Genomic DNA, 55,521 nt, shown 5'->3' on the forward strand with positions numbered 1-55,521 from the left:
CCTGGCGGGCGTTGTTGCTCTCCAGGGCGAGCCGGATCGCCAGCTCCCGCAGCTCACGGCCGTGGACCGCGGTGGCGGACACCAGCTCCAGCCCGCCCAGCTGGTCACGGACCAGGCCGAGCTCGTCGAGCCCCTTGCGCGCGTGCAGCAACGCGGTCCGGCGGTCGCCCTTGGCCAGCGCCAGTTCGGCGAGCACGAGCCGGCGCTGCATCCGGTGGTCGATCGGTGTGACGGCCCTCGGCCTGGGCAGCTGCCGCAGCAGCACCTCGCCCTCGGCGAGCCTTCCCCTGCGGACCTCCAGCCGCACGGCGAGCACCTTCGCGAGCCACGCCTCGTCGAGCAGGTGGTTGGCCTCCAGCTGCGACGACAGCGACAACGCCTTCTGCACCAACGCGTTCGTCACGCGCTTGACCTGCATGGCGTGCGCCCACAGCTCGATCAGCGCGGCCATCATCGACCAGGTGCTGCCGCGCTTCTCCAGCTTGCGCATGGACGCCTTGGCCATCCGGCGGGCGAGGTCGAACTGGTCGTCCAGCAACGCGGCCGACGCCCGGTACATCTCGACCTCGGCGATGTCCTGGCTGACCTTTCCCTGGCGCAGCACCGGCAACGCCTCGTCGAGCATCCGGCCGACGTCGTCGGACATCCCGACCATCAGCATCGCTTCCGCGTGCAGGAGCTGGACAGCGGCGAGCACCGAGGGCTGTTCGGCCGCGCGGAAGATCCGTTCGGCTTCCTCGTAGCGCCGCAGCGCCTCGATCAGGTCGCCGCTCTGCTTGTAGGTGTTGGCCAGTGCCACCACTGTGTAGGGGTAGATCGTGTCCAGGTTGTGCTCACGGCTGAGGACGGCGACCCGTTCGAGGTCGGCGACGGCGAGCTCGCGCCGGCGGATGGCGGCGTTCGCCAGCGCCCGGCTGGTCAGACTGGTCGCGAGCCAGTGCATCCACTCCGCGGTCATCCGCTCGGGTGAGGTCCGCAGGGCGTTCTCGGCGAAGCCGATGAACGGCTCGTACCACTGGACCGCCTGCTCCGGCTGTCCCAGGCGCATGATCAGGATGCCCTGGTTGTAGTCCGCGTTCCCCTTGAGGAGGGTGCGCAGCCACGGGTCGGCCACCAGTTCGATCTCGCGGCGGGCCTGGTCGAACAGCTCGACGGCGGTGTCGAGGCCGCTCGTCTCGCCGAGGCACCGGCCGAGGTTGTAGAGGATGCGGGCGCGCAGGTCCGTCCGCTCCGGACTGTCCTGGGCGCGATCGGCGTGCGCGAGTGCACGCTTGAGGTGTCGGCTGGCGGGCAGGAACCGGAACTTCGCCTGCTCCGCCCATCCCCGCATGTACAACTCGCGCGCTGTGTCCAAGGCACGAGCGGGCATGTGATCATCACACCACATTCGCCCGAATGGCGCTGTCCTCCAACCAGGCGCAGAGCCCGGTTGAAGGACAGCGCGGAGCGTGACTAGCTCGCCACTTCTTCCTTCGGAGCGTTGTCCGGGTGGTTCGGGCAGTTCGCCTCGTGCTCCACCGGGCCCTCGGTCACCAGCTTGTGGCCACCCATGACGGGCCATCCCGGAGGCGGCGGGCCGCAGCACTGCGGCACCATCGGCGGGTCTTCCACCTTCGTGGGGTTCTTGTGCTCGTCCGAACCGTCGAGCAAGTCCTTGACCTTGTCGACGATGTCGCCCAAGAACCCTTCACGCTGCGTCGTCATGAGGTTTCCCCCCTCGTTTGGACTATTACGCTCCATCCCCCCAGATGGATGCACGGAGAGAGTGGCACACACGGCTACGGGTATACGTCTCATTTAGCTAACAGCCACTCGGACGGCCTAAGATCACAAAGGGTCACCTGCACGAACAGGTGACCCTTTGTGATCTGTCCATCTATTGCGTATCTACCGAGCGCTGCCGCCCTCGTGCCGTTCTGAACGCAGCGTCACAACCTCAGCTGCACCGGGCGATGATGATCTCGCGCACGCGTGCCGCGTCGGCCTGGCCCTTGGTGGCCTTCATGACCGCGCCGACGATCGCACCGGCGGCCTGGACCTTGCCGTCGCGGATCTTCTGCGCCACGTCCGGCTGAGCCGCGAGGGCCTCGTCGACGGCCTTCTCCAGCGCCGAGTCGTCCGAGACGACCTTGAGGCCGCGCTTCTCGACGACCTCGTCCGGGGAGCCTTCGCCCTCCAGCACGCCGTTGACGGCCTCGCGGGCGAGCTTGTTGGTCAGCGCGCCCGTGTTGACCAGCTCGATCACGCGCGCCACGTCGGCGGGCGTGATGGGCAGGCCGGCCAGCTCGACGCCGCGGGTGTTGGCCTGCTGCGCGAGGTAGGACACCCACCAGGAGCGGGCCTCGTCCGGCTTGGCGCCGGCGACGACGGTGGCCTCGATGAGGTCCAGCGCACCGGCGTTGACCAGGTCGCGGAGGACCTCGTCGGTGAGGTTCCAGTCCTTCTGGATGCGCGCGCGGCGCTCCCAGGGCAGCTCCGGCAGGGTGCCGCGAAGCTCCTCGACCCACTCGCGCGACGGCGCGATCGGGACCAGGTCGGGCTCCGGGAAGTAGCGGTAGTCCTCCGCCGTCTCCTTCTTGCGGCCCGGCGAGGTGCTACCGGAGGACTCGTCGAAGTGACGGGTCTCCTGGGTCACCTCACCGCCGGACGCGAGCACCGCGGCCTGGCGCGTCATCTCGAAGCGGACGGCGCGCTCGACGCTGCGCAGCGAGTTGACGTTCTTGGTCTCGGTGCGGGTGCCCAGCGCGCCGGTGGTCTTCGGCGACAGGGACACGTTCGCGTCGCAGCGCAGCGAGCCCTGGTCCATGCGGACGTCGGACACGTCGAGCGCCTTGAGCAGGTCGCGCAGCGCGGTGACGTACGCGCGGGCCACCTCGGGGGCGCGGCGGCCGGTGCCCGGGATCATCTTCGTGACGATCTCGATCAGCGGCACGCCGGCGCGGTTGTAGTCGAGCAGCGAGTGCTCGGCGCCGTGGATGCGACCGGTGGCGCCGCCGACGTGCAGCGACTTGCCGGTGTCCTCCTCCATGTGCGCGCGCTCGATCTCGACGCGGATGACCTCGCCGTCGTCGAGCGTCACGTCGAGCCAGCCGTTGAAGGCGATCGGCTCGTCGTACTGCGACGTCTGGAAGTTCTTCGGCATGTCCGGGTAGAAGTAGTTCTTCCGGGCGAACCGGCACCACTCGGCGATCTCGCAGTTCAGCGCGAGGCCGATGCGCATCGCCGACTCGATCGCCTTGGCGTTCACCACCGGCAGCGCGCCCGGCAGACCGAGGCACGTCGGGCAGGTGTTGGTGTTCGGCTCGCCGCCGAAGACGTTGGCGCAGCCGCAGAACATCTTCGTGTTGGTGTGCAGCTCGACGTGCACTTCCAGGCCCAGGACGGGGTCGTACTTCTCGACGACCTCGTCGTAGTCCATCAGCTCAACGAGAGAGGTCATGCCAGCTCGTCCTTCCGCAGAGCGCGTGCCGCGAGCGCCGCACCGGTGACCGCCACGACGATGCTGGCGACCGCGTTGGCCAGCATCAGCTTGTCGTTCTTCGCGCGGGCGTTGCGGAAGCCGGAGAACGCTCCCACCGCACCCGCGACGGCACCGGCGAGACCCAGCAGGCCCCTTGCCTTCTTGATGTTCACAGCGACGGCCCTCCAAACGCGCCGCGCGCCAGCTCGTACGCGGCGGCCACGCGGTACATGCGGTGGTCCTGCAACGCCGGCGCCATGAGCTGCAGACCGACCGGCAGACCGTCCTCATCGGACAGACCGCTCGGCACGCTCATCGCCGGCGTGCCCGCGAGGTTCGCGGGGATGGTGCAGAGGTCGGCCTTGTACATGGCCATCGGGTCGTCCGCGCGCTCACCGATCTTGAACGCCGTGGTCGGCGTGGTCGGGGAGATCAGGACGTCGAAGTTCTCGAACGCCTTCGCGAAGTCCTGCGTGATCAGCGTGCGGACCTTCTGCGCCGAGCCGTAGTAGGCGTCGTAGTAGCCCGACGACAGCGCGTACGTGCCGATCATGATGCGGCGCTTGACCTCGGGGCCGAAGCCGGCCTCGCGGGTCAGCGACATGACCTCCTCGGTGCTGCGCGTGCCGTCGTCGCCGACGCGCAGGCCGTAGCGCATGGCGTCGAACCGGGCGAGGTTCGACGAGCACTCGCTCGGCGCGATGAGGTAGTAGGCGGGCAGCGCGTAGTCGAAGCTCGGGCACGACACGTCCGAGACCTCCGCGCCGAGCTCCTTGAGCTGCGACACGGCGGCCTCGAAGCTGCGCAGCACGCCCTGCTGGTAGCCCTCGCCGCTGAACTGCGTGACGACGCCGATGCGCAGGCCCGACAGGTCACCGGACAGGCCCTCGCGGGCCGCGGCGACCACCGGCGGCACCGGCGCGTTGATGGACGTGGAGTCCATGTGGTCGTAGCCGGCGATGACCTCGTGCAGCAGCGCGGCGTCGAGCACCGTGCGCGCACACGGACCGGCCTGGTCCAGCGACGACGAGAACGCGACGAGGCCGTAGCGGGACACGCCGCCGTAGGTCGGCTTCACGCCCACGGTGCCGGTGACCGCGCCGGGCTGGCGGATCGAGCCACCGGTGTCGGTGCCGATCGCGAGCGGCGCCTGGAACGCGGCGAGCGACGCCGAGGAGCCACCGCCGGAACCACCGGGGATGCGGTCGAGGTCCCACGGGTTGTGCGTGGGGCCGTACGCCGAGTTCTCGGTCGACGAACCCATGGCGAACTCGTCCATGTTCGTCTTGCCGAGGATGACGACGCCGGCTTCCTTGAGCTTGCGCGTCACCGTCGCGTCGTACGGCGGCAGCCAGCCTTCGAGGATCTTCGAGCCGACCGTGGTCGGAATCCCCTCGGTGGTCATGACGTCCTTGAGCGCGAGCGGCACACCGGCGAGCGGCGAGACGGTCTTGCCCGCCTTGACGTCCTCGTCGACCTTGCGGGCCTGCGCGAGCGCGCCCTCGGTGTCGACGTGCAGGAAGGCGTTGACCTTCCCGTCGGTCTCGGCGATGCGGTCCAGGTGGGCCTGCGTGACCTCGACCGAGGAGACCTCGCCGCTGTGGATCTTCGCGGCGAGCTCGGCCGCGGTGGCGTGGATCAGGTCGTTGGTCATGCTTCCTCACCCAGGATGCGGGGCACGCGGAACCGGCCGTCCTCGGCGTCAGGAGCGCCAGAAAGCGCCTGCTGCTGACCGAGGCTCGGACGGACCACGTCCTCGCGGAAGACGTTGGTCAGCGGAACGGCGTGCGACGTCGGCGGGATGTCGGCCGTGGCGATGTCGCCCACCGTGGCCACCGACTGGAGGATCACGTCGAGCTGGCCTGCGAAGAGGTCGAGCTCTTCGTCGGTGACGGCCAGCCTGGCGAGCTTCGCCAGGTGCGCGACCTCGTCGCGGGAGATGCTGGGCACTCCTGTCAACCCCCGTAGGGTCGGGATTCGAATCGGGAACCCCGTGAGTCTATGGGCTGGTCAGCAGCGTCTTCGAACGGGTTGCCGAGCGACCGCTCAACTTAACCGTTCCGCAACGCGGACAGCAGGTCATGCGTTGAGGATGCGTCTGCGAGAATCACCGACCGGCAACGGCGCGGGACGCGGGGTCCCGCGCACGAGCTATGGAGGCGTTCACCTTGTCGTTCCTGATCCGGGTCCAGCTCCCGGACCGTCCCGGCACCCTCGGCGCGGTCGCAACGGCACTGGGGGAGATCGGGGCGGACATACTCAGCGTGGACGTCGTGGAGCGCGGCTCCGGTCTCGCGATCGACGACCTCGTGGTGGAGCTGCCGTCGGGGCGCCTGCCGGACACGCTGATCACCGCGGCCGAGTCCGTCGAGGGCGTCGAGGTCGACGCCGTGCGGCCGTACGCGGGCATCCTCGACACCCACCGCGAGCTGGAGCTCGTGGAGGAGATCGCCGAGGAGCCGCACAAGGGCCTCGAGGTCTTCACCGAGGGCGTCCCGAAGATCATCCGCGCCGGCTGGGCCGTCGTGGTCGGCCCGGAGGGCACCGGCATCAACCGGCTGACGTCGTCGTCGGCGGCGCCCGAGACCCGGATGGCGAACGTGCCGTGGTTCCCGCTGGAGCGCGCGACCGTGCTCGACGGCGAGGAGGAGTGGGTGCCGGAGACCTGGCGCGAGCTGGGCACGGAGCTGGCCGCCACGCCGCTGGGCAAGCCGGACCGGGTGCTGGTCGTCGGCCGTCCCGGTGGTCCCATGTTCCGCGCGGCCGAGGTGGCGCGCCTCGCGCACCTGGCCGGCATCGTCGCGGTCGTGCTGCCGGACTGAGCCGCTACTGCGGCGCCTTGGTCCGCAGCGTCCTCCTGGCCAGGGCGATCAGCTCGACGTTGTTCCTGGCCGGGCGCCCGTCGGGCAGCGCGAGCGTGTCCGCGAGACCCATGCGGGTGCTGTGCTCCAGCCTGCCCGCGCGGTCGAGCACCGGCCACGCCTCGTCGTCCACGCCGTGCAGCAGGATCGGCCGCTGGAGCGGTTCGAGCAGGGCCAGCAGCTCCCCGGCGTTCGCACGGGTCGCGGTGACGCGCAGCCGGGCGACCCGGTCGACGGTCGTGAGCAGCCGCGCGGCGCCCACGCCGTCGACGACCAGCTCGACGGCGACGTTGACGTTGTGCAACGCCTCCACGACCTCCTGCCAGCCCGGCCGGCCGACCCGCACCGAGGCGATGTCCGGCCGCCCGGTCGCGAGCGGCGCCCAGCTGCCGATCACCGCGGCCCGCGGCCCGTCCACGTCGGTCGACACCCCGATCTCGATGCCGGGCACCGCCGCCCTGACCGTGGCGATGGTGGTGGCCACCTCGGGCCCGACGAGCGTGAGCGCGCCGATGACGTCCCTCGGGTGGATGTGCACGGACGTGACACCGAGCGCGGCGACGTCGGCGGCGTCCTCGGCCAGGCGCTCGGGGGTCAACGGCAGGGCCGGGTGCTCCTGCGCGGTGCGGGAGCCGTTCAGACAGGCTTGCAGCACAGGTCAACGGTCCCACACAACGCCGGTCACCGCGTTGCGCCGATGGGTGCCGTCCCGGGGTGGTGCTCGCCCGGCGGAAACGCCGGAGGCGCCCCAGAATCTGCCGTGGTCGAACCCTTTCCGCAGACGGAGGTGACGGATCATGGCAATCACGGTCGACCTCGACATGCTCCTCGACAAGGCCTGCGAGAACCTGCCGCTGTCCGAGATCCTCGACGCGCCCGTCGACGCGTTGCAGGGCGTGAGCGCGGGGGACGCGGAGAAGCTGAAGGCCGCCTTCAACATCAAGACCGTGCGCGACCTGGGCACGAACAAGTACTTCCGCGCCGCCGTCACGTTGCTCGACCTGGAGACGACGGCCCGGTAGGGCTGCGGGTGGTGGGCGTCCTGGCCGCCTCGGCGAGTGTGCGGGCGGTCGCCTCGGCGGCCGTGCGCTCGCTCACCGGCCGCTCTCGGCGGGGTGGGGTGGACTGATCGCGATCATGTTGATCCTCGCTGCGGTCACCCGGTTGGATGACCCCCGTGTCGACGACCCTCACCACCGAGCTGCTGTTGCACCGCGCGGGCACCAAGTCGTACTGGCGTGGTCTGACCTACCGCGATGCCGTGCGCGCGTTGCGGGTGCACAGCAGGCACGTGACGGCGCTCGTGCGGGGCAGCGAGGACGCGCTGTACTCGGTGGAGCTGTCGTGGGCGCAGACGCACCTGGCGGGCACGTGCACCTGCCCGCACGGGTCCGAGGGGTTCTTCTGCAAGCACTGCGTGGCCGTGGGGCTGGTGTTGCTGGAGCGCGGGGAGACCGTGCCGCCGCCGGACGCGGAGGACGTGGAGCTGCGCGACCGGCTGAGATCGCTGTCGCCGGACGCGTTGCGGGAGCTGTTGTACGAGCAGGCGGCCGCGGACCTGGCGTTGCGGTCGCGGATCATGAAGGCGAAGAAGGACGTGGAGCGGGCGCCGGGTCAGCCGGTGGCGTAGCGCTTGCCGGGCACGTCTACCCCGTGCAGGTCACCGTCTGGGGTTCGGGCAGCAGGCCGCAGGCCTCGGAGTGCTCGACCGCCACGCCGGCGAGCACCCAGTCGCCGTTCTCGCGCCGCACGGTCAGGTGGTGGAGCAGGCCGTAGCCGGTGGCCGGCACGGTGCCAGGGCGGTCGAAGTGCAGCTCGCCGGCCTCCCGCACGTGCGCCACCACCAGGTCGCGGTGCTGCACGTCGAAGCGGGTCACCTCGGTCCGCACCACCGCGGACCGGTAGCGGGTGCGCCGGTGCGACCACGAAGTGCGCGCGGCCGCCAACTCCTCCTCGTGCGTGCGCAGCTCGGCGGCCAGCGCCGGGGTGAGCGGGACGCCGAATCCGGGTGTCTGCGGGCCGGTCGTCACCTTCCGGGCGCGGTTCTCCAGGTAGCGCTGGGCCAGCGCGGCGATCCCGGCCCGGTCGTGGCCGGGCAGCTCCAGCGGAGTGGCCGAGGCCGCGGTGGTCAGGGTCGTCAGCACGGCCAGTGCGAGCAGCGGTGCGGCTCTCATCGTTCGCGAACCCCCATTCGCGGTCGGTCACCGGTGGACGCGTGCGCGGGGCACCGGGTTGTGCTCAGAGCGGCAGGACGTAGGCGAGGAGCTTCAGGCCCGGCAACGGGGACCAGTCGCGGTCCGGCAGCCGGGTGAACCCGAGCCGCTCGTACAGGCGGTGCGCCGCCAGCATCTTCTCCGACGACGACAGCACCACCCGCTCGGCGCCCAGGGTGCGGGCGCGGTCCAGCACCGCCCGCACCAGGGCCTCGCCCACACCGCGGCCGCGCGCCGCGGCGGCCACGGACAGCATGCGGAACTCGGTCTCGCCCGGTTCGGAGATCTCCGCGAACGGGCTGCCGGGCAGCACCACGGTGACCGAGCCCAGCACCTCGCCGCCGGAGGGGTCCACCGCGACCAGCAGCTCGGCGTCGCGGGACCGGGCCGCCGCGTCGGCGAGGTGCGCGACGTAGTCGTCGCCCTCGTCGACGAAGCCGTCGGCCTGGTAGGCCTCGACGGTGAGCGCGCCCACGACGGGCAGGTCGGCCGCGGTGGCCGGGCGGATGAGCAGCTGGGTCATCAAGCCTCCTCTTCGGGGTTGACGGCGACCTCCCGCGCGGCGTCGGGTCCGGAGTCGAGCAGCACCCGGAAACCGGACTCGTCGAGCACCGGCACCTTCAGGGAGACGGCCTTGTCGTACTTCGATCCTGGCGAGTCGCCGACCACGACGAAAGAGGTCTTCTTCGACACCGACCCGGCCGCCTTGCCGCCGCGGGCGAGGATCGCCTCCTTCGCCGAGTCGCGGGAGAACTCCGCCAGCGACCCGGTGACCACGATGGACAGCCCCTCCAGGTTGCGGGCGATGGACTCGTCGCGCTCGTCCTCCATCCGCACGCCCGCGGCCGCCCAGCGGCGCACGACCTCCTGGCGCCACCCGGTCTCCCGCCACTCCACGACGGCGGCGGCGATGGTCGGGCCCACGCCCTCGGCGCCGGCCAGCACCTCCTCGTCCGCGGCGACGATCGCGGCCATCGACCCGAACTCCTGTGCCAGCGCGCGGGCCGCGGTCGGGCCGACGTGGCGGATCGACAGCGCGACCAGCACCCTCCACAGCGGACGCGACTTCGCCGCCTCCAGGTTGTCGAGCAGCTTCACCGCGTTCGCGGACAGCTCGCCCTTGACCGTGACGAACCGCTCGACCTGCCGCAGCGACTCGGCGTCGAGGTCGAACAGGTCGGCCTCGTTGGTGTAGGCGGTCGACTCGGTGATCGCCGCGGCGGCCTCGTACCCGAGCACCTCGACGTCGAGCGCCGCGCGGGAGGCGAGGTGGGCGAGCCGTTCGCGCAGCTGGCCGGGGCACGTCCGGGCGTTGGGACAGCGGATGTCGACGTCGCCCTCCTTCATCGGGCGCAGCTCGGCGTTGCACTCGGGGCAGCGGGCCGGCATCACGAACTCGCGCGCGTCGGCGGGGCGCGCGGCCAGCACCGGGCCGAGCACCTCCGGGATCACGTCGCCGGCCTTGCGGATGACGATCCGGTCGCCGATCAGCACGCCCTTGCGCTTGACCTCCGACGCGTTGTGCAGCGTGGCGCGCGCGACCGTCGAGCCGGCCACCTTCACCGGTTCCATCACCGCGAACGGCGTGACGCGGCCGGTGCGCCCGACCTGGACCTGGATGTCCAGCAGCGTCGTCGTGGCCTCCTCCGGCGGGTACTTGTACGCGATCGCCCACCGCGGGGCCCGTGACGTGGTGCCCAGGCGGCGTTGCAGCGCGACCTCGTCGACCTTCACCACCACGCCGTCGATCTCGTGGACCGCGTCGTGCCGGTGCTCGCCCCAGTGCTCGACGTGCTCGGCCACCTGCGCCGGGTCGGTCAGGACCCTGGTGTGCGGGGAGACCGGCAGGCCCCACGCCCCCAACGCCTCGTAGGCGAGCGACTGCCGGTCGGCCGAGAAGCCCTCGGTCTTGCCGATGCCGTGGCAGATCATCCGCAGCCGGCGCGACGCGGTGACCTTGGGGTCCTTCTGCCGCAACGACCCCGCCGCGGTGTTGCGCGGGTTCGCGAACGGCGGCTTGCCCTGCTCGACCAGCGCGGCGTTGAGCGCCAGGAAGTCCTCGACCGCGAAGAACACCTCGCCGCGGACCTCCACCAGGTCCGGCACCGGGTACTCGTCCGTGCCCCGCAGGGTCTGCGGCACGTCCGCGATGGTGCGGACGTTCAGCGTGACGTCCTCACCGGTGCGGCCGTCGCCCCTCGTCAGCGCGCGGGTGAGCTTGCCCTTCTCGTAGAGCAGGTTGATCGCGAGACCGTCGATCTTCAGCTCGCACAGGAAGTGCGTGCCCGCGCCCGTCTCCCGCTCGACGCGCTTGAACCACTCGGCCAGCTCGTCCTGCGCGAACACGTTGTCCAGGCTGAGCATCCGCTCCAGGTGGTCGACCGCGCGGAACTCCGTGGAGAACGTGCCGCCGACCCGCTGCGTGGGCGAGTCCGGAGTGGCCAGACCGGGGTGCTCGGCTTCGAGCGCCTCCAGCTCCTTCAGCAGCGCGTCGAACTCACCGTCGGTGACGATCGGGTCGTCCAGCACGTAGTAGCGGAACTGGTGCGAGCGCACCTCTTCCGCGAGCACGGCGTGCCGTTCGCGGATCTCGGCCGGAACGTCTTCAAGGCTCTCGCTGGTCACGTCCGCAAGCTTAGTGACCAGGTCCGACAATTCCGGAGGGCTCAGCCGCCGGACGCACCGGCGAGTGTCCGGACGAGTGAACGGAGCTCCAGCAGGCTGATCGTGCCCTCCGGTTCCAGCTGGGCCGTCTCGACGCGGCGCAGCCGCTCCCCCGCCAGCCGCTCGCCGAGAGTGACGTCCAGCGGCAGGAACGTCATCGTCTGCCGCTGGTGGTCGGAGAGGTCCTTCAGCGCCGGGTGGTACACGGCGACGTCGACGACCTCGCCGTCGACCTGCGCCACGATCCGGAAGTCGCCGAGCCGCATCCGCACCTCACCGAGGTTGACCACGACCTCGGTCGGGTCGGGCACCGGCGGCACCGAGTCGTGGAACTCCCACACCATGTCCGAGGGCGGCGCGGCGGCGATCCACGCGTCGGTGTACGGGCGCAGCCGCGGGTCCTCCTGGCCGGTGACCACCAGCGCGTACATCGCCAGGTGGCCCTGTTCGAGGCTGAACACGAGGTCCGGGTGCAGTCCCTCGACCAGCGCGCGCAGGTCGTCCTCGACGCGGTGCGGTTCGCCGTCGCCCAGCGCCGCGCTCACCACCGGCACCAGCTCGAACCACTGCTCCCAGAACCGCTGGGCGGCCTCCCCGGCGTTCGGCAGGTGGGCTGGCGCGACCTCTTCGGCCTTGCGACGGCGGAACCACTTCATGATTCTCAAGCGTAGAGCTTGCGCCCCTCGGCCAGCATGCCGACGAACTGCGCGATGCGGCGCTGCCGGGTCTCCTGCCGCTTGGCGTCGTGCACGCGCAGCAGGATCGCGTACCGGTTCTGGCTGTTGAGGGTCTCGAAGAACGCGGCGGCCTCCGGGTTGGCGTCGAGCGCCGCCCTGAGGTCGGCCGGCACCTCGATCGTCGCGGGTCCCGCGTAGGCGGCCTCCCAGCGGCCGTCCGCCTTGGCCTTCTCGACCTCGGCCAGCCCGGCCGGCAGCATCCGCCCTGCTGCGACGAGCTCCTCGACCTTGCCGCAGTTGCGCTTGGACCACTTGCTGCGCGGCTTGCGCGGTGTCCAGCGCTGCGAGTAGTACGTGTCGTCGACCGACCGCACCAGCCCGTCGATCCACCCGTGGCACAGCGCGACGTCCAGCGCCTCGTCGTAGGTGATCGTCCGCAGCCCGGACCCCTTCTTGGCGTACTTGATCCACAACTCGGTCTCGGTGGCGCCGTTGTCGTGCAGCCACCGGTCGAACTCGTCCGGACCTTCGAAGATGATCAACGCACCCTCCCCTCGGCACTCCCCGCGTCCCCGAATTATGAGTGGCGTCGCGCGCGTTGTCCGGACAAAGTGCGCGTCATGCTGATCCGCCGGGAAACGCCCGCAGACATCGACGCCATCCGCGACGTCACGAACCTCGCGTTCAAGAACGGCCCCGAGGCACCGCTGATCGACTGGTTGCGCGCCGACCCCGGCTGGATACCGGAGCTGTCGCTGGTCGCGGACGGCGTGCTCGGTCACGTCGTGTGCACCCGCGGGTACGTCGGCGACACGCCCGCGCTCGGGCTGGGGCCGATCGCGGTGCACCCTGATCACCAGCGTTCCGGCATCGGGAAGGCGTTGGTGCACGCGGTGCTCGGGGCGGCGGAGGCCCGCGGCGAGAAGGCCGTGATCTTGCTCGGCGATCCGCGCTACTACTCGCGGTTCGGCTTCCGGCCGGCCGCGGAGTTCGGCATCACGCCGCCGGTCGCCGAGTGGGCGCCGCACTTCCAGGCCCGGTTGTTCGCGCCGGTGGAGCCGGGTCCGTTCCGGTACGCGGAGCCGTTCAACCGACTTTGAGCACGGTCCCGTCGGCCTTGCGCGCGTAGACCGCACCGTCGGGCAGCGCGGCCACGGTGTCGATGAAACGGCCGTCACCCAACGGTTCCCACGTGGGTCCGAGGCGGTGCACGCGGCCGTCGAGCAACGTGTGGGCGGCGATCGTCCCGTCCGGACGGAGCACGACCTCGGGGCTGCCGGTGAGCCCGCCGGCGATCTCCCGCCACACGCCGGCCGTGTGCGCCATCAACGCGCTGCCGGACCGCACGTACACCGTGACGGACCCGTCCGGGTGCACGACCGCCGACGGCTTGCCCGCCGCGAACCCGGCCGTGCTCAACGGAATCGATCCCGTCTGGCCCCCCTCCGGGGGGTCCGAAGCCCCCACTCCCATTGTCGCAGGGAGGTCTGACAGTTTCGCGACGCTGCCGTCGGCCAGGACCGCGAACACCGCCACCGAACCGTCGGGGAGCAGCACGGCTTCGGGGTCGCCCGCCACGCCGGACGCGAGCGGGCGCCAGGTGCCGTTCAGCACCATGACCTCGCCGCGGACCGTGCGCGCGTAGACCAGCTTCCCGGCCACCGAAGGGCGCCCGACGAAGTCCGCGGTCGTGCTCAGCTGCTGCGGCCCCGCCCAGACGTCGCCGTCGTCGACCACGTACACGACGTCGGTCACCTCGGGCCCGCCCTGCCACGCCTGCCGCAGCATCGAGGTGGCCCGGTCCACCGCCAGGTCGTAGCGCTCCGGGCAGCACGACCGCTGCACCGCGTCGGCCAGCAACCCCGGCGTGAGGTCCGGCCGGTCCAGCCGCACGGCGGCCTCGAAGAACCGCGTCGCCGCGTAGGTGACGTCCATGATCTGCTCCGGAGTGCCCCAGCCCATCGAGGGGCGCTGCTGGAACACGCCCAGTGAGTCGGCGTCACCGCAGTCGAGGTTGTGCATGTGCGACTCGACCCAGCCGGCCTCGAAGCCCGCGAGCATCACCTTGTCGCTGACCCGCAGCGCGAGACCGGCCGCGTGCACCTCGCGGACGACCTCCGGGTCGTGCACCGCGGGCACCCTGCACTCGGTGTTCAACGGCAGTGCGTGAGCGGGAACGCCCACGAGGAGCAGCACGACGACCAGCGCGAGCCTGAGCACAGTCCGAATTGGACACCCAGGCCCGCGCCGCCGCCACTCAGCCGTGCGCGATCACCCGTGCGCGATCAGCGAGAAGCCCAGCACGCCCGTCGCCGTGAAGTCGATGGCCGGCTCGGAGCTCGGCCACGACCGCAGGTCATCGGCGAACACGGACTTCGCGGAGTCGAACTCCCGGGTGTACGGCTTGGTGCAGTCCACGGAGCCCGGCGGCATCTCGCCGAGGTCGCCGAACAGGGAGGCGTCGTTCGGTCCGTTGATCACGGCGCCGACCAGCACCTTCGCGCCGCCGTTCGGCGAGCCGGAGAGGTTGGCCGCCTGGTGGTGCGGGCACTCGGGGAACTTCGCGCCGACACCGACGATCAGCGAGGTGCCCCAGGCGTTGGTGCCGAGCGCGAACCCGCGCTGCTGCGTGCCGAACGTCTGGTACCTCGTGTCACCGGTCAGCTTCCGGTAGAGCGCGGCCGTGGTGATGAAGCCGAACGTGCGCGAGCCGACGTCCCAGGTCTCGACGTTCGCGGCGGTGCGGAACGGTGAGTTCTTGGCCGCGTCGGCGCCCTGCTGCAGCTGGCGCCGCAGGTCCCCCACGACCTGGGCCTCGGTCACCTCGGCACCGTGGACGCCCGCCTTCAGCAGCTTCGCGAGGTCGGCGTGGGCGAGCGCGGAGATGTTGTAGACGTTCAACGTGTCCGGGTCGTTCGTCGCGAGGAACTCCTTGGCCCAGTGCGTGGCGGCCTTCGCGAACTGCTGGTACCGCTTGTCGTTCAACGCCTTCGCGGCCAGCGCGAGCTGGGTGGCGCCGAACTCCAGGTCGTCGGTCCACGACGGTTCCGGGTAGTAGGCGTGCGGGAACGCCGTGACGAGCTGTCCGACGTCCTCGGTCTTGGCGAGCGAGAACAGCCGCGCGGCCTTGTCCAGGTGCGCGCGGGCCAGGCGCGGGTTCTTGCGGGCCTCGACCTGCGCGGCCAGCGCGAACGAGCCGGCCACCCGGCCGACCAGGTTGGGGCTGATCTTCTCGCCGGCGGCGTTCGCGCGGAAGACGGGGCGGTACTTGATGAAGTACTCGCTGTCGCCGGGCTTCACGTCGAGCCTGTCGTCGGCCTCGGGGAGCCGCCACACGTCGTGGTCGCCGACGAAGCCGAACTCCGCGGAGCCGGTGCCGATGCCCACCTGGGCGTAGAGGGTGCCGGTCTGCTCGTCCCAGGCCTTGTCGAGCCACCTGAGCCCGAACTCGGCCTCTTCGTACAGCGCGTCGTCGTGCTTGTTGCGCAACGCGAGCAGCATCGACGCCGTGGAGTACGACGAGGCGTGGGTGAACTTCACGAAGTCGCCCGCGTCGAACCAGCCGCCTTCGAGGTCGACCTTGGCGCCGGTGGGCTGCAACGGCGCCGCGATCTGGTCACCGCCCTCGCCCGCGAACACCGGCTCCTCGTAGACGAGCGCCTCGCGGTCGGTGAGGTGCGCGGGCTTGCGGTTCAGCCGGCCGGGGACGACGTCGGCACCGTCGCGCTGGGCCTGGAAGAACTCGACGGTGTTGCGGGCGACCGGCGCGAACAGCCGGTTCAGCGAGTCGACCCGGAACGCCGCGGAGGTCGCCGAGCCGACCTTGACCCGGTACGTCCCCGCTTTTCGCACGCCGGAGAGGTCGATCGGGTGCACTGCCGGGAACTTCGCGCTCCACGCCCCGGTCGAGGCACCCGTCCGCCCGGTCAGCACGGTCCGGCCGCGGCTGTCGACCACGGAGAACCGCGCGTTCGCGGCACCACCGAGCACGTAGGCGTGTTTCGCCTCGGCGGTGCCGAACCCGACCTGGTCGAGCCTGATGTGGGAGGCGGGGGCCGCCTCGGCAGGTGCCACGACCACACCGGTGAGCACTGCGGCGACGAGCGCCGCACGTCTGATGCGCATGTTCGGAACTCCCGATCCAGGCCCGGCGGTGGCCTACGGTTAAGAAAGTTTCCTAATAGTTCGCAGCAGACTAGCTCCACAAACCGGACATCACCAGCCCTCAGGTGGCTCCACGAACGCCGAGGAGAGGTCCCGCGTCAGGGCGAGCGAGCGCTTGACCCACCCGGACGTGGCACCGGCCAGGCCGCACGTCGGCGTCGGCAGCGCCTTCTCCGCGAGGACCGACCGCGGGAAGCCCAGCCGGTCGGCCAGCGTGAACGCCCGCTGCCCGACGTCCTTCAACGTCACCGGCGTGCCGGGGTCGGTGCTCGGCACCAGCCCGAGCGCGAGCGTCGTGCCCGCCTCCCAGGTCTCGCCGATCTCGTCGAGCGCCGCGGCACCCTTGACCAGGGTCAGGTCGAACGCGATGGCCGCCGCGCCCGCCTCCCGCAGCAGCGTCAGCGGCGGCTGCGGCGCACAGCAGTGGACGAGCACCTCGTGGCCGTCGAGCGCCTCGATGACGGTGGCGAGCACCGCGCGCGCGTCCGGACCGGGCACCGCGGGCACCGTCCCGAGCTTCGACGGGGTCGGCAGCAGCCCTTCCAGCACGGCGGGCAGGCCGGGTTCGTCGAGCTGCACCACGACCTTCGCGCCGGTGCGCCTGGCGACCTCGGCCGCGTGCCGGCGCAGGCCTTCCGCCAGCGACTCGGCGAACTCCTTCACGGCGCCGCGGTCCGTGAGCACCCGATGCCCGCGCATCAGCTCGATGTTCGACATCAGCGTCCACGGCCCCGCCGCCTGCACCTTGACCGTGTCCGGGCTCGCACCCGCGCGTTCCAGCGCCTCGTCGAACGCGTCCAGGTCACCGCGCAGCAGGTCGACGGCACGGCGGTGGTCACGGCCGGGCCGCGGCGTCACCCGGTAGCCGGACGTGATCACCTCGATCGCGAGGTCGACGAGCAGGCCGGCGGTGCGGCCGATCATGTCCGCGCCCACCCCCCGCGCAGGCAGCTCCGGCACGTGCGGCAGTTCCGGCAGCTCGCCGACGACCACCCGCGCCGCCTCGTCGATGTCGGTTCCGGGCAGCGATCCGATTCCAGTTGCTCCGCGCACCGGCAGATTGTTCCACTGTCCTGCGGACAGAAGAGGTCTAGACCCATTGACGCCATGGTCTAGGCCACTTACCGTGATTGAGCAGGTGCCGAGCGTGCGAGCACCTCCCCGCACGTGGTGTGGGAGCGCGACGCGCCCCGCGTTCCCGCACCACTCCCCACCCGGCGACGGCGAGGGCCGGCGCGGAGTTCACCGCGCCGGCCCTCGTTCGTCCTGTCCGAGCCTCCTAACAGCTGCTGCAGCACCCGCAGCCCGGACCCGTGCACCCGCCGCAGCAAGAGCATCCACCCATGATGACCACCTCCGTTTTGAGCGATCAAGCATTCGGACAGTAAGGCCGGGTCGACGCGGGGTGACACCACCGCCAGGGTGATTACGCTGCCACGAATGAATGGTCCTGCTGAGATGCTGGCCGCGGACAAGGCCTCCACCGCCCTGGGCATCACGCCGGTCGAGCTGCGCGACGGGTACGCGGTGCTGCGGATGACGGTGACCGAGCTGATGCTGAACGGGCACGGCATCGCGCACGGCGGTTACGTCTTCCTGCTGGCCGACTCGGCGTTCGCGTGCGCCTGCAACAGGGCTGGGTCCGTCACCGTCGCCGCCACGGCCGAGATCGACTTCATCCGGCCGGTGCACGCGGGCGACGAGCTCGTGGCGGAGGCGGTGGAACGGACCCGGTTCGGCCGCAGCGGGATCTACGACATCACGGTCAGGCGAGGGTCCGAGGTCGTGGCTGAGTTCCGGGGCCGGTCCCGGACGTTGCGCGCCGCAGACCGATGAGCTGCAGCACCGCGAACCCGAGCACCGCGAGGCCCTGGGCGAGCACCAGCGCGACGCCGAGACCGGTCAGCGGGAACCACTCCAGCTCCGCGGTGAGAATGCTGTCGAGCGCCCACACCGCGTTTCCGATGATGACCAGCAGCACGATCCGGCGGTCCGGGACGGCGCGCGTTCCGAGGAAGAACACGCCCGCGCCGTAAACGACGCAGAAAGCACCGAGCCCGATCTGCCAGCCCACCGGCATTCCCACCTCCGGGCGGATCAGGAGGGTCAGCAGGCCCAGGCCGAACGAAGCGACACCGTCGAGTTTCAAGGCGAATTTCAACATGGCCCGACCGTGGCCCGGTGATCACTGCCAGGACCACGTCAAGCGCTGCCGACTCCTGCCACCAGGTCCGCCGCGACCAGCCGGGCGGCCGCGTTCTGCCAGTTGTGGAGGGTGCGCTCGGGCACCTGTGCCACGAACCACTGCAGCGCGCGGCGGTCCTCGGCGTCGAGGTCCTCGCGCTTGGTGCGGACCGAGTACGGCCGGATTCCCTTGACGTAGTAGAAGTACAGGGCGTTGTAATAACGCTATTCGTCGCTCGTGCCGAAATCGCCGTCCGCGGGCTTGAGCCGTTGGATGCTCGTCAGCAACATGGATTTCAGCTGTGCCGCGCGGTCGAGCGGCGGTGCTTCCTCGGTCAGCGCGATCAACGGGCTCGCGACGAGCTTTCCGAGGTCGCCGTAATGGCTGAGCGCCCTGCGGGTCAGCCGCGCGAACTCGGCCTCGTCCTCGGTCACCAGCGGGCGTTGCCTGGGCAGCGCCTCGGCCGCGTCGCGGAGCTCGGCGCGTTCGGCGGCGACGGCGGGCACGGCGAGGCGGTCGACGGCGGCGGCGAGCGGGTTCGCCAGCACCTGGACCGCGATGGCGGCGGCGACCGTCGTGCAGGCGAGGAGCTGCGGGCCGTCGAAGAGCAGCACCTGCGAACCGAACAGGACGGCGGTGAAACCGGAGATCACCAGCGAGCGCAGCATGTCGGCGCGGATCGCCTGCCCTTCCTCGACCGCGTCCGTGACGGCGACGAGCACGCCGAACAGCAGCACGTCGAGTCCGATCGCCGGCAACGCGACCGCGGTGGGTACCCAATCGAGCAGGAACGCCGCCGCTGAGAGCGCGAACATCACCCCAACGAGTGAAAAATAGGCACGCTTCCCCGCCGCCAGCGCAGTCGCCGCGGCCAGCGGGAGCAGCACGACCCACGGCAGCCACAGCGCCGCGGCGAAGACCGGCACCACCGCGAAGATCCACCAGCGGACGAGCTCCGGCCGTGCCAGCACCAGGATCGCCCCAGTCCACGCGAGTGCGGGCACGCCCAACAGCACAGGATGAGGCATGACGACGAGTGCCGCACATCCGACGAGACCGGCGCCGGACCACCACAGCACGGGCTTGGCGGGATCGCGGGCGAGCAGGTAGAGGCCGAGCCACCACGCGAGGCCGGACACCACAAGCGACAGGACGAACACGGGTCAAAGCTAGCCGCGCCTGCGAAACTACTCGGCATGCCGGTAGAGCTGACGCTCAACAAAGCGGCCGAGGAGCTGCGGCGCGGCGACCTCGCGAACGTGCTCCGCGCACGTCAACGCCTCGCGGGACTCGTCGGCACCTACCCCCACCGGCTCGACCTGCGCGACCGCCTCGCCGAGGCGTACCGCGTGCTCGGCCAGCCCGCGCAGGCCGGTCGCTGGACGTACCTCTCCGACGACCGCGACCCCGAGGAAACCCTGGCGTTCGAACGCGCCTACCGCCGCGCGCAGGTCCGCCTCGTCGCGCTGAACTGGGCCGGCCGTGTGGAGGAGGCCCCGACCGAGGCCGCTCGCACCCGCCTCGCGTCGCTGTACCTGGAGGCGCGCGTCGAGCTGCAGCACGAGCTCGACGCGACCCCGCGGGAGGAGACGTCCTGGGGCGCCTGCCTGCTCGTGATGGCCGGTGGGACGTTCGTCATCGTGTGTTTCCTGCTGGGAATCGTGACTCTGGCGCAGTTCTTGTGGAAGCTGGTCACATGAGAACGCTTTCTGACCACGTGCGCCGCACCCCGGTCCTGCGCACCGCTGTGGACGGTCGCCCGGTGGTGTTCAAGCTGGAGCACCTCCAGCTCACCGGTTCGTTCAAGGTCCGCGGCGCGGTCAACAAGCTCCTCACCCTGTCCGGCGTGGACGAGGTCGTCACCGCCTCCGGCGGCAACCACGGCATCGCCGTCGCCCAGGCCGCGCACCTGCTCGGCATGCACGCCACCGTCTTCGTGCCGATGACCGCCCCCGAGGCGAAGACCCGCCGCATCGAGGCGTTGGGCGCCAAGCTGATCCGCCACGGCACCACCTACGCCGAGGCCGCAGCCGCAGCCCGCGACCTCGGCCCGCTCTACGTCGAGGCCTACAACGACCCGGTCGTCATCGAGGGACAGTCCACGGTGACCCGCGAGATCGTCGAGGACGTGCCCGAGGTGGACACGATCGCGATCGCCTCGGGCGGCGGCGGCCTGATCGCCGGCGCCGCACTGGCCTCTGGCGGTCGCTTGATCGTGAACGTCGAGCCGTCCGGCTGCTGCGCCGTGCGCCGCGGCCTCGAAGCCGGTGAGCCCGTGGACGGCCCGGTGGACTCCGTTGCGGCGTCGGCACTCGGGGCGACGCAGGTGGGCACGGTGCCGCTGGAGGTGTTGCAGCGCCACAACGTCACGTCGGTGCTCGTGTCCGACGCGGAGCTGCTGGCTGCGCGGGATCGGCTGTGGGAGGAGTTCCGGTTGGCGGTGGAGCCGGCTGGGGCGGTGGCGTTTGCGGGGTTCCTCAAGGGGGAGGTTCCTGGGGAGCTTCCCTGTGTGCTCCTGTGTGGAGCGAACTCGGAGTGGTTGCCGGGGTGAGGGCGGGCTGGTCGCCGCTGGGCCGAGCGCGGCTGGGCTGAGTGCGGCTGGGCTGAATGCGGGTGGCTGAGCGCGGGCGGGCGAACGCAACTAGGCGAGCGCAGGTGAGCTGGTCGCGGCTGGCTGAGCGCGGACGGGCTGAGCGCGGACGGGCTGAGCGCCAGGGACTGACGCGGCCCACCGCCAGTCCTGACCCCACGAGCCCGCACACCCCGGAACCACCGCGACCGCCGTGCCACCCCGCGTTCCTCTTCCCCCACGGGGCGAGCGAGCGAGCGTTTCCGGACACACATCACCCGACCGGGCGACAACCCAACACCGACAGGCCCAGCGAATCAGCTGGTCGCGTCGATCGTCGCACTGGCCAGCACCACGTCACCGCCGGCATCGGGCCGGTAGATCGCCACCGCCTGCCCGGGCGCCACACCCTTCAACGGCTCCCGCAGCTGCACCCGCAACACACCGCCGACCACCTCGGCCACGGCGGACGAGGTACCGCCGTGCGCGCGCACCTGGGCGACGCACTCCACGGGACCGTCCAGGTCGACGTGCGTGATCGGCGAGGAAGCCGAGATGCCCGTGACCGCCAGCTTCTCCACCGAGCCGACCCGGACGTTGCCGGAGACGGGCTCCAGGGCCAGCACGTAGCGGGGCCGGCCGTCGGGAGCGGGACCGTCGATGCCCAGGCCCTTGCGCTGGCCGATGGTGAACTCGTGCACGCCCGCGTGCCGGCCGAGCACGGCGCCGGTCGCGTCGTCGATCAGCAGGCCGGGCTTGGTCTCCATGCGGGAGGCGAGGAACTTCTGGGTGTCGCCGTCCGGGATGAAGCAGATGTCGTGCGAGTCGGGCTTCTTCGCGACCGACAGGCCGCGCGCTGCGGCTTCGGTGCGCACGTCGTCCTTCGTCGTGTCGCCCAGGGGGAACATGGCGTGGGCGAGCTGGTCGGCGGTCAGGGAGGCCAGCACGTACGACTGGTCCTTGCCGAGGTCGGCCGCGCGGCGGAGCTCGGGGCGGCCGCCGACCACCTGCAGGCGGGCGTAGTGGCCGGTGCAGACCGCGTCGAAGCCGAGGGCGATGGCCTTGTCCAGCAACGCCTCGAACTTGATGCGCTCGTTGCAGCGCAGGCACGGGTTCGGGGTGCGGCCGGCGGCGTACTCGGCGACGAAGTCCTCGACGACGTCCTCGGTGAAGCGCTCGGCGAAGTCCCAGACGTAGAACGGGATGCCCATCAGGTCGGCGGCGCGGCGGGCGTCGTGGGCGTCCTCGACGGTGCAGCAGCCGCGGGCGCCGGTGCGGAGGGTGCCGGGCTTGGCGGACAGGGCCAGGTGCACGCCCGTCACGTCGTGTCCCGCTTCAACGGCGCGGGCCGCCGCCACCGCGGAGTCGACACCGCCGCTCATCGCCGCGAGGACCTTCACTGCTTGACCACCTTCCGGGAACGCCTCATGCCTGCCAGACCTGCCGTGCGCGCGCGTTCGACCACGGGACCGATCACGCCCGCCAACTCCTCGACGTCGGCACGCGTCGAGGTGTGCCCGAGGGAGAACCTCAAAGATCCGCGTGCCGGCGCGGGTTCGACGCCCATCGCCAGCAGCACGTGCGACGGTTGCGCGACGCCCGCGGTGCAGGCGGAGCCCGTGGAGCACTCGACGCCGCGTGCGTCGAGCAGCATCAGCAGGCTGTCGCCCTCGCAGCCGGGGAACGTCAGGTGTGCGTTGCCGGGCAGCCGGTCGACCGGGTCGCCGTTGACGACCACGTCCGGCACCACCGCGCGCACCGAGGCGATCAGCTCCTCGCGCAACGCGACCAGCTCGGCGGCGCGCTGTTCCTGCTCCTCCACGGCGATGCGGACGGCGCGGGCGAGGCCGACGATCGACGGCACGTCCAGGGTGCCGGAGCGGACGTCGCGTTCCTGGCCGCCGCCGTGCAGCAGGGGCGTGCACTTCACGTCACGCGCGAGCAGCAGCACGCCGACGCCGTAGGGGCCGCCGACCTTGTGGCCGGTCATGGTCAGCGCGGACGCGCCGGACGCGGCGAAGTGCACCGGCACCGCGCCCACCGCCTGCACGGCGTCCGTGTGGAACGGCACACCGCGCTCGGCGCACAACGCCGCGATGTCGTGCACCGGGTTGATGGTGCCGACCTCGTTGTTCGCCCACATGGTCGTGACGAGCGCCACGTCGTCGTCCAGCGCCTCGCGCACCGACTCGGCGGACACCCGGCCGAACCGGTCGGCCGGTAGCCAGGTGACCTCGGCGCCCTGCTGCTCCAGCCACTCGACGGCGTCGAGGACCGCGTGGTGCTCCACGGCCGAGGCGAGCACGCGGCGCTTGCCCTCGCGGGCCCAGTAGACGCCCTTGACCGCGAGGTTGTCGCTTTCGGTGCCGCCGCCGGTGAACAGCACCTCGGACGGCCGGGCGCCGAGGGCGTCGGCGATGTTCTCCCGCGCCTCCTCGACCGCACGCCGCGCCCGCCGGCCGGAGGTGTGCAGCGACGAGGCGTTGCCCGTGGTGGACAACGCCTCGGTCATGGCCGCGACCGCCTCGGGGTGCATCGGGGTCGTGGCAGCGTGGTCGAGATAAGCCATCAGGGCTCCAGCGTAGCCCGCATGCGGGGCCCGGTCAGAACCGCTCCCACCACGGCCAACGCCGCCATCGACAGGTTCAGCACCACCACGCCCGCCGTGGGGGCGGTCGCCAGCACCAGCACACCGCCGAGTCCGATCATGGTCGCGGAGCCCAGCATGTCGGAGATCTGCAGGGCAGCCGAGTTGAAGCCGCGGTCCTGCTCGGGTGAGGCGGCCATCATCAGCACGCCGACGCTGGAGGTCGCCATGCCCATGCCGGCGCCCGCGACGGCCCACAGCAGGAACGTCAGCCAGGCCGGACCCCACGAGGGTGCGACGAGCGTCACGGCCGCCATGCCGGCCGCCGTGAACAGGAACCCGGTCCGCACGAGGGTGTAGCGCTCGATCTCGGGGTGCCGCGACGCCCACATCGACGCGCCGGCCCAGCCGAGGGCGCTCACCGTGAGCGGGATGCCGGCCTCCAGCGGCGAGTAGCCGTGCACGACGGTCAGCGTGAGCGGGATGAAGCTCTCGACCGCGAAGAACGTGCCGGCGAGCAGGCCGCGGGCGAGGATCGTGACGGGGAGGCCTCGGCGGGCGATCAGCGTGCCCTTGGGCAGCAGGATGCGCACCGCGGGTGTGAGGAGCAGCAGCGCGACGGCGAGCAGCCACCACGTGCGGTGCTGCAACGCCCAGCTCAGGCTCGCCACCCCGGCACCGGCGGCCAGCGCGGCGGCGGGCAGGAACCGGCGCACCGGCGGGGTCGCGGTGTGCGGTGGCAGCTTCCTGAGCACCGGGACCAGCAGCACGCTGCCGACGAGCACGAGCGGGACGATCGCGAGGAACACGAGCCGCCAGGTCAGGTGCTCGGTGGCCCACCCGGCGACGGCGGGTCCGACGAGCGACGGCACAACCCAGGCCGCCGACAACGCGCCGAACACCGCGGGCCGGTCGCTCTCCGGGTAGGCCAAGGCGATGACGACGTAGATCGCGACGATCAGGAAGCCGGCGCCGAGGCCCTGCAGGGCCCTGCCCGCCAGCAGCACGGTCATGTTCTCCGCGACGCCCGCGACGACCAGGCCGGCGAGGAACAGGCTCACGCCGATCAGCACGGCGGGCTTGGGGCCGCGCCGGTCCGACAGACGGCCGGAGAAGACGGTGGCCATGACGCTCGCCGCGAGGTTCGCGAGGAACGGCCACGCGTACAGCGCCTCGCCGTGCAGCTCGCGGACCATGGTGGGCATCGCCGTGCCGACGCCCATCGCCTCGAAGGCGAGGAGCGTGACCAGCAGGACGATGCCCGTCGTGGGCCAGCGGCGGTCAGGCGACCAGAGGCGAGACGGCCGGGGCGCGGTGAGTGTCACCGGTAGATCGTGCAACTTCCAGTTCGGTCGAGGTCAAGCGATTTGATTGCTCTTGTGCAAGTTTTGCGAGCTGCCTGCGGTTCTCCGCGCGGCCGGGGGCGATCTCGTCGAGCACGTGCACCTCGACGGTGAGGCCCCTCACCCGCAGCACCCGGCGGATCGAGTCGACCAGGGTGTCGCTGCCGATGAACGCGGGCTGCGTGCTCACGTGGCCGTCGACCCGGTAGCGCAGCACGATCGGCCGCACCGGCACACCGGCGTCCAGGGCGGCCTGGAACAACGCCGGCCGGTAGCGCCCGGAGGCGAGCCCGCACCACGTGGTGCCCTCGGCGTGGATGCCGACGGCGGACCCGGCGCGCAGGGTCGCCGCCAGCTCGGCGACAGTCCGCGGCAGCTCGCGCAGCCGTTCGCGGTCGAGGTAGACGGTGCCGGCCGCGGTGATGATCCGGCCGAGCACCGGCCAGCCCTTGATGTCCTTCTTGGCGACGATCCGGATGGGCTGCACCGCGTCGATCGCGAGCTCGTCCAGCCACGACACGTGGTTGCTGGCGACGAGCACACCGCGTTGCGGCACCTCCTGGAACCTGCGGGCGCCGTGGACCTCCAGGCGCACGCCGAACGCGCGCAGCAGGGCGTGGAACCACAGCCGCACCACGGTTTCCCGCTGTGCGCGCGGCAGCAGCAACGCGAGGACGATCCCCACGCCGCACAGCAGTGCCGTCAGGGCCGTGACGGCACGCCAGAGCTGCCTGACCCCGCCCGCGGTCCGCGGGGCCGACCCGACGCACCCGTCGCCGCACGGCGAGGCGGGCATCCAGGCGTGGCTCACGACGTCTCCCCCAGGAAGAACCTCAGGTACCGCTGGTCCACGTGGTCCATGCCGAGCAGGATGAACAGGTCGGCCACCCCGAAGTCGGCGTCGAGCGCGGGCCGCCCGCAGATCCGGGCGCCGAGCCGCAGGTACCCCTTGAGCAGCGGCGGCAGCACGGTCCTGGCGGGCCGCTCGACCGCGTCGACGTCCCACGGCCGGTGCGGCGTCACGCGGTACTGCTCGGGCGCGTAGTGCTTGGCGTGCACGGTGTCCCACACCCCGGCCGCGAGAGCACCGCCGTCCTGCAACGGGATGCTGGCGCAGCCGACGAGCCACTTGTGGCCGCTCAGCAGCATGTAGCGCGCGATGCCGGCCCACACGAGGCTCACGACGGCGCCGTTGCGGTGGTCGGGGTGCACGCACGACCGGCCGGTCTCGACCGTGGTGTGCCGGATGTGGTCGAGGTTGGCGAGGTCGAACTCGGTGTCGGCGTAGAGCCGCCCGGCCTCCCTGGCGCGCTCCGGCGGCAGCATCCGGTAGCCGCCGACGATCTGGCCGGTGCGGTCGTCGCGCACCACCAGGTGGTCGCAGTGCCGGTCGAACTCGTCGACGTCGTGGCCGGGCACGCTCGTGGTCAGCGTCGCGCCCATCTCACCGGCGAACACCTCGTGGCGCAGTTTCTGCGCGGCGACGACCTCGGCGCCGTCCCTGGCGACGAGGAGGGAGTAGCGGGGAACGTCCTCACCCTGCCGGGCGGGGGTGCTGACAAGCAGTTCCGGCTGCGTCATGCGCACCAGGGTGATCCCGCGTTGGCGAATGACAGCAGGGCACAACGATGACCGGTCAGTGGCAGTCGGGTGAAGAGCCGGTGGTGCCCGCGCACGCGGAAGGGCCGCCCCGCGCACGGGACGGCCCTTCCGGTGAGCTGGTCGTGCTCAGCCCTTGCGCTTCTGGACCTCGCCGGTCAGCTGCGGTGCGACGGCGAACAGGTCGCCCACCACGCCGAAGTCGGCGATCTCGAAGATCGGGGCCTCGGGGTCCTTGTTGACCGCGACGATCGTCTTCGAGGTCTGCATGCCCGCGCGGTGCTGGATGGCACCGGAGATGCCCAGCGCCACGTACAGCTGCGGCGAGACCGTCTTGCCGGTCTGGCCCACCTGGAACTGGTGCGGGTAGTAGCCGGAGTCGACCGCGGCGCGCGAGGCACCGACGGCGGCACCGAGCGAGTCGGCGAGCTCCTCGACGACGGAGAACTTCTCGGCGGAGCCGACGCCGCGGCCACCGGAGACGACCACGGAGGCCTCGGTGAGCTCGGGGCGGTCGCCGCCGACCACGGCCTCGCGGGAGGTGACGCGGGCGGCCTTGGCGGTGTCCACGGACACGGAGACCGACTCGTCGAGCGCGGCGTCCGCGGCGGACTCCTCGGCGTCGACGCCGCCGGGGCGGACCGTGATGACCGGGGTGCCCTGGCTGACCTTCGCCTTGACGACGAACGCGCCACCGAAGATGGACTGCACGCCGGTGCCGTCGGCCTCGACGTCCACGACGTCGACGAGCCAGCCGGAGCCGATGCGCACGGCCAGGCGGCCCGCGACCTCCTTGCCCTCTGCGGTCGCGGAGACGAGCACCGCGGCGGCGTTCGGGGCGAGGGCGGCGAGCGCGTCGACCTTCGGCGTCACCAGGTAGTTGACGGCGTCGTCGGACTCGACGGCGTAGACCTTGGCCGCGCCGTACCTGCCGAGCGACTCGCGGACCTTGGCGGCGGTGCCGGGGGCACCGACGACGACCGCGGACGGGGTGCCGAGGCGACGGGCGGCCGTGAGCAGCTCGTAGCTGACCTTCTTGACCTCGCCGTCGACGTGGTCGACCAGGACCAGTACTTCAGACATGGTTTCCACTCCCTCAGATGAGCTTCTGGCCGACGAGGTACTCGGCGATCTTCGCGCCGCCGTCGCCGCCGTCCTCGACGCGCTGACCGGCGGTGCGCGGCGGCTTCGGGGCCGCTTCGAGCACCTGGGTCCACGCACCGGACAGGCCGACCTCGGCCGCGTCGACGCCCAGGTCCGCGATCGAGACCGTGGAGACGGGCTTCTTCTTCGCGGCCATGATGCCCTTGAAGGAGGGGTAGCGCGGCTCGTTGATCTTCTCGGTCACCGAGATCACGGCGGGCAGCGACGCCTCGAGGAACGCGACGCCCTCGTCGGTCTCGCGCTCGCCCTTGATCGTGGTGCCCTCGACGGTGACCTTGCGCAGCTGGGTGACCTGCGGCAGGCCCAGCAGCTCGGCGATGATGGCCGGGACGGCGCCCGCGCGGCCGTCGGTCGCCTCGTTGCCGGCGATGACGAGGTCCACGCCCTCGACGGTGCCGATGGCCTTGGCGAGGACCTTCGCGGTGGCCAGCGAGTCGGAGCCGTGCAGCGCCTCGTCGTTCACGTGGATGGCCTTGTCGGCACCCATCGAGAGGGCCTTGCGGATGGCGTCGGTGGCGCGGTCGGGACCCATCGCGATCACGGTCACCTCACCGCCGTGGGCCTCCTGCAGCTGCAGGGCCTCTTCGACGGCGCGCTCGTTGATCTCGTCGAGCACTGCATCCGCGGACTCGCGGTCAAGGGTGTGGTCGGCGTCGGTGAGCTTGCGCTCGGACCAGGTGTCAGGCACCTGCTTGACCAGGACAACAATGTTCATAGGTCCTCTTCGACCTCCTGCGGACGGGCGGCGACGCGCAGAGGACTTCAGAACTGCGCCGCCGGGTGTTCACGACCCTGCCATCACCCGGATGTTACCCGCCAGTAGCAGCGGTGCAAACGGGAGCAAGCACTCCGCTAGCGTGACGGTTCTCACCCGGTCGCACCACCGATTGAGACGTACCCCATTCGGGCGAGTAACCTGCGCGGACATGTACCGGCGAGTAGTAGTAGTGACCGACTCCACGGCCTGCCTCCCGGCTCACCTGACCGACCAGCTCGGCATCGAGGTCGTGCAGATCCAGGTCAGGATCGGCGACCACACCGACGACGAGGCCCGCGTCCCGGTTCCCGACCTCGTGTCGGCCATGCGCGCGAACGTGCCCGTCGAGACGATCCCGCCGGATCCGGGCGCCTTCTTCTGGACCTACGGAGACCTCGCCGCCCAGGGCGTCCAGGCCATCGTGTCGGTGCACGTCTCCGGCCGGCTCTCCGCCACCGTGGACGCCGCCCGCACCGCCGCCGCGCAGTCGCGCGTCCCCGTGCACGTCGTCGACACCCACACCTGCGGGATGAGCATCGGCTACGCGGTCCAGGCCGCCGCCAAGGTGGCCGAGGCCGGCGGGACCGTCGAGCGCGTGATCGAGACGGCCCAGCGCCGCTACGACCGGTCCACCGAGCTCATCTACGTCGACACGCTCGAATACCTGCGGCGCGGCGGCAAGATCGGTGCCGCGGCGGCGCTCGTGGGCTCCGCGCTGTCGCTCAAGCCGCTGCTGACCATGTCCGACGCCCAGATCACCCCGCTGGACCGGGTGATCGGCGCCGACCGCGCGCTGAACCGGATGCTGGACATCGCGATCAAGCGCGCGGGCACCGACCAGGTCGACATCGCGGTCGAGCACTTCGACGCGCTGGAGAGGGCGCAGCGGCTGCTGGGCAAGCTGCGGCGCGGTGTGCCCAACGTCCGCCAGTTCATGCTGACGCAGGTCAGCTCGGCCATCGGCGCCCACGTGGGCCCCGGTGCGCTGGGCATCACCGTTTCGCCGGTGTGACGTCCGGGAACTCGAGGTACCCCGTGTTGCGTTGAAATGGACGTAACGGACACCTGGAGGACCCGATGGCGTTCATGGACAAGATCACCAAGTTCCTGCACAGCCCTTCGGGGCGTCGACTGCAGGACAAGGCACGTGAGCTCTCCCGCGACCCCCGCCGCCGCGCGCAGGCGGAGCAGCTGCTGCGCAAGTTCCGCAGTGGCGGCAAGAAGAAGTACTAGACCGGCTGACAGGTACTAGAACAGCTCGTTCAGCTCCCCGTACCCCAAGCCGTCCCTCGTGCTGTCGTACGTGCCGGCGCTCAGCAGCTCCTCCGCCGCCTTCTTCGCCACGGCGTAGGCGGCGGAGGCGAGCGCGGTGCCGACGCTGATCCTGGCCGCGCCCGCCTGTGCCAGCTCCGCCGTGGCGGGCGCGCCGGGACCCGCGAGGACGTTGAGCGGTGCCGCGATGTTCTTCGCCAGCTCCGCCACGTCGGCGAGGTCGGTCACCCCCGGCACGAAGATGCCGCTCGCGCCCGCCGCCAGGTACGCCTCCGCCCGCCGCAGGGTCTCGCCGAGCCGGTCAGCCGGGTCGCCGACACCGCGCAGGAAGACGTCGACGCGGGCGTTGAGGTAGAGCTCCGGTGCGCCCTCCCGTGCCGCGCGCAGTCGTTCGGACTGCTCCTCGACGGACCGGAGCGCGCTGCCGTACCCGTCCTCGACGTTCACACCGGACGCACCGGCGGCGGCGACCGCCGCGAGGGTCGCGCGGACCTCGTCGGCGGTCTCGCCGAACCCGGCCTCGATGTCCGCGGTCACCGGCACGGACACGGCCTTCGCGATCCTCGCGACGAGGTCCACCGCCAGGTCGCGGTCGAGCCGGTCGCCGTCGGGGGCGCCGAGGCTCCACGCGACACCGGCGCTCGTGGTGGCGACGGCCTGTGCGCCGGCGGCCTCGACGATCAGCGCCGAGGCCACGTCCCAGGCGTTGGGGAGCACCAGGGGCGGCTGCCGGTGCAGGGCGTGGAAGAGCTGCGTGCGGTCGGAGCTGGAAGTCATGATCAAGTGATAGCAGCCGGGACCGCGCGAGTCCGGCAGTTTTCCGACATCTACCGCGGGTTTCCGACATCTGCCACGAGGTCGCGGCCCGTCCGCTCAGTTGCTGCCGGCCTTGCGCCGCACCTCGTCGAACGTCCGCAGGTAGCGCTCCCGGAACTCGTCCCGCTCGGCCCACGTGGTGTGCTCGGCGGGCTGGGGTCCTGGCGGGGGCGGCAACACGGCCTCGGCCGGTTCCTCGTCAACGGGTTCCGGTCCGGGTTCGGGCACCGCTTCCACCACCGGCTCCGGCTCGGGTTCCGGCTCCGCCCACCGCAGGCCCACCACGGCGTTGCGGTGGATCGGCGGGGTGTCGTAGTCGGCGTCCGGCATCGGCTGCGGCGCCCACGCGTCGACCGCCGGACCCGGCCGCGTCTCCTCGGCGTCCTCGCGGCGGCGCGTCACGACGTACATCAGCGCCGCCCCCAGGGTGAAGGACAGCAAGCACAACCCGAACACGATCTCGACGGCACCGGCCACCTCAGGCTCCTGCCTGTCCGACGGGGGTGACGGCGCCACCGGAGACGGTGCGCGGCACCGCAGGCGATGCCCGCCGCACGTTCTGCTGCGCGACGGCCGCCGGGACGAGCAGCGGGGCGGGCCGCTCCATCCGCAGCGGTGGCAGGAAGGCCGGGAGCGGCACCGGCCCCGCGGGTGGCGGCGGCGGTGTGGCGGGGGACGGCGACAGCGCGGTCGTCAGCTCCTCGCCCGCGACCGAGAAGCCGGCGGCCGTGACCGCGGCGGGCACCAGCACCGCCCCCAGCACGAGCGGCACCCACTGCCTCACGAGGCGGCCACCTGCTCCGGTATCAGCGCGGGCGCGACCTGGTCGGCGGCGGCGGTCAGGGCGGCACGGGCGGCCGACAGCTGCGAGTGCACGACTCGGCGCAGCTCGCGCAGCTCGTCCACCTCCCGCGCCACCTCGGCGAGGCGGCGGTTCGACTCGCGGCAGGCCATCGTCACCACGAACCCGGCGCGGGCGCGGGCCAGCGCCTCCTGCTGCTCCAGGTGCTGCGCGGCCTCGGTGCGGCGCCGGGTCGTGGTCAGCTCGAAGAACCGCTGGGCCTTCTCGCGCTTGCGCTCGGCGTCGGCCTCCAGCGAGCTGCACGCCAGCGCGGTCTCGCGCAGCAGCCGGTCGGCGTCGGACTGGGCCTGCTCCACCGCTTCGGCGCACTCGCGCTCGACCTGGTCGGCGCGCTGCCGGTGCTGGGCCTCCAGGTCGGCGCAGCGGCGCTCCAGCTCGACCTCGCGCTCGTCCATGGCGGCGGCACGGGAGGAGCACTGGCGGCGGGTCTCGCGCAGCTCGGACTCGGCCTCGGCCCGCAGGGCGGCGGACTCGCGCTCGGCCTCGGCGACCAGCGCGGCGCACTCGGCCTCGGTGCGCAGGCGGAGGTCGGCGCACTCGCGGCCGGCCCGCAGGTGCATCTCCGCCGCCTCGTCCTCGGCGAGGCGGAGCATGCGGTGCATCCGTTCGGTGGCGCTCGCGTGCGACCCGGGGGTGGACTCCAGCCGCTCGATCCTGGCGCGCGCCTCGGCGAGGTCCTGGCGCGTCGTCTCCAGGAGCCGGTGCAGATCGGCGGCCTGCGCCAGCGCTTCGGCCCGGTCGAGGCTCGTGAAGCGGAGCTGCTCCTCGAGATTCTCGATGTGGTCGATGACCTGACGTCGGTGAAAACCTCGGTGGACAACGTCGAAACCGGCGTGCAGCGGAACTATCTCGTGCCCTTTTGCACCCATGGTCACCTGCTCACTCACACCGCGGAAGATTGTGCGAGCGTACCGAGTTGACCACGCTCCAACCAGTGTCGACAAAGGACCGGAGGGTCTCCGGCGGCGGTCGGGAACACGGTTCCTTGCAGGGCAAACACGGAGATCCTAGATCAACTCCACCAGGCCGTCAGTCACCCGATTGTGTAAGCGGGTCGCCCTTTCTGTGGTGTTCACTCCGTGCGTTCGTCGTGTACGGAAAGCGACGATGCAGGCATACGTCACACGAATTGCCATCCTTCGCCAGTGGTTCAAGCGATCACGCTTCGTTAACCTTCCTTCCCGTGTCCTCACGTGTAGCCGTCGTCACCGACTCGACCGCGTCACTCCCGGCCCGGCTGGCCGACCGGTTCAACATCATCACCGTGCCGATGCAGCTGAAGATCGGATCGGAGTTGATCGACGAGGCGTACGTGCCGACCGAGCGCCTGCTGCAGGCGTTGCAGGCGGAGATCCCGATCACGACCCAGCCGCCGGCGCCGGACGCGTTCTTCTGGGCCTACCAGGACGCGTGGGCCAAGGGCGCGGAGACGATCGTGTCGGTCCACGTGAGCCCGAAGCTCTCCCCCGCGACGGACGCGGCGAAGGCGGCAGCGGCCAAGTCGCGCGTGCCGGTGTTCATCGTGGACTCGCACTCGTCGGGCATGACCCTCGGTTTCGCGGCGCTCGCGGCGGCGCGGATCGCGCAGACCGGCGGCAACGTGCAGCACGCCCGCAGCGTCGCCGAGCAGCGCGGCCGCGACGCGCACGTGCTGATCTACGTCGACACGCTGCACTACCTGCGCAAGGCCGGCCGGGTGAGCGCGACGGCGAAGCTCTTCGGCGACGCGCTCTCGGTCAAGCCGCTGCTGACGGTCGTCAACGGCGAGGTGGAGCCGTTCGGCAAGGTCGTCGGCCGCGACCGGGCGCTGTCCAAGCTCGCCGACAAGGCCGTGGCACTGGCCCACGGCCGCGACGTGGACCTCGCGGTGGAGCACTTCGCCGCCGAGCAGGAGGGTCAGGAGCTGCTGCAGATGCTGCAGAGGCGGATCCCGCACGCCCGCGACATCGTGCTGACCCAGGTGAGCGCGGCGATCGGCGCGAACGTGGGTCCCGGCGCGCTGGCGGTCACCGTCTCGCCGTTCTGACCGCGCCGGGATGCTCGTCCAGGCACCGCGGAGGCCCGTGCAGCGGGGAGGTGACCGGGTGCTCCGCGGTACCGACTGTCACTACTGGCAAGTAACCTGGCGGGCGTGACCCTCCCCCTGACCGGCGAACGCACGGTACCCGGCATCGCGGAAGAGAATTACTGGTTCCGCAGGCACGAGGCCGCATATCTACACCTCATCGGCCACTGCGCGGACGCCGTGGTGCTGGAGGCCGGCTGCGGCGAGGGCTACGGCGCCCAGCTGATCCGCACGGTCGCGCGGCGGGTCGTCGCGCTCGACTACGACGAGCTGACCTCGCGGCACGTCGCCCGCACGTACCCGCGGCTCGACGTGCTGCGCGGCAACCTGGCGACGCTGCCGCTGCGCACCGGCTCCGTGGACGTGGTGGCGAACCTGCAGGTGATCGAGCACCTGTGGGACCAGGAGCAGTTCCTCGCGGAGTGCCGGCGCGTGCTGCGGCCCGGCGGCACGCTGATCGTGACCACGCCGAACCGGCTCACGTTCTCCCCCGGCCAGGACACGCCGCTGAACCCGTTCCACACCAGGGAGCTGGCTCCGTCCGAACTGGACGACATGTTGCGGGCGGCCGGTTTCGCCGTTGACGAACTGAGCGGGCTGCGTCACGGACCGAGGCTCGACTCGCTCCTCGGTGGACGGATCATCGACGCACAGGTCGAGGTCGCCCTGTCCGGCGCGCCCTGGCCGGCCGAGCTCAAGGAGGCCGTCGAGTCGGTGACGGTGGACGACTTCGACATCACCTCCGCGGACCTGGACACCAGCCTCGACCTGGTGGCCGTGGCGGTGCGCGCGTGACGGGCGGGCACGAGGGCACCTTCTGCCTGGTGCTGCACAGCCACCTGCCCTGGCTCGCCCACCACGGCGCGTGGCCGGTCGGTGAGGAGTGGCTCTACCAGGCCTGGGCGCACTCGTACCTGCCCGTCGTGGACATGCTGCGGCGCTTCGCCGACGAGGGCCGCCACGACGTGCTGACCCTGGGCGTCACGCCGGTGCTGGCCGCACAGCTGGACGACCCGTACTGCCTGCGCGGCGCGCACGACTGGCTCGGCAACTGGCACCTGCGCTCCCAGTACGCCGGACGGCGGCTGCCGGAGCTGTCGGCCTACGAGCACCGCGCCTCGGCCCGGGCGCTGGAGCAGTTCGAGACCCGGTGGCGGCACGGGTTCTCGCCGATCCTGCGGTCCCTTGTGGACTCCCAGACCGTCGAGCTGCTCGGCGGACCCGCCACGCACCCGTTCCAGCCGCTGCTGGACTCGCGGGTGCGGGCGTTCGCGCTGCGGACCGGCCTGGACGACACGGCACTGCGGGTCGGCCGCGCGCCGGAGGGCATCTGGGCGCCCGAGTGCGGCTACTCGCCCGGCATGGAGACCGGGTACGCGGCGGCGGGCGTGCGGCGGTTCCTGGTCGACGGGCCCGCGTTGCACGGCGACACGTCCACCGCGCACCCGGTCGGCTCGTCCGACGTGCTCGCGTTCGGCCGCGACCTGGAGGTGTCCTACCGCGTCTGGTCGCCCAAGGTCGGCTATCCGGGTGACGCGGCCTACCGGGACTTCCACACCTTCGACCACCCCACCGGCCTGAAGCCGGCGCGGGTGACCGGCAAGAACGTGGCGCCGCAGGACAAGCGGCCCTACGACCCGCTGCTCGCCCGCGAGGCGATCGAACGGCACGTCGAGGACTTCGTCGGCACGGTCGTGCGGCGGTTGCGCGCGATCGACGGCGGACTGGTCGTGGCGGCCTACGACACCGAGCTGTACGGGCACTGGTGGCACGAGGGTCCGATGTGGCTGGAGGGCGTGCTGCGCGCGTTGCCGGAGGCCGGTGTGCGCGTGACGACGCTGCGCGGCGCCGTCGAGGCCGGCCACGTGGGCGCGCCGGTCGAGCTGCCCGCCTCCTCGTGGGGCAGCGGCAAGGACTGGCGGGTCTGGGACGGCGCACAGGTCGCCGACGTCGTGTCGCTGAACGCGGCGGTGCAGCGGGAGCTGCTGGAGCTCGACCTCTCCGGCACCACCAGGGACCCGGTGCTGGACCAGGCGGTGCGCGAGGCGTTGCTGGCGTTGTCGAGCGACTGGGCGTTCATGGTCACGAAGGACTCGGCCGCCGACTACGCGCGGTACCGCGCGAAGATTCACAGCGACCGGTTCAGCGAGCTCGCCGCGCTGGCCAGAAGTGGCCGGGGCCGGGCGAGGGCGGCGGAGCTCCGCGCGGCGGACGGCCCGTTCGGGCAGCTGGACGCGCGAGGAATGAGGTAACGGCATGCGCGTGCTGATGTTGTCGTGGGAGTACCCGCCGGTGGTCGTCGGCGGGCTGGGCAGGCACGTCCACGCGCTCGCGACACAGCTGGCCGCGCAGGGGCACGAGGTCGTCGTGCTGTGCCGGCAACCGTCCGGCACCGACGCGGTCACGCACCCCACCGCGGACGTGGAGAGCGAGGGCGTGCGGCTCGTCCGGGTCGCCGAGGACCCCGCGCACCTGGTGTTCGAGAAGGACCTCGTGGCGTGGACGCTCGCGATGGGCCACGCGATGGTCCGCGCCGGGCTGGCGCTGGCACCGTGGCGACCGGACGTGGTGCACGCGCACGACTGGCTGGTCTCGCACCCGGCGGTCGCGCTCGCGGAGGCCCACGGCGTACCGCTGGTGGCCACGGTGCACGCGACCGAGGCGGGCCGGCACTCCGGCTGGCTCTCACACCCGCTGAACCAGCAGGTGCACTCGGTGGAGTGGTGGCTCGCGAACCGGGCCGACGCGCTGATCACGTGCTCGTCGGCGATGCGCCGGGAGGTGGCGCACCTGTTCGAAGTGGACACCGCGGACGTCTCCGTGCTGCACAACGGCATCGAGCCCGGCGGCTGGCGGGTGCGCCCGGCGGACGTCGGTGCGGCCCGGCGGCGGCACGCCCCGCACGGCGACCCGCTGCTGCTGTTCTTCGGCCGGATCGAGTGGGAGAAGGGCGTCCAGGACCTGATCGCCGCGCTGCCGCGGATCCGCAGGGCGTTCCGGGGCACGCGGGTCGTGGTGGCCGGTGGTGGTTCGCAGACGGAGTGGTTGCGGGAGCAGGCGCGCAAGCACCGGGTGCTGCGGGCGGTGGAGTTCGTGGGGCACCTGTCCGACCGGTCGCTCGCCGCGCTGCTCACCGCCGCGAACGCGGTCGTGCTGCCGTCGCGGTACGAGCCGTTCGGCATCGTGGCCCTGGAGGCGGCCGCCGCCGGGACACCGCTGGTGGCCTCGACGGCGGGCGGCCTGGGCGAGGTCGTGCTGGACGGGGTGACCGGGCTGTCGTTCGCGCCCGGTGACGTGGACGGGCTGGCCCGTGCGGTGCGCGCCGTGCTGTCGGACCCGGCGGCCGCCGCCACCCGTGCGCGCGCCGCCAAGGCACGGCTCGCAACGGACTTCAACTGGGCCACGATCGCGGCGGGCACGGCGGAGGTCTACGCGTCGGCCGTCGTGCGCGAGCCGCGGGTGCTGGGCCGCCCCAAGATCGCGACGGGAAATCTGTTCACCTAGCTCCAGTACAGTCCGCGGCCACGTGAACGAGAGGTGACCGGGGACTGAATGAGATACCAACGCTTCGTGGCACTCGGGGACAGCTGCACCGAGGGCCTGGACGACCTGCTGCCCGACGGCGCGTACCGCGGCTGGGCTGACCGGGTGGCGTCCGTGCTGGACGCGCCCGGTTTCCGCTACGCCAACCTCGGCGTGCGCGGACGCCGGCTCGACCAGATGCTCGCCGAACAGGTGCCGCTCGCCGCCGAGCTGTCACCGGACCTGCTCGTGCTCTTCGGCGGCGGCAACGACGTGATGTCCGGCGCGACCTGCGCCCAGATCGCCGACCGGGTCGACGCGGTGGTGTCCGCCGTGTCGTCGCTGGCGCCGACCGTCGCCGTGTTCACGTTGAGCGACATCTCGCACCGGATGCCGTTCGGCCGGCGCATGCGCCCGCGCATCGAGGCCCTGAACGCCGCGGTGCGCGCGGCGGCGGCCCGGTACGGCGTGCTGCTGGTGGACGTGTGGGCCGACGAGTGCGTCAACGACTCGCGCTACTTCGGCCCCGACCGCCTGCACCTGTCGTCGCTGGGCCACCGGCGGCTGGCCGGGCACCTGCTGTCCGCGCTGGACGTGCCGTTCGACCCGGCCTGGACGGCACCGCTGCCCGGCGCCGCGGCCGGCGCGTCGCTGTGGGACCACTGGCGGTGGCTGCGCGACCAGGTCCTCCCGGTCGCCTACTCGCGCTCGCGCAACAGGCTGATCGGCCGCCAGCCCGGCGACGGCTTCACGCCTAAGCGTCCGCAGCTTCTTCCGCTCGCCTAGCCAGCGCCTCCTGGGCCTTGCGCGCCATGTCGGCGACGTCGGCCCGGCGCTGCGCGTCCGCCTCGTAGTCGGCGCGCCGGTCCCGCACCACGCGGGCGGGCGCGCCGACCGCGATCTTGAAGTCCGGCACGTCCCCGCGCACCACCGCGTGCGCACCGAGCACGCACCCGCGCCCGACCCGCGTGCCGCGCAGCACCGTGACCTTGGCGCCGAGCCAGCAGTCCGGCCCGATCCGCACCGGCGACTTCACGATGCCCTGGTCCTTGATCGGCAAGGTGATGTCCTCGGTCTTGTGGTCGAAGTCGCAGATGTAGACCCAATCCGCGACTAGGCTGGACGCCCCGATCTCGACGTCGAGGTAGCAGTTGACCGTGTTGTCCTTGCCGAACACGACCTTGTCGCCGATCCGCAACGACCCCTCGTGGCACCGGATGGCGTTGCCGTCCCCGATGTGCACCCACCGCCCGATCTCCAGCCGCCCGTACCCCGGCCGCGCCATCACGTCGACGCGCTTGCCGAAGAACACCATGCCCCGCAGCACCACGTGCGGGTTGAGCAGCCGGAACCGGAGCAGCCGCCAGTACCGCACCAGGTACCAGGGCGTGTAGGCGCGGTGGCGCAGGACCCAGCGCAACGACGCCATCGTGAGGAAGCGCGCCTGCTGCGGATCCCGGCGCGACCTGGCCCACCTGGTCCACACGGGTGCGCCCCACATGCTCGTCATGCGGGCACTTTAACTTCGGCCGGCCTGAGCGGTGGAGCCGAGCCGTCGGGCAGGCTGGGGGCATGGCGATTCCTCTCATCATCGACACCGACCCCGGCGTGGACGACGCGTTCGCGATCGCGCTCGCCGCTCGCAGTCCCGAGGTCGAGCTGGTCGCCCTCACCACCGTGTTCGGCAACGTGTCGCTGGAGCACACCACGCGCAACGCCCAGCGGTTGCTGGCGCACCTGAGGCGGACGGACGTGCCCGTGGTCAGGGGTGCGGAAGGGCCGGGCGGGGCCGCGGACGTGCACGGTGCGGACGGGCTCGGCGGGCGGGCGCACACGTTGCCGGAGAACGACAGGGCGCTGCACGAGGGTGACGTCGTCGAGTTCTTCCGCGAGCACGTCACGGCCGAGACCGTGGTGGCGGCGATCGGGCCGCAGACCAACATCGCCAGGGCGATCGAGGCCGGGGTGGAGTTCCCGCGGCTGGTCGTCATGGGTGGCGGGCTGGGGCTGGGCAACACCACGGAACGGGCCGAGTTCAACTTCTGGGCCGACCCGGCGGCGGCGCGCACGGTGGTCCGCAGGGGCAACCCGGTCGTGGTGCCGCTCAACCTCACCCAGCGGTGCATCGCGGACCCGGCGTTCCTCGACGCGGTCGACCCGGTGCTCAGCGGGCTGACCGAGACCTACCGCGCCTACCTCGCCGGGCGGTCGGACTACGAGGGCATCCTCGTGCACGACGCCGTCGCGGTCGCCGAGGCGATCATCCCCGGCACGCTCACCCTCAAGACGCACCTGCTCGACGTCGACGACGAAGGCGCGCTGATCGGCGGAAAGCACCAGGTGGCGGTCGCGGAGGACACCGACTGGCCCGCGCTGAGGACGTTCATGGAGCAGCGGTTGTCCGTTTGACGACAGGTTCGTGTCGCTCTCTGGGGTTGAGCGGGCACGGAAAGTAGGGTCCGCGACCATGCAGCGAAGAGTCCTCACGGCAGCTGCGGTGGCGGTGGCCATGACGTTCGGAGTGGTCCCTGCCTCCGCTCAGCCCCAGGTTCAGGTGGTGCCGGACCCGGCAGCACACGTCAACCCGTTCATCGGCACGACCAACCTCGGGAACACCTTCCCCGGCGCGGTCGTGCCGTTCGGCATGTTCTCGTTCAGCCCGGAGGCCTCCCGCGGCAACACCCTGCGCGCCGCGGCCCCCGGCGGGTACCGGTACGACGCCACGAAGATCCGCGGGTTCAGCCTCACCCACATGTCCGGCACGGGCTGCGCGGGCGGCAGCGGGGACGTCCCGATCTTCCCGCACGTCGGCACCGTCACGACCTCGCCGACGACCGACGCCACGGACGCGGTGTACGCCAGCGAGTTCGCGCACGCCGACGAGGTGGCCAAGCCCGGCCGCTACGACGTGACGCTCAAGTCCGGCGCGAAGGCCGAGCTGTCCGCCACCGAACGCACCGGTGCCGCGCGGTTCACCTTCCCCGCCGGCAAGCCGGCCACGGTGCTGGTCAACACCTCCAAGTCGCAGGTCGGCTCCTCCGACGCGCAGACCGCGGTGGACCAGGAGAAGCGCACGATCACCGGCAGCGTCACGTCCGGCAACTTCTGCGGCTACATCAACCAGGCCGGCCGCCGCAGCTACTACACGCTGCACTTCGTGGCGGAGTTCGACCAGCCGTTCAAGGAGGTCGGCACGTACCAGGACAACGTTGTCACGCCCGGGAGCACCACCTCGAAGGGCGGCACGACGTACGGCACGAACGGCTGGCCGGTGCTGGGCAAGGGGTCCGGCGCGTACCTCGGCTTCGAGCCGGGCGCGCAGGTGAACGTCAAGGTCGGCATCTCCTACGTCAGCCTCGACAACGCCAGGGCGAACCTGCGGGCCGAGAACAAGGGCCAGTCCATCGAGGACATGCGGGACAACGCCTACATCGCGTGGCAGCAGCAGCTCAAGCGCATCGAGGTCGGCGGCGGCTCCGATGACGACCGCACGAAGTTCTACACCGCGCTCTACCACTCGTTGTTGCACCCCAACCTCTTCAGCGACGTCAACGGCGAGTACGCCGGCTTCGACGGCAAGGTGCACAAGGTCGACCGGCAGCGGCAGAAGGCCCAGTACGGCACGTTCTCCGGCTGGGACGTCTACCGCTCGCAGCTGCAGCTGCTGACCCTGCTGGAACCGCAGATCGGCTCGGACATCGCGCAGTCGCTGCTGAACCAGGCCGAGCAGAACGGTGGCGTCTGGGACCGCTGGACGCACGCCAGCGGTGGGACGCACGTGATGAACGGCGACCCCGCGCCGATCGCGCTCGCCGCGATCTCCGCGTTCGGCGGCCGGGGCTACGACCTGCGGGCCTCGCTCAAGTCGCTGGTCAAGGCGGCCACCGTGCCGACGCCGCTCGACCTGAGCAAGGACGGCTGGGCCGTGATGTCGGTCGGTCAGCGGCCGTCGCTCGACAAGTACCTGGAGCACGGGTACATGCCGTCCGTGTCGAACGCCTGGGGCGGTGCGGCGGAGACCCTGGAGATCTCCGCGGCCGACTTCGCGATCAGCCAGCTCGCCGAGCGCACGGGTGACCGCAGGACCGCGAAGACGTTCGCCGAGCGGTCCCAGTGGTGGCAGCACAACTTCGACCCGGTCGCGCACAGCACCGGCGGCTACGTCCGCAACCGCAACGCCGACGGCACGTGGGTCAAGGACTTCACGCCCGACACCGGCAACGGGTTCGTCGAGGGCAGCAGCGCCCAGTACACCTGGATGGTCACGCACAACGTGGCCGGGCTCGTGGAGTCGCTGGGCGGCGAGGACCGCGCGAACAAGCGGCTCGACGACTTCTTCCACAACGCCGACGGCAGCTGGGCGCTCACCGGCAAGGGCGGCGCGAAGTCCGAGCTGGACAACGAGCCGTCGGTGAACGTGCCGTGGCTCTACAACTACACCGGTCAGCCCGCGAAGACGCAGGAGACGTTGCGGGAGACCGTGAACACGCTGTGGAAGAACACCCCCGGCGGCATTCCCGGCAACGACGACCTCGGCGCCATGTCGTCGTGGTTCGTGTTCACCGCCATGGGCGTGTACCCGCAGGTGCCCTCGCGCGCCGAGCTGGTGCTGAGCAGCCCGCTGTTCACGTCGGTGAAGATCAACCGCGGTGGTGGCAGGGACATCACCATCACCGCACCCGGCGCGAGCACCGCGAACAAGTACGTGCAGTCGGTGAAGGTCAACGGCCGCACGGCGACCAAGACCTGGCTGCCGGAGTCGTTCGTCGAACGCGGCGGCAAGCTCGACTTCGTGCTCGGCGCCAAGCCGTCGTCCTGGGGCACCGGCGCGGCCGACGCGCCGCCGTCGTTCCGCGACGGCGAAGAACCGATCAAGCACGACCAGCCCTACTACCTGAGCGTCGAGCCGCAGCAGGTCGTCGTCACGCCGGGCGGAACCGTCACGGCGAAGGTCAACGCGGTCAAGCTCTACGACGGCGACCCGAAGGCGACCTACGCGATCACCGGCCCCGAGTCGCTGACGTTCACCCCGGCCACCGGCGCGGTGCCGTCGTCGTTCCAGGTGAGCGCCGCGGCCGGTACGGCGGAGGGCTTCTACGACTTCACCGTCACGGTGACCGTGGAGGGCGCCGCCAAGCCGGTCGTGCTGCCGATGACGGCGAAGGTCGCGCAGGAGGGCAGCATGCTCGCCGCGGTGAACAACGTCGGTGCCTCCGACGACGCCACCGGCGACGGCGACTTCGACGGCGGCGGCTACAGCTACTCGCGGCAGGCGCTGGCCACGGCGGGGCTCGTGCCCGGCCAGACCGGCACGGTCGACGGGCTCACGTTCACCTGGCCCGGCTCCCCCGCCGGCCGCCCGGACAACGTGACCGCGAACAAGCAGAAGCTCACGCTGTCCGGCACGAGGCTCGCGTTCCTCGGCTCGGCCGCCAACGGCGCCCGCACCCGCACCGCCACGGTGACGTTCACCGACGGCACCACGGCACCGGTCGAGATCGGGTTCAGCGACTGGACGCTGGGCGGCGGCGGGGCCACCCCGAGCTACGGCAACGTGGTCGTCGCCGCCACCCCGTACCGCAACCAGCTCGGCGGCGGCAACGAGAAGGTCGCCACGCACATCTTCGCGACGAAGACGTACACGGCCCCGGAAGGCAAGGTGCTGCAGGGCATCGTGCTGCCCGAGGACGGGGACCTGCACGTCTTCGCCGTGGCCACGGAGTGATCTGAGCCGGGGCTCAAGTCACCACCAATAGTGTTGGTCCGTGTTCACAGTTTCCGAACGTGACCGGTTGCGCGACGACCTCGTCAGCGCCGCCGACTCCGACCCGCGGGTGGTCGGGGCGGCGCTGACGGGGTCGTCCGCGCTGGGACGGGAAGACCGCTGGTCCGACCTCGACTTCGCCGTGTCCGTCGACCGCGACATGGACGCCGTGGTGGAGGACTGGACCGACCTGCTCTACGCGTGCGGCGCGGTCAGCCACCTCGACGTGCAGCACGGCGCCACCCTCTTCCGGGTCTTCCTGATGGCCACGACGCTGCAGGTGGACCTCGCGTTCTGGCCCTCGGCGGAGTTCGGGGCGTCCGGGCCCGCGTTCCGGTTGCTGTTCGGCGAGGTCAACGACATCCCGAAGGTGCGGCCACCCGACCGCGGCCAGCTCATCGGCCTGGCGTGGCTGCACGCGCTGCACGTTCGCGCGAGCCTCGCGCGGGGCCGGGTGTGGCAGGCGCTGCACCTCGTCAACACCATGCGCGACAACGTGATGTCGTTGCGGTGCCTGCGCCGGGGTCTTCCCGCCGCGCAGGGCCGCGGCCTCGACGACCTGTCCGACGCCGGCGAGTTCGGCGCCACCCTCGCGCGATCCACCGAGCCGGAGGAGCTGCTGCGGGCGTTCCGCGTGCTCAGCGGGCTGCTGATGCTGGAGATCGAGGACCCGCAGCTGGTGCGGACGGTGCGTGAGCTGACTCGCGCAGCAGCAGTGCGGCCGTGATCAGCACGAGCACGGCCGCCGAGCCGTGCACCGCGGCCGCGTAGGCGGCACTGCCGCCCGACGTGACCACCGAGAAGAAGTCGCCGATCGGGATGACCGCGTCCGCGAGCACCACCCAGCCGAGCGCCCGCCGCTGCCGCAGCACCAGCAGGATCAGCGCCGTCAACGCGTACGCCAGGTCGCGCACGCCCTTGACGACGTAGTAGCCGCTCGGGTCGGCGATGCCGAATCCCGCGGCGGCGCCGTGCCCGTTGAACAGGAAGTTCAGCCCGAACACGAAACCCGCCGCGACGACGAGCCACGCCATGGTCGTGGTCAACCGCATGACACCCTCCAGGATCTAGCACTGCTAGCAACACGAGCAACGCTAAATGAACACCGCTCGGTTGTCTAGCAGTGCTAGATTCTGGGTCGTGTCCGTCCAGCAGCGCCGGGAGCGCGAACGAGCAGAGCGGCACCAGCTGATCATCGACGCGGCCCGCGAGCTGGCCGAGTCGGACGGCTGGGACGCGGTGACGACGCGCCGGCTCGCCGAGAAGGTCGAGTACAGCCAGCCGGTGCTCTACAGCCACTTCAAGGGCAAGGACGCGATCGTGCGCGCGGTCGCGGTCGAGGGCTTCGCCGAGCTCGGCCGCCGGATGCGCGCCGCGCGCACCACCGCCGCCGCCACCAGCACCGCCCCGCTGCGCGCGCTCGCCGAGGCCTACCTGCGGTTCGCCGGGGAACGGCCCGCGCTCTACGACGCCATGTTCGTGCAGCGGATCGACATCGCGTTCGGCAGCGAGGAGACGCCGGCCGAGCTGCGCACGTCGTTCGGCGAGATCGTCGCCGCACTGGAACCCGTCGCAGGCGACCGCGACCTCGACGTGCTCGCCGAGGCGTTCTGGAGCGCCCTGCACGGCATCGCCACGCTGCGCCACGGGCAGCGGTTGCGCCCGGAGCTCGACGGGGACCGGCTGGACCTCGTGCTCGCCGCGTTCGCCCCGGCCTGATCCCGGCTCAGGTCCGCTCTGCCCGGCACAGCAGCATGACCGGCCTGGACCCGATCCTGGTCAGCACGACCGACGCCTCGTCGGGACCGCTGGGCTTGAGGCGCTTGCGCAGCGTGTTCGGGTCGACGTCGAGGCCGCGCACCAGGATCTCCACCCGGCCGATCCCGCGCGCCTTCAGCAGCGTCTTCAGCGCCTTCTCGGTGTAGTGCGCGTGGTCGAGCACGCGGAACGCCCTGATGCCCGGCGGCGGTTCCGGCCCGCTGAGGTAGGCGATGCGCTCGTCGAGCTGGTGCAGGCCGTGCCGGGCCGCGTAGTGCCGCACCAGGCCCGCGCGCACGACGGCGCCGTCCGGGTCGACGAGCCACTCGCCGGGCGGGGCGACCGGGCAGTCGTCGGGTTCGGCGTCGGTGAGCGTCCACACCTCCGTGCCGTGCAGGACCGTGGCGCGGCGGGACACCCCCGGCGTGGCCAGGCCCCTGGTCCACAGGCAGGCCTCGCGGACGGACCCGTCCAGCGACACCAGCTCGACCTCGTCGGCCCACGGCGCGACCGCGAAGTCGATGCCGGGCGCGCACTTCACCGCCAGGTCGACGTGCGCGTACACCTCGGCCAGCTCGTCGAGCGGTGGCAGGAAGTCCTGGGGATGCCACCGGCGGCGGCCGGCGGAGTCGCGGCGGGCCGGGTCGGCGGTGACCGCGGTGGCCCTGGAGACCGGCCGCAGCGCGTCGGCCCTGACCACGAGCGCACCGGGGACGTTGTGACGGGCCATGGCGAGCCGGACCGGGTCGAGGTCGGAGCCGAGGCAACGGGCGGCGACCTCGTGCAGCGCCCCCAGGTCAGCGCCGACCGAGCACGTCACGTCGTGGACGTCCCGGCCGCGGAAGCGTTCCGCCCGGTGCCGCGCGACCGGGGAGGCGGTCGCCTGCTGGAGCGCGTCGTCGGTGAACAGCCAGTCGCGCGCACCGTCCAGTTTGGACCGGGCGCGGCGGCGCAGCAGCACCGTCTCGACCACGGGGGCGAAGCCGTCGCCGAGCAGCCTGCGGGCGGCACCGACGTCGTGCAGGCGGGAGGCGTCGGTGAACGGCAGCGCGTCCACCTCGGCGAGAGCGGCGGTTCCGGCGGCAGAGCGCAGGAACGCCACGTCGGCCGAGGTGAACGCGTACCCCAACGCCCTACTGCGACTTCCTGCCGGCGATCGACACGTTGTAGAACACCTCGCGCGGCAGCACCTTCGAGAGCACGTTCTGGTCGAGCCAGGAGAGGTTCTGCCAGGTGCGGTAGGCGAACATCGCCCAGCCGAACCCGAGCTTCTCGCGCGGCACCGCGGCCTCGAACGTGCGCACCGGCCAGCCGAACAACGCCGCCGACAGCTCGTCGGTGACGGCGCGGACACCGACGGCACCGGCGCGCCGGGCCGTGGCCTCCAGCTGGTCGGGGTCGAACGTGTGCAGGTCGACGACCGCTTCCAGCGCGGCGGCGCGGGAGGACTCGTCGAGCTCCTCCTGCGGGCGGCGCCAGTCGTTCAGCACCGGCACGGCCTTGGTGATGGTGGTGGTGAGCCACCACGTCGCCTGGCCGAGCCTGCGGGCGTAGAAGTTGCCGATGTTCGTCGGGTCGCCCGCGAACACGAACTTGCCGCCGGGCTTGAGCACCCGCAGCACCTCGCGCATGGCCGCCTCCACATCGGGGATGTGGTGCAGCACCGCGTGGCCGACGACGAGGTCGAACGTGTCGTCGTCGTACGGGATGCGCTCGGCGTCGGCGACCCGGCCGTCGACGTCGAGGCCCAGGTGCTCGGCGTTGCGCAGCGCGACCTCGACCATGCCGGGCGACAGGTCGGTGACCGAACCCTTCTCGACCACCCCGCCCTGCATGAGGTTCAGCAGGAAGAAGCCGGTGCCGCAGCCCAGCTCCAGCGCGTGCCCGTACGGTCCGGCGTCACCGGCGGCGGCGCGGAAGCGCTCGGTCGCGTAGGTGATGCAGCGCTCGTCGTAGGAGATCGACCACTTCTCGTCGTACGTGCCCGCCTCCCAGTCGTGGTAGAGCACCTGGGCGAGCTTGGTGTCCTGGTAGGCCGCCTCGACCTGTTCCTCGGTCGCGTGCGGGTTGGGTGCCGGGTCAGTTGCCACTGAACTTCGCCTTCCCGGGGCCGTTCTCGATGAACGACTCCACACCGGCCTTCTTGTCCTCGGTCGCGAACAGCGCCGCGAAGAGGTGGCTCTCCAGCTTGAGACCGGACTCGAGGTCCGTGTCGAGGCCGCCGTCGACGGCGGCCTTGGTGGCGGCCAGCGCGAGCACCGGGCCACCGACGAACTGCTTGGCCCACCGCACGGCGGCCGCGTACACGTCGTCGGGCGCGACGACCTCGTCGACCATGCCGATCTCCAGCGCCTCCTGGGCGCCGACGAACCGGCCGGTGTAGAGCAGGTCCTTGGTCTTCGCGGGGCCGATCAGCCGGGCGAGGCGCTGCGTGCCGCCACCGCCGGGGATCAGGCCGAGCAGGATCTCGGGCTGGCCGAGCTTGGCGTTGTCACCCGCGATGCGCCGGTCGCAGCCGAGCGCGACCTCGAACCCGCCGCCGAGCGCGTAGCCGGTGATGGCCGCGACCGTCGGCTTGGGCACCGTGGCCAGCGCGCCGAGTGCGTCGGACAGGCCCTTGGCCCGCAGCGTCATCTCGGCGTGGGAGATCTTCGCGAACTCCTTGACGTCCGCGCCGGCCGCGAAGACCTTCTCGCCGCCGTAGACGATCACCGCGTAGACGTCTGACCGCTCGGAGGCCTCCTTCGCGGCGGCCTGGAGCTCGGTCTGCACCTGCCGGTTCAGGGCGTTCATCGGCGGCCGCTCCAGACGGATCGTGCCGATCCCGTCCTCGACCTCGAGCCTCACGAACTCAGCCACTACGGCGCCTCCATCAGTTGTCGCGACAGCGGTGTCACGTTACCCGGCAGTAGTCGCGAGTTCGCGCCGGTCGTCCGGCTGACCGCCGGTGCCGGATTCGGCGGAGCCCAATTCGGTGCCGGTGATCGGCCGGATGACCGGCTTCCCGGCGAACTCGCCGCCGTCTGCGGAGCAGCGGCCGACAAGCACAGTAGGCGTTAGCTCTTCCTGCGGGCGAAGAAGCGGTCCCCGGACTTCTGCAGCTCCAGGTCCTGGCCGAACGTCTTCGAGAGGTTCTCCTCGGTGAGGGTGTCCTCCAGCAGCCCCTGCGCCACGATCGAGCCCTCGCGCAGCAGCAGGGCGTGGGTGAAGCCCGGCGGGATCTCCTCGACGTGGTGCGTGACCAGCACCATCGCGGGCGCGTCCGGGTCGAGCGCGAGCTCGGAGAGCTTCGCCACGAGGTCCTCGCGGCCGCCCAGGTCGAGGCCCGCGGCGGGCTCGTCGAGCAGCAGCATCTCGGGGTCGGTCATCAGCGCGCGGGCGATCAGCGTGCGCTTGCGCTCGCCCTCGCTCAGCGTGCCGTAGAGGCGGTCGGCGAGGTGTGCCATGCCGAGCGTGCCGAGCAGCTCGCGGGCCCGGTCGGTGTCCTGCTTGCCGTACTCCTCGCGCCAGCGGCCGAGGACCGCGTAGCCGGCGGAGACGACGAGGTCGACGACCGACTCGTCCGGCGGGATGCGGCCGCCGAGCGCCGCCGAGCACAGCCCGATCCTGGGCTTGAGCTCCTGCACGTCGGTCTTGCCGAGGCGTTCACCCAGGAGGTGGACCTTGCCCTTGGTCGGGTGCAGGTCGGCGCTGGAGAGCCTCAGCAGGGTGGTCTTGCCGGCGCCGTTCGGGCCCAGCACCACCCAGCGCTCGTCCAGCTCCACGCTCCAGTCGATGTTGCCGACCAGCGTGTTCTTGCCTCGGCGGACCGACACGCCCGCCATGTGCACGACCAGATCTGTCACGTCGACGTCCGCCACGCCCCCATTGTTCCGAACGGCCTCCGACCGACCACTCATCGGGGTGCACCTCACACCGGGCACGACCGCTGCGCCGCCTGTGTGAAGTCTCAAGTTTTTTGTCGGTGGCGGATGCCAAGATCGGAGGCATGGCTACGCGACCGGAGTCCGAGGTGCTGGCAGGCCGACCGTTCCCGCTGGGGGCACACGCCGAGGCGGGCGGTGTCCGGTTCGCGGTGACCTCGCACGTCGCCGACGCGGTGGAGGTCTGCCTGATCGGTGAGGACGGCGCGGAGAAACGGGTCGAGCTGACCGAGCGGACGTTCGGCGTCTGGCACGGCCTGGTGCCCGGCGTCACACCCGGCCAGCGCTACGGCTACCGGGTGCACGGCCCCTACGACACCGGCAGGGGGCTGCGCTGCAACCCGGCGAAGCTGCTGGTCGACCCGTACGCCCGGCAGATCACCGGCGCGGTCACCGACCTGGGCAGGGCGCTGGGCTACGTCGGCGACCCCATGCACGGCCCGCCGTCGGCGGAGGACTCGCTGGGCAGCGTCCCGCTGAGCGTCGTCAGCTCGCCGGGCGGCGCGAACACCGGGACCAAGCCCGAGGTGCCGTTCGAGGAGGCGGTGATCTACGAGCTGCACGTCAAGGGCTTCACGAAGAGCCACCCGGACATCCCGGAGCGGCTGCGCGGCACCTACCTCGGCCTCGCGCACCCGGCCGCGGTCGAGCACCTGACCAGGCTGGGCGTCACGACCGTCGAACTGCTGCCGGTCCAGGCGTTCCAGGACGAGCCCTCGCTGATCAGCCGCGGGGCCCGCAACTACTGGGGCTACTCGCCGCTGGCGTACTGCGCGCCGCACCCGGCGTACGCGAGCGAGCCGGGCAACGAGGTGCAGGAGTTCCGCACGATGGTCGCGGCGCTGCACGCGGCGAACATCGAGGTGCTGATCGACGTCGTCTACAACCACACCTGCGAGGGCGGCCCGGACGGCCCGACGCTGTCGTTCCGCGGGTTCGACGCGCCCGGCTACTACCTGCACGCCGGCGGCGGCAGCACGGTCGACATCACCGGCTGCGGCAACACGCTCGACGCCGGTTCCCCGCAGGTCGTCCGCCTCGTCACCGACTCGCTGCGGTACTGGGCGGAGGAGATGGGCGTGGACGGGTTCCGGTTCGACCTCGCCTCGACGATGGGCCGTCCCGGCGGCGGGTTCTTCGACCGCGACTCGGCCCTGCTGACCGCGATCACCACGGACCCGGTGCTGTGCCGCGCGAAGCTGATCGCCGAGCCGTGGGACGCGACCGGCGACGGCTACCGGGTGGGCGACTTCGGCATGCAGTGGGCGGAGTGGAACGGCCGCTACCGCGACACCGTGCGCGACTTCTGGCGCGGGCACACGTCGGTGCGCGACCTCGCCTACCGCCTGTCCGGCTCGTCCGACCTCTACGCCGACGACCTGCGCCGCCCGTGGCAGTCGATCAACTTCATCACCGCCCACGACGGTTTCACGCTGCGGGACCTGGTGTCCTACAACGACAAGCACAACGAGGAGAACGGCGAGGAGAACCGGGACGGCACGAACGACAACCGGTCGTGGAACTGCGGCGCCGAGGGCGGGACGACCGACCGGGACGTCCTCGCGCTCCGGGCGAAGCAGGCCCGCAACCTGCTCGCCACGCTGCTGCTGTCCACCGGCACGCCGATGATGGTGGCGGGCGACGAGATGTGGCGCACCCAGGGCGGCAACAACAACGCGTACTGCCTGGACAACCGCGTCTCGTGGGTCGACTGGACCAGGACGGACGCGGGTGAGGCGCTGCTGGGGTTCACGCAGCGGCTGATCGACCTGCGCTCGTCCTCGCCCGCGCTGCGGCAGCCGGAGTTCTTCGAGGGCCGCACGACCCCGAGCGGCAACCCGGACCTGGTGTGGTTCCGGCCGGACGGCCAGGAGATGGCCGAGACCGACTGGTTCGACGAGAGCCGCCGCACCCTCGGCATGTTCGTCGACGGCTCGAACTGCCTGTCCCGCACCCGCGACGGCGAGCTGGTGTCGGACGACTCGTGGCTGCTGCTGATGCACTCGGGCGCGGAGGCGATCACGGTGACGCTGCCGCACGAGCGGTACGGGCCGTCGTACGAGCCGTTCCTGGACACGACGACCCCGGACGGCTCGCCGGCGGACACCTCGGCGCTGCTGCCGCGCACGAAGCTGACGATGGAGGCGCGGTCGTTGCTGTTGCTGCGGCTGCCGCGCTGACCGGCAGCTCGGAGGCAGTTCCGGTGACCAGCCCGTGGACGCTGTGGCGGCCTTCGAGGCAATCGTGGCACCATCACGGTCGTGCTGGTCCACTACTGGTCTGACCGCACGATCGACCTCGTCCTGGTGGCGTCGTGCGGGTGTAGCTCGACGCGACGCGCGCGCTGAACGACGGCCGCCGTCGCGTCTTGATCGCTACCCCGTACCGACGTGGCCTTCAGGAGCGAGCCGGTGACTTCCACCCTTTCCGAGTACGACCTGCACCCCGTCCTGGACACCCAGCTGCTGCGTGACGTGATCCACCCGTCGCGGTCGCTGTGGACCCCGCGCGAGCTGCGCGACCTGACCTCGTTCGTGGCGAGCGAGCTGACCACGGGCCTGCTCCAGGTCCTGGAGTACTCGGCCGAACGCCGCTGGTGGGCGCGTCTGGGCCTGACCGAGGGCGTCGAGCTGTGGCTGCTGTCGTGGTTGCCCGGCCAGGGCACCGAACCGCACGACCACGGCGGGTCCGCGGGCTCGTTCACCGTGCTGACCGGCCGGCTGCACGAGGACTACCGCTACCCGGCCGGCCCGGTCCGCTCCGCCGTGCGCACGACCGGCGACGCGCTGGGCTTCGGCTCCGGCCGCGCCCACCAGGTGACGAACCCCTTCGACACCCCCGCGGCCACCGTGCACGCCTACTCACCGCCCCTCGTGCCCACGCGCGAGTACGCGTCGCTGCTCGACATCCCCGACCAGATCCCACCCCTGCCCGCACAACGGCTGCCGCTGTCCGAGCTGCGCCGGCTGGCCGACCTGGAGGGCCCGTGAGCAACGTCGACGCCTACCTCGAAGCCGCCCGCGCCCACCTCACCCGCCTCACCCCGCAGGAGGTGCACGCCCTGCCGGACGCGCTGGTCGTCGACATCCGGCCGCTGCCCAACCGGCTCGCCGAGGGCGAGATCGAGAACTCCGTGGTGGTCGAGCGGATCGTGCTGGAGTGGCGGCTCGACCCGACCGGCGACTGGCGGCTGCCCGGGTTCACCGCCGACACCACGGTCGTCGTGGTCTGCAACGAGGGCTACTCGTCGTCGCTGGCGGCGCGGGACCTGCAACGGATCGGGCTGCCGAACGCGACGGACCTCGTGGGCGGGTACCGGGCGTGGCGGGCGGCGGGACTGCCGGTGCGGGAGGGCGGGACGCAGGCGGTGGCGTGAGGCCGGGGAACCGGGGCTGGTGCGCCGAAGCCGGTGGTCCGGGAACGGCGCTCCGAGGCGCGCCGACGGCCGGCCGGTCCCCCACATCGGCCCGAGCCGGGAACCGCGAGCCCGCCGAGTAGCGTCTGCGAACCGTGACAGTTGTGCGCTGGGCCCTCGCGGCCCTGGTCGTGGCGGGCACGATCGCGTGGGACCCGTCGGCCTGGTACCTGGGGCTCGCGGGGGCGGTGACCGGGTTGCTGCTGGAGCTGAGCGTGGTGCAGGCGGGGCTGGCGCTCGGCGCCGTCCTCTTCGGACTGCGGCTCACCCACGTGACGATCGGCGTGGGCAGCGAGGTGAGGTCGTGGACGAGCAACGACCGCCGGGTCGTGCTGCGGTCGGTGCCGCTGCTCGCGTCGTTGAGCTTCACCGGGGTGAAGCCGGGGGTGCGGCGCCGGACCGTGCTGGCAGGGGTCACCGCGATCGTGGTGACCGCGCTGTTCGTTGCGGTGACGTGGCTGCTCACCGGCTGGGCGTTCGGCAAGGGCATGGCGCTCGCCTCGACGGCGCTGCTCGCGGTGCAGCTGTGGCCGCTCGAGAAGCCGGGGCACACGAGCCTGGGGTGGTTCGTGTTCCGGTTGCCGAAGGTCAGCGGGCGGCCGCTCGACGAGATGGAGGCGCGCCCACTGGTGGGGGCGGGGATGGACGCCTACCACCGCGGTGACGTCGAGGCGGCGGAGCGGATCTACGAGGAGGCGGTCGCGCGGTACCCGCACCTGCTGACCGTGGTCGGGCTCAAGGTCGTCACGGCGTGCGCGCGGGAGAAGTACCTCGACGCGTTGCAGACGGTGGTCGGGTTGAGCTCGCGCTCGGACCTCTCCCAGCGGGAGCTCGCGTTCGTCATGGCCACGGCCGCGGGGGTGGCGGCGCAGGCCGTGGAGTCCGGGCAGTTCCCGCGCGAGATCGGGCTGGAGACGGCGAAGAACATGCTGGTCAACGCCTACGAGGCGGGGTACCCGAAGCACCGGGCCCACGGGACGCTGGCGCTGATCGCGTTGATCGAGGGGCAGAACGCGGAGGCGCGCAAGCTCGCGACGTGGGCCGCGGAGAACAGCGAGCAGGCGCTGGGGCGGGCGGACGACCTGGTCACGGTCGCGCGGGCGTGGATGGCGGACGGCGACAACGCGAAGGCGCGTGCGTTCGTGGCCGAGGCGCACGAGCTCGCCGGCTGGTACCCGCGGGTCGCGGCGACCCGCGCCCGGCTGGAGATCAGCTGACCCACCGGTGGGAAGGGCCCGCCACCGACACCGTGACGGGCCCTTCCCACCCCGCGCCGGATCAGCCCTGCCCGACCGGCAGCGGCGCGCCCGACATCGCGGGCATGCCACCGGACGGCTTCGGCAGGCCGCACTTCGCGAGCAGGTCCTCGGCGTCCTTCAGCACGCCCTTCAGCAGCTCGGTCAGCTGGGCGGCGTCGGGCTGGGCTCCGGCGGCCGCACCCAGCACCGTGCCGCCGAGACCGGCGACGGACGAGATCAGGTTCAGCACGGCCGCCACGCACTGGTCGGCGGGTCCCTCGTAGGTCTTCGCGGTGACCGGCGCGGGCACGCTCGGCGCGCTGACCGGTGGTGCCGGCAGACATCCCGCGTCCTGCATCGCCGTCAGGACGGCGAGCACGTCACCGACCAGCGGTGTCAGCGCGGCCACGTCGGGGGTCGGGACGAGGCTGGCGACGGCCTTCTTGAGCTTCGCCGCCAGGTCGGAGACGAGGTCGGCGCAGGCGGCGGGCGGTTCCGGCGCGGCGGTCGTGACGGAGGCAGCCGGAACCGTGGAGGCGGCGAACAGAGCTGCGGCGAGCGAGAGCGCGGTAATCGTCTTCTTCACGGCTACCTTCTTCCTCAAATGCGCAATCAGGTGGGGCCGCGCCGGAAAGTTCCGTCGGAATTCGGCTGCGGTTCGTCCGATGCGATCGAGCGTAAGTCGGTCCACCGACCCCTACCAGCGGGGATCGTGAAATCACCCGCCGGAAAAGGGCGTCATCCGGATGAGGGAGACGTGCCTGGGCGAGATGCGCCTGAACCAGGTCACGAGCAGTGACCGGGCACGGTGAAAATGAACAAATCAGGGCATCCAGCCCGCCGGAAGAAGGCGAGCTGGATGCCCTGCGTCGATCGGGCTGAGCGGTCAGCCGGCCAGGACCACGCGTCCCAGCTCCGCGGGCGAGGCCAGCAGGCCGTGCCGGGGCAGCACGCGGACGGTGTAGCCCAGCGCACCGGCGTGCGGCAGCGGCACCTCGGCCTCGTAGTTGCCGTTGCCCGCGTAGTTCATCGGCGCGGTGACGACGTCCTTCAGCTCGTCCGAGTCGTGGGTGAGCTTGCCGAGCACCACCTGGACGTCCACTTCGGACGGTTCCAGGCCGGCCAGCTCGACGCGGGCGCGCACCACGACCGGCGACCCGAGCACCGGCACCGACGACCCGGCGATCACCAGGTCGCTGTCGAGCACCCGCACCCGCGTCCACGAGGCGCGCAGCCGGTGCCGGTACGCCGACAGCTCCTTCGCGCCGCGGAAGCCCTCACCGACGACGTTCTGGGCGGACGCGGCGGCCGGCGCGTAGTACGTCTCCACGTACTCGCGGACCATGCGCGAGGCCTGCACGACCGGGCCGAGCGAGGCCAGCGTGTGCCGGACCATCGACATCCACCGCAGCGGGACGCCGTCCTCGTTGCGGTCGTAGAACAGCGGCGCGACCTGCGAGCCGAGCAGCTCGTAGAGCGCGTTGGCCTCCAGGTCGTCGCGCCGGATCGGGTCGTTGACGCCGTCCGCGGTCGGGATGGCCCAGCCGTTGGAGCCGTCGTAGAGCTCGTCCCACCAGCCGTCGCGGATGGACAGGTTGAGCCCGCCGTTCAGCGCGGCCTTCATGCCGGACGTGCCGCACGCCTCCAGCGGGCGCATCGGGTTGTTCAGCCACACGTCGCAGCCCCAGTACAGGTAGCGGGCCATCGACATGTCGTAGTCGGGCAGGAACACGATCCGGTGGCGCACGCCCGCGTCGTCGGCGTAGCGCACGATCTGCTGGATCAGGGCCTTGCCGCCGTCGTCGGCCGGGTGCGACTTGCCCGCCACCACGAGCTGCACGGGCCGTTCGGGGTGCAGCAGCAGCGACCGCAGCCGCTCCGGGTCGCGCAGCATCAGCGTGAGGCGCTTGTAGGTCGGCACGCGGCGGGCGAACCCGACGGTGAGCACACCGGGGTCGAACACGCCGTCGGTCCAGCCCAGCTCCAGGGCGGAGGCGCCGCGCTGCAGCCACGACTCGCGCAGCCGCCTGCGCACCTCGTCGACGAGCCGGCCGCGCAGCGTCGAGCGCAGCTCCCACAGGCCCGCGTCGGTGACCGGCTCGAACGCGCCGAGACCGATGCCGCTGGTCTGCGTGTCCGCCTCGGAGGCGCCGAGCAGGCGGCTCATCTCCGCCGCCGCCCAGGTCGGGCCGTGCACGCCGTTCGTGACCGAACCGATCGGCACCTCGGTGGCGTCGAAGCTCGGCCAGAGGCCGCGGAACATGTCCCGGCTGACCTCGCCGTGCAGTTTCGACACGCCGTTGGCGCGCTGGGCCAGGCGCAGGCCCATGTGCGCCATGTTGAACATGCCGGGGTTGTCCTCGGCGCCGAGCGCGAGGATGCGCTGGGTGTTCACGCCGGGCACGAGCTGCTCGGACCCGAAGTAGTGCTGGACCAGGTCGACCGGGAAGCGGTCGATGCCCGCGGGCACGGGGGTGTGCGTGGTGAACACGGCACCGGCGCGCGCCGCGGTCAGCGCCTGGTCGAAGTCGAGGCCGTCGTTGGTGATGTACTCGCGGATCCGCTCCAGGCCGAGGAAGCCCGCGTGGCCCTCGTTCGTGTGGAACACCTCGGGCTGCGCGTGCCCGGTGAGCTCGCAGAACG

58 protein-coding genes (2 of these 58 running past the window's edge) are annotated in these 55,521 nt (G+C 71.6%); 22 read left to right on the forward strand and 36 right to left on the reverse strand.

From position 1 onward, the window contains the following. The 6 genes from ACZ7CF_RS26415 to gatC form a co-directional block, all read right to left on the reverse strand. Positions 1–1,330: the 5' portion of a CHAT domain-containing protein gene (locus ACZ7CF_RS26415; RefSeq protein ID WP_470370814.1), read on the reverse strand. 1,205 nt of this gene lie to the left of the window's left edge; only the first 1,330 of its 2,535 coding nucleotides appear in the window; it begins with the start codon at positions 1,328–1,330; its stop codon lies beyond the left edge, outside the window. Positions 1,331–1,452: 122 nt separating this feature from the next. Further along, positions 1,453–1,704: a hypothetical protein gene (locus ACZ7CF_RS26420; RefSeq protein WP_360391274.1), complete on the reverse strand. Its 252-nt coding sequence runs from the start codon at positions 1,702–1,704 to the stop codon at positions 1,453–1,455. A 232-nt stretch (positions 1,705–1,936) separates the two neighbouring features. After that, the gene (gatB, locus tag ACZ7CF_RS26425) at positions 1,937–3,439 is read right to left on the reverse strand and encodes an Asp-tRNA(Asn)/Glu-tRNA(Gln) amidotransferase subunit GatB (RefSeq protein ID WP_470370815.1); all 1,503 of its coding nucleotides are present in this window, start codon (positions 3,437–3,439) and stop codon (positions 1,937–1,939) included. Beyond that, on the reverse strand, positions 3,436–3,633 hold the full coding sequence (locus tag ACZ7CF_RS26430; RefSeq protein WP_245733102.1) for a hypothetical protein: 198 nt from the start codon (positions 3,631–3,633) through the stop codon (positions 3,436–3,438). Before ACZ7CF_RS26430 ends, gatB begins: the two co-directional genes overlap by 4 nt. After that, positions 3,630–5,114 carry an Asp-tRNA(Asn)/Glu-tRNA(Gln) amidotransferase subunit GatA gene (gene gatA, locus ACZ7CF_RS26435; protein ID WP_360391279.1) on the reverse strand — a complete coding sequence of 495 codons (1,485 nt, stop codon included), beginning with the start codon at positions 5,112–5,114 and terminating at the stop codon, positions 3,630–3,632. The genes ACZ7CF_RS26430 and gatA overlap by 4 nt, the downstream gene beginning before the upstream one ends. Continuing rightward, positions 5,111–5,410, reverse strand: coding sequence for an Asp-tRNA(Asn)/Glu-tRNA(Gln) amidotransferase subunit GatC (gene gatC, locus ACZ7CF_RS26440; RefSeq protein WP_360391282.1), 300 nt, complete (start codon positions 5,408–5,410; stop codon positions 5,111–5,113). The genes gatA and gatC overlap by 4 nt, the downstream gene beginning before the upstream one ends. 218 nt (positions 5,411–5,628) lie before the next feature. Here gatC and ACZ7CF_RS26445 point away from each other — a divergent pair, with 218 nt between their 5' ends. Continuing rightward, positions 5,629–6,282 carry an ACT domain-containing protein gene (locus ACZ7CF_RS26445; protein ID WP_360391517.1) on the forward strand — a complete coding sequence of 218 codons (654 nt, stop codon included), beginning with the start codon at positions 5,629–5,631 and terminating at the stop codon, positions 6,280–6,282. A 4-nt stretch (positions 6,283–6,286) separates the two neighbouring features. On the opposite strand, the gene ACZ7CF_RS26450 is transcribed toward ACZ7CF_RS26445, so the two are convergent. Continuing rightward, positions 6,287–6,976, reverse strand: a complete 690-nt coding sequence (locus tag ACZ7CF_RS26450; RefSeq protein ID WP_360391285.1) for a 3-keto-5-aminohexanoate cleavage protein — start codon at positions 6,974–6,976, stop codon at positions 6,287–6,289. A 142-nt stretch (positions 6,977–7,118) separates the two neighbouring features. On the opposite strand from ACZ7CF_RS26450, the gene ACZ7CF_RS26455 reads away from it, so the two are divergent. Both ACZ7CF_RS26455 and ACZ7CF_RS26460 read left to right on the forward strand, forming a co-directional pair. Then, positions 7,119–7,343: a hypothetical protein gene (locus tag ACZ7CF_RS26455; protein ID WP_470370816.1), complete on the forward strand. Its 225-nt coding sequence runs from the start codon at positions 7,119–7,121 to the stop codon at positions 7,341–7,343. A gap of 155 nt (positions 7,344–7,498) precedes the next feature. Further along, positions 7,499–7,951, forward strand: coding sequence for an SWIM zinc finger family protein (locus tag ACZ7CF_RS26460; protein ID WP_360391294.1), 453 nt, complete (start codon positions 7,499–7,501; stop codon positions 7,949–7,951). A 16-nt stretch (positions 7,952–7,967) separates the two neighbouring features. Here the strand turns inward: ACZ7CF_RS26460 and ACZ7CF_RS26465 are convergent, their stop codons facing one another. From ACZ7CF_RS26465 to ACZ7CF_RS26485, 5 genes are all read right to left on the reverse strand, one after another. Beyond that, positions 7,968–8,495: a hypothetical protein gene (locus ACZ7CF_RS26465; protein WP_470370817.1), complete on the reverse strand. Its 528-nt coding sequence runs from the start codon at positions 8,493–8,495 to the stop codon at positions 7,968–7,970. A 64-nt stretch (positions 8,496–8,559) separates the two neighbouring features. Further along, a complete protein-coding gene (locus ACZ7CF_RS26470; protein WP_470370818.1) occupies positions 8,560–9,057 on the reverse strand; it encodes a GNAT family N-acetyltransferase in 498 nt (165 codons plus the stop codon). Then, complete coding sequence (ligA, locus tag ACZ7CF_RS26475) at positions 9,057–11,159, reverse strand: NAD-dependent DNA ligase LigA (RefSeq protein WP_470370819.1); 2,103 nt, start codon at positions 11,157–11,159, stop codon at positions 9,057–9,059. The genes ACZ7CF_RS26470 and ligA overlap by 1 nt, the downstream gene beginning before the upstream one ends. Positions 11,160–11,200: 41 nt before the next feature. Next, on the reverse strand, positions 11,201–11,854 hold the full coding sequence (locus ACZ7CF_RS26480) for a hypothetical protein (protein ID WP_360391303.1): 654 nt from the start codon (positions 11,852–11,854) through the stop codon (positions 11,201–11,203). A 5-nt stretch (positions 11,855–11,859) separates the two neighbouring features. Beyond that, the gene (locus tag ACZ7CF_RS26485) at positions 11,860–12,417 is read right to left on the reverse strand and encodes a YdeI/OmpD-associated family protein (protein WP_470370820.1); all 558 of its coding nucleotides are present in this window, start codon (positions 12,415–12,417) and stop codon (positions 11,860–11,862) included. A 78-nt stretch (positions 12,418–12,495) separates the two neighbouring features. On the opposite strand from ACZ7CF_RS26485, the gene ACZ7CF_RS26490 reads away from it, so the two are divergent. Further along, entirely contained in the window at positions 12,496–12,975 is a 480-nt protein-coding gene (locus tag ACZ7CF_RS26490) for a GNAT family N-acetyltransferase (RefSeq protein ID WP_360391309.1), read from the forward strand. On the opposite strand, the gene ACZ7CF_RS26495 is transcribed toward ACZ7CF_RS26490, so the two are convergent. The 3 genes from ACZ7CF_RS26495 to ACZ7CF_RS26505 form a co-directional block, all read right to left on the reverse strand. Continuing rightward, positions 12,962–14,095: a PLL family lectin gene (locus ACZ7CF_RS26495; RefSeq protein ID WP_470370821.1), complete on the reverse strand. Its 1,134-nt coding sequence runs from the start codon at positions 14,093–14,095 to the stop codon at positions 12,962–12,964. The two genes, ACZ7CF_RS26490 and ACZ7CF_RS26495, sit on opposite strands and share 14 nt — an antisense overlap. Before the next feature lie 51 nt (positions 14,096–14,146). Continuing rightward, positions 14,147–16,000 (reverse strand): glycoside hydrolase family 9 protein, encoded by a 1,854-nt coding sequence (locus tag ACZ7CF_RS26500; protein WP_470370822.1) that lies wholly within the window; start codon positions 15,998–16,000, stop codon positions 14,147–14,149. Between the two features lie 90 nt (positions 16,001–16,090). Continuing rightward, on the reverse strand, positions 16,091–17,098 hold the full coding sequence (locus ACZ7CF_RS26505) for a methionine synthase (RefSeq protein ID WP_458434322.1): 1,008 nt from the start codon (positions 17,096–17,098) through the stop codon (positions 16,091–16,093). A 381-nt stretch (positions 17,099–17,479) separates the two neighbouring features. Between ACZ7CF_RS26505 and paaI the strand changes: the two genes are divergently transcribed. Further along, positions 17,480–17,875 (forward strand): hydroxyphenylacetyl-CoA thioesterase PaaI, encoded by a 396-nt coding sequence (gene paaI / locus ACZ7CF_RS26510; RefSeq protein WP_360391321.1) that lies wholly within the window; start codon positions 17,480–17,482, stop codon positions 17,873–17,875. Here paaI and ACZ7CF_RS26515 read toward each other — a convergent pair. Continuing rightward, a complete protein-coding gene (locus ACZ7CF_RS26515; RefSeq protein ID WP_470370823.1) occupies positions 17,805–18,203 on the reverse strand; it encodes a hypothetical protein in 399 nt (132 codons plus the stop codon). The two genes, paaI and ACZ7CF_RS26515, sit on opposite strands and share 71 nt — an antisense overlap. A gap of 245 nt (positions 18,204–18,448) precedes the next feature. Continuing rightward, a complete protein-coding gene (locus tag ACZ7CF_RS26520) occupies positions 18,449–19,384 on the reverse strand; it encodes a hypothetical protein (RefSeq protein ID WP_470370824.1) in 936 nt (311 codons plus the stop codon). 36 nt (positions 19,385–19,420) lie between these two features. Between ACZ7CF_RS26520 and ACZ7CF_RS26525 the strand changes: the two genes are divergently transcribed. After that, complete coding sequence (locus tag ACZ7CF_RS26525) at positions 19,421–19,924, forward strand: DUF6584 family protein (RefSeq protein ID WP_360391330.1); 504 nt, start codon at positions 19,421–19,423, stop codon at positions 19,922–19,924. Beyond that, complete coding sequence (locus ACZ7CF_RS26530) at positions 19,921–20,775, forward strand: serine/threonine dehydratase (RefSeq protein WP_470370825.1); 855 nt, start codon at positions 19,921–19,923, stop codon at positions 20,773–20,775. Before ACZ7CF_RS26525 ends, ACZ7CF_RS26530 begins: the two co-directional genes overlap by 4 nt. A gap of 335 nt (positions 20,776–21,110) precedes the next feature. On the opposite strand, the gene mnmA is transcribed toward ACZ7CF_RS26530, so the two are convergent. The 7 genes from mnmA to ACZ7CF_RS26565 all read right to left on the reverse strand — a co-directional run bounded on the left by mnmA (position 21,111) and on the right by ACZ7CF_RS26565 (position 28,201). After that, positions 21,111–22,193 carry a tRNA 2-thiouridine(34) synthase MnmA gene (gene mnmA, locus ACZ7CF_RS26535; protein ID WP_458430549.1) on the reverse strand — a complete coding sequence of 361 codons (1,083 nt, stop codon included), beginning with the start codon at positions 22,191–22,193 and terminating at the stop codon, positions 21,111–21,113. Continuing rightward, the gene (locus tag ACZ7CF_RS26540) at positions 22,190–23,362 is read right to left on the reverse strand and encodes a cysteine desulfurase family protein (RefSeq protein WP_470370826.1); all 1,173 of its coding nucleotides are present in this window, start codon (positions 23,360–23,362) and stop codon (positions 22,190–22,192) included. The genes mnmA and ACZ7CF_RS26540 overlap by 4 nt, the downstream gene beginning before the upstream one ends. Next, positions 23,362–24,705, reverse strand: coding sequence for an MFS transporter (locus ACZ7CF_RS26545; RefSeq protein ID WP_458430548.1), 1,344 nt, complete (start codon positions 24,703–24,705; stop codon positions 23,362–23,364). Before ACZ7CF_RS26545 ends, ACZ7CF_RS26540 begins: the two co-directional genes overlap by 1 nt. Then, on the reverse strand, positions 24,662–25,534 hold the full coding sequence (locus ACZ7CF_RS26550; protein ID WP_470370827.1) for a lysophospholipid acyltransferase family protein: 873 nt from the start codon (positions 25,532–25,534) through the stop codon (positions 24,662–24,664). Before ACZ7CF_RS26550 ends, ACZ7CF_RS26545 begins: the two co-directional genes overlap by 44 nt. Next, a complete protein-coding gene (locus ACZ7CF_RS26555) occupies positions 25,531–26,304 on the reverse strand; it encodes a GNAT family N-acetyltransferase (RefSeq protein ID WP_360391346.1) in 774 nt (257 codons plus the stop codon). The genes ACZ7CF_RS26550 and ACZ7CF_RS26555 overlap by 4 nt, the downstream gene beginning before the upstream one ends. A gap of 147 nt (positions 26,305–26,451) precedes the next feature. Beyond that, complete coding sequence (locus tag ACZ7CF_RS26560) at positions 26,452–27,405, reverse strand: electron transfer flavoprotein subunit alpha/FixB family protein (RefSeq protein ID WP_458430546.1); 954 nt, start codon at positions 27,403–27,405, stop codon at positions 26,452–26,454. A 13-nt stretch (positions 27,406–27,418) separates the two neighbouring features. After that, on the reverse strand, positions 27,419–28,201 hold the full coding sequence (locus ACZ7CF_RS26565) for an electron transfer flavoprotein subunit beta/FixA family protein (protein ID WP_360391353.1): 783 nt from the start codon (positions 28,199–28,201) through the stop codon (positions 27,419–27,421). Positions 28,202–28,412: 211 nt separating this feature from the next. Between ACZ7CF_RS26565 and ACZ7CF_RS26570 the strand changes: the two genes are divergently transcribed. Together ACZ7CF_RS26570 and ACZ7CF_RS26575 are read left to right on the forward strand one after the other, a co-directional pair. Further along, positions 28,413–29,255, forward strand: a complete 843-nt coding sequence (locus ACZ7CF_RS26570) for a DegV family protein (RefSeq protein WP_360391356.1) — start codon at positions 28,413–28,415, stop codon at positions 29,253–29,255. 65 nt (positions 29,256–29,320) lie between these two features. Then, positions 29,321–29,476 carry a hypothetical protein gene (locus ACZ7CF_RS26575; protein WP_360391359.1) on the forward strand — a complete coding sequence of 52 codons (156 nt, stop codon included), beginning with the start codon at positions 29,321–29,323 and terminating at the stop codon, positions 29,474–29,476. Positions 29,477–29,491: 15 nt separating this feature from the next. Here ACZ7CF_RS26575 and ACZ7CF_RS26580 read toward each other — a convergent pair whose 3' ends face one another. From ACZ7CF_RS26580 to ACZ7CF_RS26595, 4 genes are all read right to left on the reverse strand, one after another. After that, a complete protein-coding gene (locus tag ACZ7CF_RS26580) occupies positions 29,492–30,292 on the reverse strand; it encodes an isocitrate lyase/PEP mutase family protein (protein ID WP_458430545.1) in 801 nt (266 codons plus the stop codon). A gap of 96 nt (positions 30,293–30,388) precedes the next feature. Further along, positions 30,389–30,808 (reverse strand): hypothetical protein, encoded by a 420-nt coding sequence (locus tag ACZ7CF_RS26585; protein WP_470370828.1) that lies wholly within the window; start codon positions 30,806–30,808, stop codon positions 30,389–30,391. Position 30,809: 1 nt separating this feature from the next. Next, complete coding sequence (locus ACZ7CF_RS26590; RefSeq protein WP_470370829.1) at positions 30,810–31,115, reverse strand: hypothetical protein; 306 nt, start codon at positions 31,113–31,115, stop codon at positions 30,810–30,812. Continuing rightward, positions 31,112–32,062, reverse strand: coding sequence for a hypothetical protein (locus tag ACZ7CF_RS26595; RefSeq protein ID WP_470370830.1), 951 nt, complete (start codon positions 32,060–32,062; stop codon positions 31,112–31,114). The genes ACZ7CF_RS26590 and ACZ7CF_RS26595 overlap by 4 nt, the downstream gene beginning before the upstream one ends. A gap of 314 nt (positions 32,063–32,376) precedes the next feature. Between ACZ7CF_RS26595 and ACZ7CF_RS26600 the strand changes: the two genes are divergently transcribed. The 5 genes from ACZ7CF_RS26600 to ACZ7CF_RS26620 all read left to right on the forward strand — a co-directional run bounded on the left by ACZ7CF_RS26600 (position 32,377) and on the right by ACZ7CF_RS26620 (position 37,566). After that, positions 32,377–33,219, forward strand: a complete 843-nt coding sequence (locus ACZ7CF_RS26600) for a DegV family protein (RefSeq protein ID WP_360391372.1) — start codon at positions 32,377–32,379, stop codon at positions 33,217–33,219. Positions 33,220–33,324: 105 nt separating this feature from the next. Next, complete coding sequence (locus ACZ7CF_RS26605) at positions 33,325–34,053, forward strand: class I SAM-dependent methyltransferase (RefSeq protein WP_360391375.1); 729 nt, start codon at positions 33,325–33,327, stop codon at positions 34,051–34,053. After that, positions 34,050–35,510, forward strand: a complete 1,461-nt coding sequence (locus tag ACZ7CF_RS26610; protein ID WP_470370831.1) for a 1,4-alpha-glucan branching protein domain-containing protein — start codon at positions 34,050–34,052, stop codon at positions 35,508–35,510. The genes ACZ7CF_RS26605 and ACZ7CF_RS26610 overlap by 4 nt, the downstream gene beginning before the upstream one ends. A gap of 4 nt (positions 35,511–35,514) precedes the next feature. Beyond that, positions 35,515–36,762 carry a glycosyltransferase family 4 protein gene (locus ACZ7CF_RS26615; RefSeq protein WP_470370832.1) on the forward strand — a complete coding sequence of 416 codons (1,248 nt, stop codon included), beginning with the start codon at positions 35,515–35,517 and terminating at the stop codon, positions 36,760–36,762. Between the two features lie 48 nt (positions 36,763–36,810). Continuing rightward, positions 36,811–37,566, forward strand: a complete 756-nt coding sequence (locus ACZ7CF_RS26620) for an SGNH/GDSL hydrolase family protein (protein ID WP_360391382.1) — start codon at positions 36,811–36,813, stop codon at positions 37,564–37,566. On the opposite strand, the gene ACZ7CF_RS26625 is transcribed toward ACZ7CF_RS26620, so the two are convergent. Further along, entirely contained in the window at positions 37,535–38,290 is a 756-nt protein-coding gene (locus ACZ7CF_RS26625) for an acyltransferase (protein WP_360391385.1), read from the reverse strand. The genes ACZ7CF_RS26620 and ACZ7CF_RS26625 overlap by 32 nt on opposite strands. Before the next feature lie 62 nt (positions 38,291–38,352). On the opposite strand from ACZ7CF_RS26625, the gene ACZ7CF_RS26630 reads away from it, so the two are divergent. Genes ACZ7CF_RS26630 through ACZ7CF_RS26640 form a run of 3 tightly spaced genes read left to right on the forward strand, consistent with a single transcriptional unit; the run spans position 38,353 to position 43,271 of the window. After that, positions 38,353–39,189 (forward strand): nucleoside hydrolase, encoded by an 837-nt coding sequence (locus ACZ7CF_RS26630; RefSeq protein ID WP_470370833.1) that lies wholly within the window; start codon positions 38,353–38,355, stop codon positions 39,187–39,189. A gap of 58 nt (positions 39,190–39,247) precedes the next feature. Then, positions 39,248–42,505 (forward strand): GH92 family glycosyl hydrolase, encoded by a 3,258-nt coding sequence (locus ACZ7CF_RS26635; RefSeq protein ID WP_470370834.1) that lies wholly within the window; start codon positions 39,248–39,250, stop codon positions 42,503–42,505. A gap of 40 nt (positions 42,506–42,545) precedes the next feature. Further along, positions 42,546–43,271 (forward strand): nucleotidyltransferase domain-containing protein, encoded by a 726-nt coding sequence (locus tag ACZ7CF_RS26640; protein ID WP_470370835.1) that lies wholly within the window; start codon positions 42,546–42,548, stop codon positions 43,269–43,271. On the opposite strand, the gene ACZ7CF_RS26645 is transcribed toward ACZ7CF_RS26640, so the two are convergent. Beyond that, complete coding sequence (locus ACZ7CF_RS26645) at positions 43,183–43,596, reverse strand: DUF4267 domain-containing protein (RefSeq protein ID WP_458430537.1); 414 nt, start codon at positions 43,594–43,596, stop codon at positions 43,183–43,185. The genes ACZ7CF_RS26640 and ACZ7CF_RS26645 overlap by 89 nt on opposite strands. Before the next feature lie 88 nt (positions 43,597–43,684). On the opposite strand from ACZ7CF_RS26645, the gene ACZ7CF_RS26650 reads away from it, so the two are divergent. After that, entirely contained in the window at positions 43,685–44,263 is a 579-nt protein-coding gene (locus ACZ7CF_RS26650) for a TetR/AcrR family transcriptional regulator (RefSeq protein WP_470370836.1), read from the forward strand. Positions 44,264–44,270: 7 nt separating this feature from the next. On the opposite strand, the gene ACZ7CF_RS26655 is transcribed toward ACZ7CF_RS26650, so the two are convergent. From ACZ7CF_RS26655 to ACZ7CF_RS26670, 4 genes are all read right to left on the reverse strand, one after another. Then, complete coding sequence (locus ACZ7CF_RS26655; RefSeq protein ID WP_360391408.1) at positions 44,271–45,431, reverse strand: THUMP-like domain-containing protein; 1,161 nt, start codon at positions 45,429–45,431, stop codon at positions 44,271–44,273. 4 nt (positions 45,432–45,435) lie between these two features. Beyond that, positions 45,436–46,392 carry a class I SAM-dependent methyltransferase gene (locus tag ACZ7CF_RS26660; protein ID WP_470370837.1) on the reverse strand — a complete coding sequence of 319 codons (957 nt, stop codon included), beginning with the start codon at positions 46,390–46,392 and terminating at the stop codon, positions 45,436–45,438. Further along, a complete protein-coding gene (locus ACZ7CF_RS26665; RefSeq protein WP_360391414.1) occupies positions 46,382–47,161 on the reverse strand; it encodes an enoyl-CoA hydratase/isomerase family protein in 780 nt (259 codons plus the stop codon). The genes ACZ7CF_RS26660 and ACZ7CF_RS26665 overlap by 11 nt, the downstream gene beginning before the upstream one ends. Positions 47,162–47,358: 197 nt before the next feature. Then, positions 47,359–48,201, reverse strand: coding sequence for an ABC transporter ATP-binding protein (locus ACZ7CF_RS26670; protein ID WP_470370838.1), 843 nt, complete (start codon positions 48,199–48,201; stop codon positions 47,359–47,361). 89 nt (positions 48,202–48,290) lie between these two features. On the opposite strand from ACZ7CF_RS26670, the gene glgX reads away from it, so the two are divergent. The 4 genes from glgX to ACZ7CF_RS26690 all read left to right on the forward strand — a co-directional run bounded on the left by glgX (position 48,291) and on the right by ACZ7CF_RS26690 (position 52,857). Beyond that, a complete protein-coding gene (gene glgX, locus ACZ7CF_RS26675; RefSeq protein ID WP_470370839.1) occupies positions 48,291–50,405 on the forward strand; it encodes a glycogen debranching protein GlgX in 2,115 nt (704 codons plus the stop codon). 231 nt (positions 50,406–50,636) lie between these two features. Next, on the forward strand, positions 50,637–51,215 hold the full coding sequence (locus ACZ7CF_RS26680) for a cysteine dioxygenase (RefSeq protein WP_360391420.1): 579 nt from the start codon (positions 50,637–50,639) through the stop codon (positions 51,213–51,215). Next, positions 51,212–51,601: a rhodanese-like domain-containing protein gene (locus ACZ7CF_RS26685; RefSeq protein WP_458430531.1), complete on the forward strand. Its 390-nt coding sequence runs from the start codon at positions 51,212–51,214 to the stop codon at positions 51,599–51,601. The genes ACZ7CF_RS26680 and ACZ7CF_RS26685 overlap by 4 nt, the downstream gene beginning before the upstream one ends. Before the next feature lie 134 nt (positions 51,602–51,735). Beyond that, a complete protein-coding gene (locus ACZ7CF_RS26690) occupies positions 51,736–52,857 on the forward strand; it encodes a hypothetical protein (protein WP_360391425.1) in 1,122 nt (373 codons plus the stop codon). Between the two features lie 61 nt (positions 52,858–52,918). On the opposite strand, the gene ACZ7CF_RS26695 is transcribed toward ACZ7CF_RS26690, so the two are convergent. Beyond that, entirely contained in the window at positions 52,919–53,464 is a 546-nt protein-coding gene (locus ACZ7CF_RS26695; protein ID WP_470370840.1) for a hypothetical protein, read from the reverse strand. A gap of 300 nt (positions 53,465–53,764) precedes the next feature. Continuing rightward, a protein-coding gene (glgP, locus tag ACZ7CF_RS26700; protein ID WP_360391430.1) for an alpha-glucan family phosphorylase crosses the window boundary here: on the reverse strand, positions 53,765–55,521 show its 3' portion. The gene runs 841 nt beyond the window's last position; 1,757 of the gene's 2,598 nt are visible here — the last part of the coding sequence; its start codon lies beyond the right edge, outside the window; its stop codon occupies positions 53,765–53,767.

This window comes from Lentzea sp. NPDC036955, from assembly GCF_055608005.1.

Bases quoted from the DNA above. Each gene is read 5' to 3' on its own strand.
- ACZ7CF_RS26555 (WP_360391346.1), bottom strand. From the start codon at position 26,304: ATGACGCAGCCGGAACTGCTTGTCAGCACCCCCGCCCGGCAGGGTGAG.
- ACZ7CF_RS26420 (WP_360391274.1), bottom strand. From the start codon at position 1,704: ATGACGACGCAGCGTGAAGGGTTCTTGGGCGACATCGTCGACAAGGTC.
- ACZ7CF_RS26530 (WP_470370825.1), top strand. From the start codon at position 19,921: ATGAGAACGCTTTCTGACCACGTGCGCCGCACCCCGGTCCTGCGCACC.
- ACZ7CF_RS26515 (WP_470370823.1), bottom strand. From the start codon at position 18,203: ATGTTGAAATTCGCCTTGAAACTCGACGGTGTCGCTTCGTTCGGCCTG.
- ACZ7CF_RS26470 (WP_470370818.1), bottom strand. From the start codon at position 9,057: ATGACCCAGCTGCTCATCCGCCCGGCCACCGCGGCCGACCTGCCCGTC.
- ACZ7CF_RS26580 (WP_458430545.1), bottom strand. From the start codon at position 30,292: ATGACTTCCAGCTCCGACCGCACGCAGCTCTTCCACGCCCTGCACCGG.
- ACZ7CF_RS26465 (WP_470370817.1), bottom strand. From the start codon at position 8,495: ATGAGAGCCGCACCGCTGCTCGCACTGGCCGTGCTGACGACCCTGACC.
- ACZ7CF_RS26500 (WP_470370822.1), bottom strand. From the start codon at position 16,000: ATGCGCATCAGACGTGCGGCGCTCGTCGCCGCAGTGCTCACCGGTGTG.
- ACZ7CF_RS26565 (WP_360391353.1), bottom strand. From the start codon at position 28,201: ATGAACATTGTTGTCCTGGTCAAGCAGGTGCCTGACACCTGGTCCGAG.
- ACZ7CF_RS26540 (WP_470370826.1), bottom strand. From the start codon at position 23,362: ATGGCTTATCTCGACCACGCTGCCACGACCCCGATGCACCCCGAGGCG.
- ACZ7CF_RS26525 (WP_360391330.1), top strand. From the start codon at position 19,421: ATGCCGGTAGAGCTGACGCTCAACAAAGCGGCCGAGGAGCTGCGGCGC.
- ACZ7CF_RS26570 (WP_360391356.1), top strand. From the start codon at position 28,413: ATGTACCGGCGAGTAGTAGTAGTGACCGACTCCACGGCCTGCCTCCCG.
- ACZ7CF_RS26620 (WP_360391382.1), top strand. From the start codon at position 36,811: ATGAGATACCAACGCTTCGTGGCACTCGGGGACAGCTGCACCGAGGGC.
- ACZ7CF_RS26490 (WP_360391309.1), top strand. From the start codon at position 12,496: ATGCTGATCCGCCGGGAAACGCCCGCAGACATCGACGCCATCCGCGAC.
- ACZ7CF_RS26595 (WP_470370830.1), bottom strand. From the start codon at position 32,062: ATGGGTGCAAAAGGGCACGAGATAGTTCCGCTGCACGCCGGTTTCGAC.
- glgX (WP_470370839.1), top strand. From the start codon at position 48,291: ATGGCTACGCGACCGGAGTCCGAGGTGCTGGCAGGCCGACCGTTCCCG.
- ACZ7CF_RS26625 (WP_360391385.1), bottom strand. From the start codon at position 38,290: ATGACGAGCATGTGGGGCGCACCCGTGTGGACCAGGTGGGCCAGGTCG.
- gatB (WP_470370815.1), bottom strand. From the start codon at position 3,439: ATGACCTCTCTCGTTGAGCTGATGGACTACGACGAGGTCGTCGAGAAG.
- ACZ7CF_RS26635 (WP_470370834.1), top strand. From the start codon at position 39,248: ATGCAGCGAAGAGTCCTCACGGCAGCTGCGGTGGCGGTGGCCATGACG.
- ACZ7CF_RS26480 (WP_360391303.1), bottom strand. From the start codon at position 11,854: ATGAAGTGGTTCCGCCGTCGCAAGGCCGAAGAGGTCGCGCCAGCCCAC.
- ACZ7CF_RS26455 (WP_470370816.1), top strand. From the start codon at position 7,119: ATGGCAATCACGGTCGACCTCGACATGCTCCTCGACAAGGCCTGCGAG.
- ACZ7CF_RS26670 (WP_470370838.1), bottom strand. From the start codon at position 48,201: ATGAGTGGTCGGTCGGAGGCCGTTCGGAACAATGGGGGCGTGGCGGAC.
- ACZ7CF_RS26645 (WP_458430537.1), bottom strand. From the start codon at position 43,596: ATGCGGTTGACCACGACCATGGCGTGGCTCGTCGTCGCGGCGGGTTTC.
- gatA (WP_360391279.1), bottom strand. From the start codon at position 5,114: ATGACCAACGACCTGATCCACGCCACCGCGGCCGAGCTCGCCGCGAAG.
- ACZ7CF_RS26630 (WP_470370833.1), top strand. From the start codon at position 38,353: ATGGCGATTCCTCTCATCATCGACACCGACCCCGGCGTGGACGACGCG.
- ACZ7CF_RS26560 (WP_458430546.1), bottom strand. From the start codon at position 27,405: ATGTCTGAAGTACTGGTCCTGGTCGACCACGTCGACGGCGAGGTCAAG.
- paaI (WP_360391321.1), top strand. From the start codon at position 17,480: ATGAATGGTCCTGCTGAGATGCTGGCCGCGGACAAGGCCTCCACCGCC.
- ACZ7CF_RS26575 (WP_360391359.1), top strand. From the start codon at position 29,321: ATGGCGTTCATGGACAAGATCACCAAGTTCCTGCACAGCCCTTCGGGG.
- ACZ7CF_RS26615 (WP_470370832.1), top strand. From the start codon at position 35,515: ATGCGCGTGCTGATGTTGTCGTGGGAGTACCCGCCGGTGGTCGTCGGC.